Source organism: Thiohalophilus sp., from assembly GCF_046483665.1.
Taxonomy (GTDB): Bacteria; Pseudomonadota; Gammaproteobacteria; order UBA6429; family Thiohalophilaceae; genus Thiohalophilus.
Map to the genome: position 1 here is coordinate 57,672 of NZ_JAWOCR010000004.1, position 56,409 is coordinate 114,080.

General features: G+C 55.5%; 59 protein-coding genes and 1 tRNA gene (2 of these 60 running past the window's edge). 37 read left to right on the forward strand and 23 right to left on the reverse strand.

Annotated features, from left to right (window positions below; all coding sequences use genetic code 11):
• The 12 genes from R6U90_RS00495 to R6U90_RS00550 form a co-directional block, all read left to right on the forward strand.
• A protein-coding gene (locus R6U90_RS00495) for a JmjC domain-containing protein (RefSeq protein WP_410350694.1) crosses the window boundary here: on the forward strand, positions 1 to 1,099 show its 3' portion. 71 nt of this gene lie to the left of the window's left edge; the window shows 1,099 of its 1,170 coding nt (coding positions 72-1,170); the start codon falls outside the window, past its left edge; the stop codon is at positions 1,097 to 1,099.
• A complete protein-coding gene (locus R6U90_RS00500; RefSeq protein ID WP_410350695.1) occupies positions 1,086 to 1,526 on the forward strand; it encodes a GNAT family N-acetyltransferase in 441 nt (146 codons plus the stop codon). Before R6U90_RS00495 ends, R6U90_RS00500 begins: the two co-directional genes overlap by 14 nt.
• A 9-nt stretch (positions 1,527 to 1,535) precedes the next feature.
• On the forward strand, positions 1,536 to 2,066 hold the full coding sequence (locus R6U90_RS00505) for a hypothetical protein (protein ID WP_410350696.1): 531 nt from the start codon (positions 1,536 to 1,538) through the stop codon (positions 2,064 to 2,066).
• Between the two features lie 30 nt (positions 2,067 to 2,096).
• A complete protein-coding gene (locus R6U90_RS00510) occupies positions 2,097 to 2,984 on the forward strand; it encodes a hypothetical protein (RefSeq protein WP_410350697.1) in 888 nt (295 codons plus the stop codon).
• Positions 2,985 to 3,000: 16 nt separating this feature from the next.
• Positions 3,001 to 4,869, forward strand: coding sequence for a M61 family metallopeptidase (locus tag R6U90_RS00515; protein ID WP_410350698.1), 1,869 nt, complete (start codon positions 3,001 to 3,003; stop codon positions 4,867 to 4,869).
• Between the two features lie 14 nt (positions 4,870 to 4,883).
• Positions 4,884 to 5,258 (forward strand): DUF4870 family protein, encoded by a 375-nt coding sequence (locus tag R6U90_RS00520; RefSeq protein WP_410350699.1) that lies wholly within the window; start codon positions 4,884 to 4,886, stop codon positions 5,256 to 5,258.
• Between the two features lie 103 nt (positions 5,259 to 5,361).
• Positions 5,362 to 8,175, forward strand: coding sequence for a monovalent cation/H+ antiporter subunit A (locus R6U90_RS00525; RefSeq protein ID WP_410350700.1), 2,814 nt, complete (start codon positions 5,362 to 5,364; stop codon positions 8,173 to 8,175).
• Complete coding sequence (locus tag R6U90_RS00530) at positions 8,175 to 8,501, forward strand: Na+/H+ antiporter subunit C (protein WP_410350701.1); 327 nt, start codon at positions 8,175 to 8,177, stop codon at positions 8,499 to 8,501. Before R6U90_RS00525 ends, R6U90_RS00530 begins: the two co-directional genes overlap by 1 nt.
• On the forward strand, positions 8,498 to 10,003 hold the full coding sequence (locus tag R6U90_RS00535; protein ID WP_410350702.1) for a monovalent cation/H+ antiporter subunit D: 1,506 nt from the start codon (positions 8,498 to 8,500) through the stop codon (positions 10,001 to 10,003). Before R6U90_RS00530 ends, R6U90_RS00535 begins: the two co-directional genes overlap by 4 nt.
• Positions 10,000 to 10,491, forward strand: coding sequence for a Na+/H+ antiporter subunit E (locus R6U90_RS00540; RefSeq protein ID WP_410350703.1), 492 nt, complete (start codon positions 10,000 to 10,002; stop codon positions 10,489 to 10,491). The genes R6U90_RS00535 and R6U90_RS00540 overlap by 4 nt, the downstream gene beginning before the upstream one ends.
• The gene (locus R6U90_RS00545; RefSeq protein WP_410350704.1) at positions 10,488 to 10,757 is read left to right on the forward strand and encodes a K+/H+ antiporter subunit F; all 270 of its coding nucleotides are present in this window, start codon (positions 10,488 to 10,490) and stop codon (positions 10,755 to 10,757) included. The genes R6U90_RS00540 and R6U90_RS00545 overlap by 4 nt, the downstream gene beginning before the upstream one ends.
• 5 nt (positions 10,758 to 10,762) lie before the next feature.
• Positions 10,763 to 11,098 (forward strand): Na+/H+ antiporter subunit G, encoded by a 336-nt coding sequence (locus R6U90_RS00550; protein WP_410350705.1) that lies wholly within the window; start codon positions 10,763 to 10,765, stop codon positions 11,096 to 11,098.
• A 282-nt stretch (positions 11,099 to 11,380) separates the two neighbouring features.
• Here R6U90_RS00550 and egtD read toward each other — a convergent pair whose 3' ends face one another.
• From egtD to R6U90_RS00590, 8 genes are all read right to left on the reverse strand, one after another.
• Positions 11,381 to 12,349 carry an L-histidine N(alpha)-methyltransferase gene (gene egtD / locus R6U90_RS00555; RefSeq protein WP_410350706.1) on the reverse strand — a complete coding sequence of 323 codons (969 nt, stop codon included), beginning with the start codon at positions 12,347 to 12,349 and terminating at the stop codon, positions 11,381 to 11,383.
• On the reverse strand, positions 12,349 to 13,659 hold the full coding sequence (gene egtB / locus R6U90_RS00560) for an ergothioneine biosynthesis protein EgtB (RefSeq protein ID WP_410350707.1): 1,311 nt from the start codon (positions 13,657 to 13,659) through the stop codon (positions 12,349 to 12,351). Before egtB ends, egtD begins: the two co-directional genes overlap by 1 nt.
• Positions 13,660 to 13,745: 86 nt before the next feature.
• Positions 13,746 to 14,012: a glutaredoxin 3 gene (grxC, locus tag R6U90_RS00565; protein WP_410350708.1), complete on the reverse strand. Its 267-nt coding sequence runs from the start codon at positions 14,010 to 14,012 to the stop codon at positions 13,746 to 13,748.
• Complete coding sequence (locus R6U90_RS00570; RefSeq protein WP_410350709.1) at positions 14,009 to 14,572, reverse strand: hypothetical protein; 564 nt, start codon at positions 14,570 to 14,572, stop codon at positions 14,009 to 14,011. The genes grxC and R6U90_RS00570 overlap by 4 nt, the downstream gene beginning before the upstream one ends.
• A 5-nt stretch (positions 14,573 to 14,577) precedes the next feature.
• Positions 14,578 to 15,708, reverse strand: coding sequence for a hypothetical protein (locus R6U90_RS00575; protein WP_410350710.1), 1,131 nt, complete (start codon positions 15,706 to 15,708; stop codon positions 14,578 to 14,580).
• A gap of 12 nt (positions 15,709 to 15,720) precedes the next feature.
• A complete protein-coding gene (locus R6U90_RS00580; protein WP_410350711.1) occupies positions 15,721 to 17,106 on the reverse strand; it encodes a DUF2201 family putative metallopeptidase in 1,386 nt (461 codons plus the stop codon).
• 19 nt (positions 17,107 to 17,125) lie between these two features.
• Positions 17,126 to 18,169 carry an AAA family ATPase gene (locus tag R6U90_RS00585; RefSeq protein ID WP_410350712.1) on the reverse strand — a complete coding sequence of 348 codons (1,044 nt, stop codon included), beginning with the start codon at positions 18,167 to 18,169 and terminating at the stop codon, positions 17,126 to 17,128.
• A gap of 211 nt (positions 18,170 to 18,380) precedes the next feature.
• Positions 18,381 to 18,815 carry a tetratricopeptide repeat protein gene (locus R6U90_RS00590; protein WP_410350713.1) on the reverse strand — a complete coding sequence of 145 codons (435 nt, stop codon included), beginning with the start codon at positions 18,813 to 18,815 and terminating at the stop codon, positions 18,381 to 18,383.
• 411 nt (positions 18,816 to 19,226) lie between these two features.
• Between R6U90_RS00590 and R6U90_RS00595 the strand changes: the two genes are divergently transcribed.
• Entirely contained in the window at positions 19,227 to 19,424 is a 198-nt protein-coding gene (locus R6U90_RS00595) for a hypothetical protein (protein ID WP_410350714.1), read from the forward strand.
• Positions 19,425 to 19,606: 182 nt separating this feature from the next.
• Here R6U90_RS00595 and R6U90_RS00600 read toward each other — a convergent pair whose 3' ends face one another.
• Positions 19,607 to 20,158 (reverse strand): hypothetical protein, encoded by a 552-nt coding sequence (locus tag R6U90_RS00600; protein WP_410350715.1) that lies wholly within the window; start codon positions 20,156 to 20,158, stop codon positions 19,607 to 19,609.
• A gap of 207 nt (positions 20,159 to 20,365) precedes the next feature.
• Here R6U90_RS00600 and R6U90_RS00605 point away from each other — a divergent pair, with 207 nt between their 5' ends.
• From R6U90_RS00605 to R6U90_RS00615, 3 genes are all read left to right on the forward strand, one after another.
• Positions 20,366 to 21,409: an Sfum_1244 family protein gene (locus tag R6U90_RS00605; protein ID WP_410350716.1), complete on the forward strand. Its 1,044-nt coding sequence runs from the start codon at positions 20,366 to 20,368 to the stop codon at positions 21,407 to 21,409.
• 137 nt (positions 21,410 to 21,546) lie between these two features.
• On the forward strand, positions 21,547 to 22,155 hold the full coding sequence (locus tag R6U90_RS00610) for a 2OG-Fe(II) oxygenase (protein WP_410350717.1): 609 nt from the start codon (positions 21,547 to 21,549) through the stop codon (positions 22,153 to 22,155).
• Positions 22,156 to 22,169: 14 nt separating this feature from the next.
• Positions 22,170 to 22,625 carry a GNAT family N-acetyltransferase gene (locus R6U90_RS00615; protein WP_410350718.1) on the forward strand — a complete coding sequence of 152 codons (456 nt, stop codon included), beginning with the start codon at positions 22,170 to 22,172 and terminating at the stop codon, positions 22,623 to 22,625.
• 204 nt (positions 22,626 to 22,829) lie between these two features.
• On the opposite strand, the gene R6U90_RS00620 is transcribed toward R6U90_RS00615, so the two are convergent.
• The gene (locus R6U90_RS00620) at positions 22,830 to 24,401 is read right to left on the reverse strand and encodes a methyl-accepting chemotaxis protein (RefSeq protein WP_410350719.1); all 1,572 of its coding nucleotides are present in this window, start codon (positions 24,399 to 24,401) and stop codon (positions 22,830 to 22,832) included.
• Between the two features lie 276 nt (positions 24,402 to 24,677).
• Positions 24,678 to 24,995 carry a hypothetical protein gene (locus R6U90_RS00625; RefSeq protein ID WP_410350720.1) on the reverse strand — a complete coding sequence of 106 codons (318 nt, stop codon included), beginning with the start codon at positions 24,993 to 24,995 and terminating at the stop codon, positions 24,678 to 24,680.
• Between the two features lie 82 nt (positions 24,996 to 25,077).
• Here R6U90_RS00625 and R6U90_RS00630 point away from each other — a divergent pair, with 82 nt between their 5' ends.
• Positions 25,078 to 25,752, forward strand: coding sequence for a Fe2+-dependent dioxygenase (locus R6U90_RS00630; protein ID WP_410350721.1), 675 nt, complete (start codon positions 25,078 to 25,080; stop codon positions 25,750 to 25,752).
• Between the two features lie 252 nt (positions 25,753 to 26,004).
• On the opposite strand, the gene R6U90_RS00635 is transcribed toward R6U90_RS00630, so the two are convergent.
• From R6U90_RS00635 to R6U90_RS00655, 5 genes are all read right to left on the reverse strand, one after another.
• On the reverse strand, positions 26,005 to 26,214 hold the full coding sequence (locus tag R6U90_RS00635; RefSeq protein ID WP_410350722.1) for a hypothetical protein: 210 nt from the start codon (positions 26,212 to 26,214) through the stop codon (positions 26,005 to 26,007).
• Between the two features lie 116 nt (positions 26,215 to 26,330).
• The gene (locus R6U90_RS00640; protein WP_410350723.1) at positions 26,331 to 26,672 is read right to left on the reverse strand and encodes a TusE/DsrC/DsvC family sulfur relay protein; all 342 of its coding nucleotides are present in this window, start codon (positions 26,670 to 26,672) and stop codon (positions 26,331 to 26,333) included.
• A 145-nt stretch (positions 26,673 to 26,817) separates the two neighbouring features.
• Positions 26,818 to 27,492, reverse strand: coding sequence for a type I-MYXAN CRISPR-associated protein Cas6/Cmx6 (cas6, locus tag R6U90_RS00645; RefSeq protein WP_410350724.1), 675 nt, complete (start codon positions 27,490 to 27,492; stop codon positions 26,818 to 26,820).
• A gap of 19 nt (positions 27,493 to 27,511) precedes the next feature.
• Positions 27,512 to 27,700, reverse strand: a complete 189-nt coding sequence (locus tag R6U90_RS00650; protein WP_410350725.1) for a sulfur relay protein DsrC — start codon at positions 27,698 to 27,700, stop codon at positions 27,512 to 27,514.
• A 223-nt stretch (positions 27,701 to 27,923) separates the two neighbouring features.
• On the reverse strand, positions 27,924 to 28,835 hold the full coding sequence (locus R6U90_RS00655; RefSeq protein ID WP_410350726.1) for a TauD/TfdA family dioxygenase: 912 nt from the start codon (positions 28,833 to 28,835) through the stop codon (positions 27,924 to 27,926).
• Between the two features lie 474 nt (positions 28,836 to 29,309).
• On the opposite strand from R6U90_RS00655, the gene dsrA reads away from it, so the two are divergent.
• The 17 genes from dsrA to R6U90_RS00740 all read left to right on the forward strand — a co-directional run bounded on the left by dsrA (position 29,310) and on the right by R6U90_RS00740 (position 45,171).
• Positions 29,310 to 30,569, forward strand: coding sequence for a dissimilatory-type sulfite reductase subunit alpha (dsrA, locus tag R6U90_RS00660; RefSeq protein WP_410350727.1), 1,260 nt, complete (start codon positions 29,310 to 29,312; stop codon positions 30,567 to 30,569).
• 46 nt (positions 30,570 to 30,615) lie between these two features.
• A complete protein-coding gene (gene dsrB, locus R6U90_RS00665) occupies positions 30,616 to 31,692 on the forward strand; it encodes a dissimilatory-type sulfite reductase subunit beta (protein ID WP_410350728.1) in 1,077 nt (358 codons plus the stop codon).
• 20 nt (positions 31,693 to 31,712) lie between these two features.
• Positions 31,713 to 32,105 carry a sulfurtransferase complex subunit TusD gene (gene tusD, locus R6U90_RS00670; protein ID WP_410350729.1) on the forward strand — a complete coding sequence of 131 codons (393 nt, stop codon included), beginning with the start codon at positions 31,713 to 31,715 and terminating at the stop codon, positions 32,103 to 32,105.
• 13 nt (positions 32,106 to 32,118) lie between these two features.
• Positions 32,119 to 32,526 carry a sulfurtransferase complex subunit TusC gene (gene tusC / locus R6U90_RS00675; protein WP_410350730.1) on the forward strand — a complete coding sequence of 136 codons (408 nt, stop codon included), beginning with the start codon at positions 32,119 to 32,121 and terminating at the stop codon, positions 32,524 to 32,526.
• An 18-nt stretch (positions 32,527 to 32,544) separates the two neighbouring features.
• Positions 32,545 to 32,853 (forward strand): sulfurtransferase complex subunit TusB, encoded by a 309-nt coding sequence (tusB, locus tag R6U90_RS00680; RefSeq protein ID WP_410350731.1) that lies wholly within the window; start codon positions 32,545 to 32,547, stop codon positions 32,851 to 32,853.
• 41 nt (positions 32,854 to 32,894) lie between these two features.
• Positions 32,895 to 33,230 (forward strand): TusE/DsrC/DsvC family sulfur relay protein, encoded by a 336-nt coding sequence (locus tag R6U90_RS00685; protein WP_410350732.1) that lies wholly within the window; start codon positions 32,895 to 32,897, stop codon positions 33,228 to 33,230.
• A gap of 105 nt (positions 33,231 to 33,335) precedes the next feature.
• Positions 33,336 to 34,064, forward strand: coding sequence for a respiratory nitrate reductase subunit gamma (locus R6U90_RS00690; protein WP_410350733.1), 729 nt, complete (start codon positions 33,336 to 33,338; stop codon positions 34,062 to 34,064).
• Positions 34,065 to 34,097: 33 nt separating this feature from the next.
• Positions 34,098 to 35,630: a sulfate reduction electron transfer complex DsrMKJOP subunit DsrK gene (dsrK, locus tag R6U90_RS00695; protein ID WP_410350734.1), complete on the forward strand. Its 1,533-nt coding sequence runs from the start codon at positions 34,098 to 34,100 to the stop codon at positions 35,628 to 35,630.
• Positions 35,631 to 35,679: 49 nt separating this feature from the next.
• Positions 35,680 to 37,629, forward strand: coding sequence for an NAD(P)-binding protein (locus R6U90_RS00700; protein ID WP_410350735.1), 1,950 nt, complete (start codon positions 35,680 to 35,682; stop codon positions 37,627 to 37,629).
• Positions 37,630 to 37,650: 21 nt separating this feature from the next.
• A complete protein-coding gene (locus R6U90_RS00705) occupies positions 37,651 to 38,154 on the forward strand; it encodes a hypothetical protein (protein WP_410350736.1) in 504 nt (167 codons plus the stop codon).
• Positions 38,154 to 38,915, forward strand: coding sequence for a sulfate reduction electron transfer complex DsrMKJOP subunit DsrO (gene dsrO / locus R6U90_RS00710; protein ID WP_410350737.1), 762 nt, complete (start codon positions 38,154 to 38,156; stop codon positions 38,913 to 38,915). Before R6U90_RS00705 ends, dsrO begins: the two co-directional genes overlap by 1 nt.
• Before the next feature lie 29 nt (positions 38,916 to 38,944).
• Entirely contained in the window at positions 38,945 to 40,156 is a 1,212-nt protein-coding gene (gene nrfD, locus R6U90_RS00715; RefSeq protein ID WP_410350738.1) for an NrfD/PsrC family molybdoenzyme membrane anchor subunit, read from the forward strand.
• A 144-nt stretch (positions 40,157 to 40,300) separates the two neighbouring features.
• The gene (locus R6U90_RS00720; RefSeq protein WP_410350739.1) at positions 40,301 to 41,692 is read left to right on the forward strand and encodes a cobyrinate a,c-diamide synthase; all 1,392 of its coding nucleotides are present in this window, start codon (positions 40,301 to 40,303) and stop codon (positions 41,690 to 41,692) included.
• 85 nt (positions 41,693 to 41,777) lie between these two features.
• Positions 41,778 to 42,116 (forward strand): HesB/IscA family protein, encoded by a 339-nt coding sequence (locus R6U90_RS00725; RefSeq protein WP_410350740.1) that lies wholly within the window; start codon positions 41,778 to 41,780, stop codon positions 42,114 to 42,116.
• A 77-nt stretch (positions 42,117 to 42,193) separates the two neighbouring features.
• Positions 42,194 to 43,849, forward strand: a complete 1,656-nt coding sequence (locus tag R6U90_RS00730; protein ID WP_410350741.1) for a histidine kinase — start codon at positions 42,194 to 42,196, stop codon at positions 43,847 to 43,849.
• A 2-nt stretch (positions 43,850 to 43,851) separates the two neighbouring features.
• Complete coding sequence (locus R6U90_RS00735) at positions 43,852 to 44,517, forward strand: response regulator (RefSeq protein ID WP_410350742.1); 666 nt, start codon at positions 43,852 to 43,854, stop codon at positions 44,515 to 44,517.
• A gap of 189 nt (positions 44,518 to 44,706) precedes the next feature.
• Positions 44,707 to 45,171, forward strand: a complete 465-nt coding sequence (locus R6U90_RS00740; protein WP_410350743.1) for a rhodanese-like domain-containing protein — start codon at positions 44,707 to 44,709, stop codon at positions 45,169 to 45,171.
• A 64-nt stretch (positions 45,172 to 45,235) separates the two neighbouring features.
• Here R6U90_RS00740 and R6U90_RS00745 read toward each other — a convergent pair whose 3' ends face one another.
• On the reverse strand, positions 45,236 to 45,592 hold the full coding sequence (locus R6U90_RS00745) for a S24 family peptidase (protein WP_410350744.1): 357 nt from the start codon (positions 45,590 to 45,592) through the stop codon (positions 45,236 to 45,238).
• 106 nt (positions 45,593 to 45,698) lie between these two features.
• The gene (locus R6U90_RS00750; protein ID WP_410350745.1) at positions 45,699 to 47,498 is read right to left on the reverse strand and encodes an ABCB family ABC transporter ATP-binding protein/permease; all 1,800 of its coding nucleotides are present in this window, start codon (positions 47,496 to 47,498) and stop codon (positions 45,699 to 45,701) included.
• Positions 47,499 to 47,895: 397 nt separating this feature from the next.
• On the opposite strand from R6U90_RS00750, the gene R6U90_RS00755 reads away from it, so the two are divergent.
• Positions 47,896 to 48,882: a hypothetical protein gene (locus tag R6U90_RS00755; RefSeq protein WP_410350746.1), complete on the forward strand. Its 987-nt coding sequence runs from the start codon at positions 47,896 to 47,898 to the stop codon at positions 48,880 to 48,882.
• Positions 48,879 to 51,287: an EAL domain-containing protein gene (locus tag R6U90_RS00760; RefSeq protein ID WP_410350747.1), complete on the forward strand. Its 2,409-nt coding sequence runs from the start codon at positions 48,879 to 48,881 to the stop codon at positions 51,285 to 51,287. The genes R6U90_RS00755 and R6U90_RS00760 overlap by 4 nt, the downstream gene beginning before the upstream one ends.
• Positions 51,288 to 51,496: 209 nt before the next feature.
• On the opposite strand, the gene cysG is transcribed toward R6U90_RS00760, so the two are convergent.
• The gene (cysG, locus tag R6U90_RS00765; protein WP_410350748.1) at positions 51,497 to 52,912 is read right to left on the reverse strand and encodes a siroheme synthase CysG; all 1,416 of its coding nucleotides are present in this window, start codon (positions 52,910 to 52,912) and stop codon (positions 51,497 to 51,499) included.
• 172 nt (positions 52,913 to 53,084) lie between these two features.
• On the opposite strand from cysG, the gene cysC reads away from it, so the two are divergent.
• Positions 53,085 to 53,696, forward strand: a complete 612-nt coding sequence (cysC, locus tag R6U90_RS00770; protein ID WP_410350749.1) for an adenylyl-sulfate kinase — start codon at positions 53,085 to 53,087, stop codon at positions 53,694 to 53,696.
• A 599-nt stretch (positions 53,697 to 54,295) separates the two neighbouring features.
• On the opposite strand, the gene R6U90_RS00775 is transcribed toward cysC, so the two are convergent.
• The 4 genes from R6U90_RS00775 to pheT all read right to left on the reverse strand — a co-directional run.
• Positions 54,296 to 54,372: transfer RNA gene (locus R6U90_RS00775), tRNA-Pro, on the reverse strand.
• 367 nt (positions 54,373 to 54,739) lie between these two features.
• On the reverse strand, positions 54,740 to 55,102 hold the full coding sequence (locus tag R6U90_RS00780; protein ID WP_410350750.1) for a MerR family transcriptional regulator: 363 nt from the start codon (positions 55,100 to 55,102) through the stop codon (positions 54,740 to 54,742).
• The gene (gene ihfA / locus R6U90_RS00785; protein ID WP_410350751.1) at positions 55,083 to 55,382 is read right to left on the reverse strand and encodes an integration host factor subunit alpha; all 300 of its coding nucleotides are present in this window, start codon (positions 55,380 to 55,382) and stop codon (positions 55,083 to 55,085) included. The genes R6U90_RS00780 and ihfA overlap by 20 nt, the downstream gene beginning before the upstream one ends.
• 5 nt (positions 55,383 to 55,387) lie before the next feature.
• Positions 55,388 to 56,409: the 3' end of a phenylalanine--tRNA ligase subunit beta gene (pheT, locus tag R6U90_RS00790; protein ID WP_410350752.1), read on the reverse strand. 1,420 nt of this gene lie beyond the right edge of the window; 1,022 of the gene's 2,442 nt are visible here — the last part of the coding sequence; the start codon falls outside the window, past its right edge; the stop codon is at positions 55,388 to 55,390.

Below are 56,409 nucleotides of genomic sequence, written 5' to 3' on the forward strand. Positions count from 1 at the left end.
GTTGCTCATCCGACAGGCGCTGGATCCGGCCACGTTCCGTCTGTCCCCCGATGAACTGGCCGGACTGGCCTGCGAGACCGATGTCGAATCTCGTCTGATACTGGAAAAAGACGGCCCGCACCCCTGGTATCTGGAAGACGGTCCGTTTGATGCCAAACGCTTTGCCCGCCTGCCCGACTCGCACTGGACCCTGCTGGTTCAGGATGTCGATAAATACATACCCCGGATCGCCGAACTGCTGCACCGTTTCCGGTTTATTCCCGACTGGCGCATCGACGATGTGATGATCAGTTACGCGACCGATCAGGGCTCGGTCGGTCCGCATGTGGATAATTACGATGTCTTTTTGCTGCAAACGCATGGCCGGCGTCGCTGGCGAATCAATACGCAGCCGGTCAGCGTGGACAATTTCATTCCGGAGATTGCCCTGCAGATTCTCAAACAGTTCGACAGCGAACAGGAGTGGCTGCTCGAACCCGGCGATATGCTGTATCTGCCCCCGGGCGTTGCCCACCACGGCATTGCCGAGGGCGAATGCATGACCATGTCCGTGGGTTTTCGGGCCCCCTCTTATGCCCAATTGATTGGCAGTTACGCTGATGACTATGTGGAAGCCCGGCACAGCCAGCGGTTCTATACCGACCCTGGCCGAAAGCGGCCCGATCATCCCGCCCATCTCGACAATCAATCGCTGGCCGAGTTGCGGGCGATCCTGCGCCTGGAGTCGATATCGGATGCACAGCTCAACGAGTGGCTGGGCTGTTTTTTGACCGAGGCCAAACAACATGATGCCGTATTGTCCTTAAAGGACAGGCTATCGCCGGACACAGTCCGGCAAACCCTCTCACAACAACCGGTACTGGTACGCAATCCCTGGGCGCGTCTGATTTACACCCAACAAGAGGATCAAGGGATCCTGTTTGCTGCCGGACATCTCTGGCGATTTGACCCGACGCTGCTCGAGCCCGTGCGCTGGCTCTGCGATCACGATGTCTACGCCCTGGACAGCGTGCCTCACTGGCAGCAAAACCCGGCATTTATCCAGCTGCTCACGGATCTGATCAATGCCGGGGTGATACTGATTGATGAAGCCGACTGACTGGACGATCGAAACGGTCAGTTTTGACCAGGCCCGCTCGGCCATCGAGTCGATTCGCCGGCGCGTCTTTATCGAGGAGCAACAGGTCCCGGAAGAGCTTGAATGGGACGGTCAGGATGAACAGGCTACCCATCTGCTGGCATGGGTCGACGGTCTGCCCGTGGCCACGGCCCGGATGCTGCCCGACGGCCATATCGGTCGCATGGCGGTACTTCGAGCCTGGCGCCAGCGCGGGATTGGCATGGCGCTGCTGACAGTTCTGCTGACCCTCGCCCGAAAACAGGCGCTGGAGCGGGTCTTTTTACATGCCCAGCTAGCGGCCATGGATTTTTATGCCAGAGCCGGTTTTATCGAAACCGGCAATCCCTTCATGGACGCCGGCATCCCCCACAAGACAATGGTTCTGGAATTGGATCAGATCGACTAGAATTCAGGCATGACGGACATTGATGACAAGCCGACACTGACACGGGCCGATATCGGCCAGGAAACCGGTGAACTGACAATTCGTGATCGCCAGGACAATTACCAGACCCTGTTGAACATGATCGACAAGGGCCGGCGTTCATTACATATTTACAGCCGTTATCTGGACGGCAAGCTGTACGACCGCCAGGAATTCAACAGTGCTGTACGCCGCCTGGCCAGCCAGCACCCCCAGTCACAAGTCCGTATTCTGTTGCGCGATATCGAACCGCTGGTCAAACACGGCCATCGATTGATTGAACTGTCCCGTCATCTCAGCAGCTCGATGGAAATCCGGATCATTCACAAGGATTACGCCGAATACAACGAGAGTTTTTTTATTGTGGATCAGCGCGCGGTCCTGCATCGCAAGCTCGCCGACCGTTATGAAGGTATCGTCAATTACAACGATCCCGGGCTGGCCCGGTCTCTGCTGCACTATTTTAACGAGGTCTGGGAGCAGAGCCAGGTGCCGACCGATGCCCGACGGCTTTACTTATAATTTTTATTGTAGCGACACCGGGAACACCAAGTGAAAACACTTTTCTTATTAATAAAATCTGTCACTGTGATACCGGTAGTGTTGCTGGGCATGCTGATTAGCCCGCCAGTTTTTCCAGAATCGATGGAGCTGGAGGTGATCGATTTGCGTCACCGGCCGGCCGATGAAGTAGTGCCGCTGGTCAAACCGTTCGTGATCGACGCTGGCAGTATCACCGGCAAGGATTACCGCTTGATCGTTCGTTCCACCGGAAAAAATATTGATGAGATCAAATCGCTGCTGACAGAACTGGATACCGCCCTGCGGGAATTGACTGTCTACGTCTCGACCGATCGTGAAGCGGTGAGGGCCGAACAGTCAATCGCCGTACAGGGCCGTATCGGCAACGATTCGGTTGAAGTGCGCGGCGGCGGTTCCGATGACCCGCAGAGCATCGTGATCGACAGCGGCCAGCAGGTTGAAGGCGGCGCCAGCGGTGGCAGCCGGATCTACAGCACCCGCTCCCGTAGCCGGGAACCGGCGGCACAGACCCTTCGCGTACAGGAAGGTCAGTGGGCCACGATCCGCACCGGCCAGGCGGTGCCGATTACCGAGCAGACCACCAATCCGGACGGCACCGTCACCCGCTCCACCCGCTATCAGAATGTGACCAGCGGTTTTCAGATCCGTCCGCAACTCAACGGCGAGCAGGTCCAGCTCTATATTCGCCCGCAGCGGGACTCGGTCAGTGAATCCGGTGGCGGGCGAATCAACCTCAGTGGCATGGAAACCACGATCCGCACCCGCCTGGGTGAATGGGTTGAACTGGGGGGCAGTCTGGAAACACTGCGCAGCCAGCAAAACAGTCTTACCCGCTCCACCCGTCGCGAGGAAGAACAGCGGCAACGGGTTTTTGTTAAAATCGAACTTCAGCCATAATCCGTTCGAGGTTGTTGTGAATCCGAATCCGCCTGTCCGTTACACGGTCTTTCCAGTTTCCCCGCAGGCTCATCTGTTTCGTGTGCAATGCACCATCGAACAACCGGATCCGGCCGGCCAGCGCCTGAGCATGCCCGGCTGGATCCCCGGCAGTTACATGATTCGGGATTTTGCCAAAAATGTCGTCTGGCTCCGGGCGAGCGACGAGCAGGGCCATCCACTGGAGGTCGTCAAACTCGACAAGGCCACCTGGCAAGTCGCAGCCTGTGACACGCCCCTGTATATAGAATATGAAGTGTATGCCTGGGATTTGTCGGTACGCGGTGCTCATCTGGATACCAATCATGCCTATTTTAATGGCACCACGGTTTTTGTCGCTGTCGAAGGCCAGACCGATCAACCCTGCCAGGTCACACTCCAGCGCCCTGAAGGAGAAACCTATCAGGACTGGCGTGTTGCCACGACCCTGCCCCGCAGGGAAGCCGCGCTGTACGACTTTGGCAGCTATCAGGCGGTCGACTACGATGAATTGATCGATCACCCGGTGGAGATGGGCCATTTTAATCTGGCCAGCTTCGAAGTGGCCGGCGTGCCACACGATATCGCACTCACCGGTAAACATCGCGCCGATCTGCCCCGCCTCTGCAGGGACCTGGAAAAGATCTGCGCTACCCATGTGGCCCTGTTTGGCGAATTGCCGAAAATGGAGCGTTATCTGTTTATGGTAACGGCTGTCGGCGAAGGCTACGGCGGTCTCGAACATCGCAGTTCCACCAGTCTGCTGTGCAGTCGCAACGATCTACCCTTACCCGGCCAGGAGACGATCACCGATAACTATCGCAACTTCCTGGGCCTGTGCAGCCACGAATATTTTCATCTGTGGAATGTTAAACGGATCAAGCCGGCCATCTTCATGCCCTATGATCTGAGTCGCGAAACGCCGACCCGCCAGTTATGGGCCTTCGAAGGCATTACCTCTTACTACGACGAGCTGGCGCTGGTGCGCAGCGGTGTCATCAATACCGAAAGTTATCTGCAATTGCTCGGACAGACGGCAACCCGGGTCTGGCGCGGGGCCGGGCGTTTCAAACAGAGCGTGGCCGACAGCAGCTTCGATGCCTGGAGCAAATTCTACAAACAGGACGAAAGCGCGCCGAACAATATCGTCAGCTACTATACCAAGGGTGCCCTGATTGCCCTGGCACTGGATCTGACACTGCGTCAGATGACCGACGACGCCCGTAGCCTGGATGATCTGATGCGCCGGCTCTGGCAGACATACGGTAAACCGGGGATCGGCGTGCCCGAAGGCGAAATCGAACGTCTGGCCACACAAATCGCCGGGACCGATCTGAGTGAGTTCTTCGCCCGTTACGTGCACGGCACGGAAGACCCGCCCCTGCAGAAGCTACTGGAACAGACCGGCATCGATTTCTGCCTGCGCCCCGCACGCAACGCCGATGACAGGGGCGGCAGCGCCGCTGAACCACGCTCCGAACAACGTCCGCCCGTCTGGCTCGGGGCGCGTGTGGCCCATGATCCACTGGGCGCTCGTCTGACCCAGGTGTTCGATAACGGGCCTGCACAAAAAGCCGGGCTGTCGGCGGGCGATGTGATCATCGCCTGCGACCATATCAAGGTCGACAAGAACAACCTGGAATTGCAACTGGGAGACTATCCGCCCGGTTCAGACGTGACGCTGCATGCTTTTCGTCGTGATGAACTGTTTGAAACTCTTCTGGAACTGGAACCGGCGCCGGCGGATACGGTCTATTTGACCATCAAGAGTCAATCGAGCACCCAACAATCTCTGGCCCGTGAACGCTGGCTGGGACAGAACCGCAACTCCCCGGTCACCCGACAGGTCACTAACCCGTCACAATAACAATATTTGACTTCATGCAACCGACTTATGATCCATACCGGGATCCGCTCGATAACCTGATCAAGCTGACCCACATTGTCTATCTGCTGCAGGCCCTGACCTATGTCACGGCCATCACCTATGTCATTGCCGTCATTATCAACTATGTCAAACTGGAGGATGTGCGCGGCACCTGGCTGGAATCGCACTTCCGCTGGCAGATACGCACCTTCTGGATCAGCCTGGTCGGCCTCATTATTGGTACCCTCGGAGTGTATATTCTGATTGGCTGGCTGATCCTGGCCGCGACGTTTTTCTGGGTCGTCTATCGTATTATCAAAGGCTGGTTGTATCTGTATGAAAAACGACCACTGACTCCCTCGACGATCCCACCGAACACAGGAACCTGAGAGGCACTTGTGGTATTGTGCGATTCATTGCTCTACAACAAAACCTGACAGTTATGTTCTGCGGCATAAAACCCGTTATCTGTAGAAGGATAAAACGCGAGCCATGAGTCTGCTGGGACTGGTACTCACAATCTTTGTCGGCAGTGTGCTGGCGGCTGGCATCTCCCGCCTGGGGCGTCTGCATTCGGCCTGGCTGTCCGGCGCCGTGGTGATCGCCGCCCTGTTCCAGCTGTGGCCCATGATGGCGTCTGTCGCCGATGGCGTCATCATTATCCAGCGTGTGGCATGGATACCGGCAGTCGGCCTGGATCTGGTCTTCCGCCTCGACGGACTGGGTTTGCTGTTTGCCCTGCTGATTCTGGGAATTGGCCTGCTCATCATTCTCTATGCCCGTTATTACCTGTCCGAACGGGACTGCATGGGCCGCTTCTATGCCTACCTGTTACTGTTTATGGGCGCCATGCTTGGCATCGTGCTGTCGGAAAACATCATCCAGCTGCTGATCTTCTGGGAGCTGACCAGTCTCTCCTCCTTCCTGTTGATCAGTTACTGGCAGGAGCGCAGCGATGCCCGTAACGGCGCGCGCATGGCGCTGGCCGTGACCGGCGCCGGCGGGCTGGCCATGCTCGGGGGCTTTGTTCTGCTGGGTGAAATCGTCGGCAGTTACGAGCTGTCCGTCATTCTCCAGTCCGGTCACATCATTCGGGATCATCCCCAGCATCTGACCGTATTGATCCTGATCCTGCTCGGCGCCTTTACCAAGTCTGCCCAGTTTCCGTTCCATTTCTGGTTGCCCAATGCCATGTCGGCCCCCACACCGGTATCGGCGTATCTGCATTCGGCCACGATGGTCAAGGCCGGGGTATTTTTGCTGGCCCGGTTTTTCCCGGCCCTGTCACAATCGCCCGAATGGTCCTGGCTGGTGGGCGGCGCGGGCCTGATCACCCTGCTGATCGGTGCCATCTTTGCGCTGTTCAAACATGATCTGAAAGGGCTGCTGGCCTATTCCACCATCAGTCACCTGGGACTGATTACCCTGCTGTTCGGGATCGGCACCCCGCTGGCGGCGGTCGCCGGGGTATTTCATATTATCAATCATGCCATCTTCAAAGCCTCGCTGTTCATGGCGGCCGGCATCATTGATCACGAAACCGGCTCACGCGATATGCGCCAGCTCAATGGAATGTGGAAATATATGCCACATACCGCCCTGCTGGCGATGGTCGCCGCCGGCGCGATGGCCGGCGTGCCGCTGCTGAACGGTTTCCTTTCCAAGGAAATGTTTTTCGCCGAAGCGGTCAGCGCTGCAACTCATTTGAAGCTGGGCTGGTGGTTGCCGACGCTGGTCACCGTCGCCGGAATATTCGCGTTCGCCTATTCGTTCCGTTTTATTCATGATGTCTTTTTCAACGGCGAACCGATCGATTTACCCAAAACCCCCCATGAGCCTCCGCGCTGGATGAAAGTCCCGGTGGAAATGCTGGTCGCCCTGTGTCTGCTGGTCGGTATTCTGCCGACGCTGACGGTGGAACCGCTACTGCGTATCGCCGCCAGCGGCGTGCTGCAAACCCCGCCACCCGAGTTCGATCTGGCCATCTGGCATGGCTTTAGCCCGGCATTGTGGATGAGCATCATTGCCCTGCTGGGAGGGGCGCTGATCTATAGCGTGCGCGAACCCCTGTTTCGCTTTCATGATCGGACTTTGCTGCCCTACCTGAAGGCCAGCAGGGTCTTCGATGTCGTGCAGGACACATTGTTCGCCCTGGCCCGAACGATCACCCGGCTGACCGATATCGGTTCACTGCAACGCATGCTGGCCTGGTTTGTCGCCTCTGCCCTGGTGCTGGGCATTACGGGATTTGTGGCCGGCGGAGCTCCCCTGAGGGGGACTGCTGACGCTCTGCCGCTGGACGGGGTCAGCCTGGTGGCGGCGCTGGTATTGATCGCCGCGGCGATCGGCACGGTAGTGCTGCATCGGCGACGTCTGATCAGCCTGACAGTGATGGGCGCGGTCGGCCTGATCGTGGCGCTGATCTTCATCAAGTTTTCCGCCCCGGATCTGGCCATGACCCAGTTGTCGGTGGAAATTGTCACCATCGTCTTGTTGCTGCTGGCCCTCTACTACCTGCCCCAGCAACAGGCGCCGGAATCGAGCTGGCTGCGCCGGGGACGTGATCTGGGTCTGGCGGCGACCGCCGGGGGCGGCGCCGCCCTGTTGAGCTGGGCCGTGCTGACCCGTCCGTTTGACAGTATTTCCGACTATTTTCTGGCCAACAGCGTCAGCGGTGGCGGCGGCACCAATGTGGTCAATGTTATTCTGGTCGATTTTCGGGGCTTTGATACGCTTGGCGAAATTACCGTCCTGGCGCTGGCGGCACTGGGGATTTATGCAATGCTCGAACGCCTGGAGCTGGTCGGACCCGACACGGATCGTCGCGGCCGCCCCTGGAGCCTGGACATTCACCCGACCATCATGGCTTCACTGACGCGGCTGCTGCTGCCTCTGGCTCTGCTGGTCTCCCTGTTTATCCTGCTGCGTGGCCATAATCTCCCCGGTGGCGGCTTTATCGCCGGCCTGGTCACGGCCGTGGCGTTAATTACCCTGTATCTGGCCAACGGGGTACGCTGGACCCGGGCCCGTCTGCCCGCCAATATGCATCCGGTGATCGCCGCCGGCCTGCTGCTGGCAACCCTCACCGGGCTGGGCAGCTGGCTGTTCGGTTATCCGTTTTTGACCTCGACCTTTACGCATGTTCACTGGCCTGTAGTCGGCGATTTCGAGCTGGCCTCGGCCATACTGTTTGATCTGGGGGTCTATCTGGCGGTGGTGGGCGCCACGCTGCTGATCCTGATTTTCATCGGCATGTTGCACAGCAGCGATGCCAGTACCCGGTCCCCTCGCGAGGAAGCACCCTGATGGAAGCCCTGCTGTCCCTGCTGATTGGCATACTCACCGCCTGCGGTGTGTATATGATGCTGCGCGGACGCACCTTCCCGGTAGTCCTCGGGCTGACTTTGCTCTCCTATGCGGTGAACGTCTTTTTGTTTGCCATGGGACGCCTGACGATCGGCCGCCCGCCGGTCATCGACGAGGCTATCAGCCAGTATGCCGATCCCCTGCCCCAGGCCCTGGTCCTGACGGCCATTGTGATTAGTTTCGGCATGACCGCCTTTGTTATCGTGCTGGCGCTCAAGGCGCGGGCGGAACTGGGTAACGACCACGTGGATGGAGAGCGCGAATGAATCATCTGGTTATCGCGCCGGTTCTCCTGCCACTGGTGGCCGGTATTGTGTTGTTACTGCTGCGGGGTGCGCCGCTACCCTTGCAACGCACTCTGAGTATGATCGCAATCCTGGCACAGGCGGGCGCCGCCGTGCTGCTATTGCAGAGTGTGCTCGAGGGGCCGTTACGGGTCTACGCCCTGGGAAACTGGCAGGCCCCCTTTGGCATCGTTCTGGTGGCTGATCCGCTGGCCGCCTGGATGGTCTTGATTACCGCCCTGCTGGCGCTGTTCGCCCTGCTTTATGCCCTGCGCGGCGGCGATCAGGCCGGGCGTCATTTTCATGTCCTGTTTCAACTGCAGCTGTTCGGATTGCAGGGCGCTTTTTTAACCGGCGATCTCTTCAACCTGTTTGTCTTTTTCGAAATTCTGCTGCTTGCCTCCTACGGTTTACTGTTGCACGGTAGCGGTCCGCACCGCAGTCGCGCCGGACTGCATTTTGTCGTCCTCAATCTGGCCGGTTCCACCCTGTTTCTGTTCGCCATCGGCACGCTCTACGGCACATTCGGCACACTCAACATGGCCGACCTGGCGGTTCATGTCGCCCGGGCCGATGCCGACCAGCAAAGTCTGGCGCGACTTGCCGGGCTGCTATTGTTCGGCGTCTTCGCACTCAAGGCGGCGCTGGTGCCCCTGCACCTGTGGCTACCCGCCGCCTATTCGGCCGCCACCGCCCCGGTTGCCGCCCTGTTTGTGATCATGACCAAGGTGGGCGCTTATGGCATCCTGCGCCTGGATGTCCTGCTGTACGGGGAAGGCCCGCTGTCGAACCTGCTCGATGCCTGGTTGTTGCCGCTGGCACTGTTGACTCTGGCACTGGGCACGCTGGGTGTCATGGCCAGCACCCATTTGCGCCGCCAGGTTGCCTGGCTGGTGGTGATCTCGGTAGGAACACTACTGACCGCGTTTGCCATCGGTGGCGTCAACGGGATCGCAGCGGGACTCTATTACCTGCCTCATACCACTTTTGCCGGCGCCGCCTTTTTCCTGCTGGCGGACAGCCTGGCCCGACGCCGGGGCGAGCATGACGACCATTTCGTGCCCCATGCCCGACTGGCCGATCGGCGCCTGCTGGGCGGGATTTTCTTCATCGTGGCCATTCTGCTCGCCGGTCTGCCGCCCTTGTCGGGCTTTATTGGCAAGTTTCTGATTCTGCGCGCCGCGCTCGATACCCCGGCCGCTACAGCCTGGGTACTGGCGATCATTCTGGGCGGTAGCCTGTTGACCATCATTGCCCTGGCCCGTTCCGGCAGCCTGATATTTTATCGTTCGCATCCGGCCGAACACGGAACGGCCACCGGTCAGCTGTGGCAGGAACTGCTCCCGACGGCAGGGCTGATAATGTTGTGTCTCGGGCTGGTGGTGGCCGCCGGGCCGATCGATGCCATCACCCGCCTGATTGCCGAACAGCTGCTGCAACCGGAGATTTATATTCAGGCGGTACTGGGAGGGACACGCTCATGACAGGACGTTGGCTACCGCATCCGGTTTTGACCCTGGTGCTGGCACTGATCTGGATGCTGCTGGTTAACAGCTTCGCGCCCGGTCACCTGTTGCTCGGGCTGCTGTTTGGCTGGGCCATTCCGCTGTTTACCCGGCACTTCTGGCCGGAGCAGGTGCGTATTGCCCGACCGCTGGTATTACTGCGGTTTATCATTATCGTATTGTTCGATATCGTCGTTGCCAATCTGACCGTGGCGCGACTGATACTGGGCCGGCCCAAACACCTGCGCCCCCGGTTTGTCGAACTGCCGCTGGATTTGCGCACCGACCTGGCCATCAGCCTGCTGGCCAATACTATCAGCCTGACGCCCGGTACCGTCTCGGCGAAGCTCAACGAAGATCGTCATTGTCTTATCGTGCATGCGCTTCACGAAACCGATAGCGACGCGATGATCGCCAAAATCAAGCAACGTTATGAAGCGCCCCTCAAGGAGGTGTTTGAATCATGATTGAAACCGTTATCCCGATTGCTTTTGGTCTGGTTTCCATTGCCGTTTTGCTGAATCTGTGGCGATTGCTGTTCGGACCGGATATGCCGGATCGTATTCTGGCCCTGGATACGCTTTACGTGAACACCATCGCCCTGCTGGTATTGTTTGGCATCTATTCAGCCAGCAATATTTATTTCGAGGCGGCGTTGTTAATTGCCCTGATGGGATTTGTCGGGACCGTGGCGCTATGCAAATACCTGCTGCGCGGTGACATCATCGAGTAATCATTATGGCCGAATATATTATTTCCGCATTGATCCTCATCGGCGCCGCCTTCACTTTCATCGGTTCGCTCGGTCTGGCGCGTCTGAAGGATTTCTACACCCGCCTGCACGGCCCCACCAAGGCTACCACCCTGGGCGTCGGCAGCCTCCTGTTCGCCTCGGCCCTCTACTTCAGCCGTGGCGACGAACTCAGCCTGCACGAAATTCTGGTCACCCTGTTCCTGTTCATCACCGCGCCGGTCAGCGCTCATCTTTTATCCAAAGCCGCCCTGCACCTGCAACTGCACTCCCTGGCCAAACCGCCATCTGCCACTACTGATGACCAAAACGAACAGAACTAAAACATACATAAAAACCCAAAGCCGACAACCATTCAAAGTTATTCACTATACTCTCGCCAAGACGCCGAGACGCAAAGAAAAACAATAATTTCCTGGCGGCCTCTGCGGCTCTGCGAGAGTTATTAAATCATCCAGCAAGAAAGAACGGACACGATTCAAACTTATCTCTCATTTTCTCGCAAAGACGCCGAGACGCAAAGAAGAACAATGATTTCCTGGCGGGCTCTGCGGCTCTGCGAGAGGAATTAAGTTTTTTGACGAGAAAGAGTGAAAACGACGGGGTTAATCTTCAGCGACATCGAAATAGTGCAGGCTGAAGAGGTTATCGGGATCGGTCCAGACCTGACGGCTGGTGAAGCCCGCGCGACCGGCCAGGTCGATGAATTCCTCGACGGTGTATTTGTAGGAGCTCTCGGTGTGGATGGATTCGTTCTTGTCGAAATCGAACCGTTGACCGTCGATCGTCAGTTGCTGGGCCTGTTGACTGACAAGGTGCATCTCAATTCGGCCCAGTGCAGCGTTATAATAAGCATGATGCGTGAACAGTTGCGGATTGAGTTCGGCATCCAGTTCCCGCCCAATGCGGTGCAATAAATTCAGGTTGAATGCCGCAGTCACCCCCTCGCGATCATTGTACGCGGCGTTGAGAATCGCCGGGTCTTTTTTCAGATCCACGCCGATTAACAGACTGCCCTGCGGCCCGGCGACGGGGATCAGGTTACGTAGAAACATCTCGGCCTGCTCGGGTTCGAAGTTGCCGATACTGGAGCCGGGAAAAAAGATCAATTTACGCCCGCCCGGCGGACAAAATGGCAGGCTCAACGGCGCGGTAAAATCGACGCAGGCCGCGTGAATTTCGAGCCAGGGATATTCACGCGCGACCTGATCGGCCGCCTGATAGAGAAAATCACGCGAAATATCCATTGGCACATAAACGCTTGGGCGCAGAACATCCAGCAGCAGTCGCACCTTTTCGCTATTGCCGCTACCCGGCTCGATCAACCGGCAACGCTCGCCAATCAGATCGAAAATTTCACCGGCATTTTGTTGCAACAGGGCCTGTTCGGTGCGGGTGGGATAATAGTCCTCGGTACGACAGATGGCGTCGAACAGTTCCGAGCCGCGTTCATCATAAAAAAATTTCGGCGGAATACGACGCGGACGACGAGTGAGACCGGCGATCACCTCCGCGTAAAAATCCGCCTCCGATGGATGTTCGTCATAATAATAGACTGCGGGTATAGCCGACATCAGATATCCTCCGCCAGGCGGATCCCGGAAAACTGCCATTGATCACCGGGATAGAAAAAATTGCGGTAAGTGCGCCGAATATGCTCGGCCGGTGTGACACAGGAACCGCCTTTGAGTACATACTGGCCGCACATAAACTTGCCATTGTATTCACCCAGTGCTCCGTCGGACGATTTGTATTTGGGATAAGGTGCGTAAGCACTCCGGGTCCATTCCCAGACATCGCCATACAGCTTGATCACACCTGACCCGTCGCCCTCGCCGGCCACCGGCTGCAGGTAACCGTGACTGCGCAGGTTGCCTTCTACCGGCAGATTCTCCGCCGCAGTTTCCCATTCGGCCTCGGTCGGCAGACGCTTACCGGCCCAGCTGGCATAGGCCTCGGCTTCGTAGTAATTAACATGCGCCACCGGGGCATGCAGATCCACCGGCCGCATGCCACCCAGGGTATAGTGCCACCACTGACCGTCACGGTTTTCCCAGTACAGCGGGGCATGAAACGTTCCCTGCTTGATCGCCGCCCAGCCGTCCGACAGCCATAATTCGGGACGCAGATAACCGCCATCTTCAATAAAGGCCATGTATTCGGCGTTGGTGATCGGACGCGCGGCAATACGAAATGGCGGTTGCCAGATATCATGCCGGGGCTTTTCATTATCAAAAGCAAACCCGGCCTCTTCGGCACCGAGTTTTTTCAGTCCGCCGGTGAAGCGAACGAATTCGAGCGGTTGTTCCACCCCGGCCGGTAACTCAATTTCCCGATAGGCGGGACGCAGGGGATTCATGCCGAGAATGTGTTTGATATCGGTAAGCAGCAGTTCCTGATGTTGTTGTTCGTGATGCAGTCCCGTGACCAGCCGCTCCTGAATAAGCGCATCACTCATTTGCGACGATTCAATCAGACGCAACATCGCCTCATCCACATGCGCGCGATAGCTATAGACCTCCTCGACAGTGGGACGTGATAGCAGGCCGCGTTGCGGGCGGGGATGATAGCTACCGATCTGTTCGTAATAGGAATTGAACAGTCGTGCATAATCGGGATGAAACTCCTGATAATCGGCGAGACAGGGCTTGAGCAGGAAGGTTTCGAAAAACCAGCTCACATGGGCCAGATGCCATTTGGGTGGACTGACATCCGCCATAGTCTGAACACCGAAATCCTCGATCATCAACGGTTCACAGATCAGTTCACTGGCCTTGCGCACTCGCTGATAGGCCGAACGCAATTCATCATTATTCCGGGCCAGTGTCTGCGATTTTGTGGAGAGTCCGCTCTGGAGCTTCGTGGAATCCGGCGATGCAGCCATACTAATCCCCTGCAATATTTATCTGTTTATCGGGTCAGGATGTCGTCAAACACTATCATTGAATCATGACAAACGACAGACCATGGTCAAGACCGGCCCTTTTTCTCATCACGCCTGATTAATTGTCCGCGTTTATCCAGTCTGACCAGTTCATCATAGCCGCCGATATGACGATCGTTAATGAAGATCTGCGGGACGCTATCCCGCCGACTGCGTTTGAGCATTTCGCGCAATTTCGCCCTGGATAAATCGACACGGATTTTTTCAAACCGCATCCCGCGTTTGCGTAACAGCTGCTCGGCGCGCTGGCAGTACGGGCAGGCTTTGGTGCAATACATCTGAACCCGACTCATGTGATCGCCTCATCCTCATTCGGAGGCAAATAACGGGTATGGGTAATTTCGATCTTTTCGAAATGTTCATGCAACCAGCGCCAGATCATCCGTTCGGCCATTTTGACTGCGGTCTCCGGGGTATCGCGATGACGGATAGAAGTGGCAATGATGGCCACCTTGACCCGATCAGGGGTGAAGTGTTCTGCCAGGCGCAACAGGGTGTTGTTCTGCCCGGGCCGCACGGTGGGCATGGTATAGGCAAGCGTCTGAATCGATTCGAAGCGGATATTGGAAAACACCGGTCGCAAGCGGGTCTTGATCTCCTCACGCACCAGCGCGGTAACCAGCCAGGTCATACTTTCGACGGCATTGATCAGTTCGGGATCGACACCCCCGTGTTCAAGGAAATAGTCCAGCGCCGGGTAATAGCCCAGGCTGTTTTGCTGCGCATACAGCGCGACCTGTCGGGCCAGTTCTTCTCCCACCACCCCGGGGCTGGCCACCATATGCTGCTCCAGTACCGGCCGGGGAACCTGAACAATGAACGAGGCCGCCACTCTGGAAAACTGAAGTCCCATGGCTATCAGGACTGGCCGAGCAGTCGATTGGCGTGTTCGAAAAACGGTTGGCTGACCGGTTCGATTTTGCGTCGCATCACCGAGCCAATGGCATCGGAGACAGCAAAAATCGGGTTAATCACCGGCACCCCCAGTTGTGAGAGCACCAGCGCCGACTCGAGCAACGGCTGATACCCGTCAGGCAGTGACTCGTGCACCTCGCGCGCCGGGGCCGGCAACTGATGGGGATCCTCGCAACACTGACGGGCGTTGGCCAGCACGCCATCGATCTCGCGGCATGGCTCACAACCGGGGTGCAGGTCGGCAAAATAGTCTTCAATCGCCTCCAGCAGGGCTATCACCACATCCTGGTTGGTTGGTTTTTTCATCACCTGGCTGGCGGTCCGCAGGAATGCCTGACCGGGGGCATCCAGCGTGCGCTGCAGCTGGCGTGCCGCCGGGTTACCTTCTTCAATCAGGGGCCTCAGAGCAGCGCGTAACTCCTCCAGGGCCGGATGCGGCGCGGCCGGCTCGGGCAAGGCATCCGGCAGGGTCTTCAGAAAACCCACCAGATAGGCATTCTTGCGGTGTCCTCTGGCCCACAGATCCTGTTGAATCGTCTCGTCCACCAGGCCCGGTTGCAGCACCAGCCGTACCGACTCGACGATATCCCGCGGCTCTTCTTCGAACGGCAGGAACTCGAGCAGAAAATCGGCCAGCTCCGGGCCCATTTCGCCCTGCACCACCGCCTCGCGGCGCAGCATGCAACGGGCATTTTCCGAATTGGGCATCGCCCACCAGGCGCGCCGGGCCAGATCGTCGGTCAGCCCTTCGGCGTGCACCACGGCCACCACGGCCTCGGACTCGCCCAGCTGCAGCAGTTTGTCCAGGCTCTTGTCCCTGGTCTGGCCCATGCGGGTCCAGCGGCGCAGAAACACCGGATAGCCACCCGGCGAGCCCAGCACGTGGGTGGAGATCAGCTCCTTGACCTGCTTGATGTACTGCTCGTCACGGCAATTGGGATTGAGCGGGATCGTTGCCTCCCCCTTGTCGGAGAGGCCATAGACGATCATCTTCGACTCATCGATGCGGATCGCCTGCAGATCCTGATTGAGCAGCACGTTGAGGCGCAATGCGTCTTCGTTGGACAGTTCCATGCGTCTATTGTATCAGTTCAGCTGGATACGCTGGCCAAAAGGCACCGGCGCCTTGCCCTTGACCAGCCAGATCACCGGGAACCCCGGCTCGTATTTGGGGAACTGTCCCTCAGCATCGGTAAAATAGATGAGCAGTTCCGGATAACGGTCCTGGCGTTCGGCCCATTCGAACACCGGGACGAACGAGGTACCGCCGCCGCCTTTGATCGACACCGGTTTGTTGAACTCATCCCACGGCTCATACACCCAGGGGCCGTCCCCGGACAGTTCGGCATCGCAGGCGATCAGGGTGATGCGGGCGCGTATCTGGCCCTTGATGGCGTCGATTTCCGAGATGAACGCCTGGATCTCGGCGTCGGAGACCGACCCGCTGGTATCGATCGCCACCACGATATCCACCTGCTGACTGCGCAGGCTGGGATACACTGCCGGGTCGCCGCGCCGGGGGTTGGGCCGGGTGTAACTGTAATCATCACGGGCCACCGAACTCATGTAGCGTGCCAGCAACGAGCGCCAGGGCAGCTCGGGCTGGAGCAGAAAGTCCACCAGCCGTGCCATGTCCTCGCCCAGCTTGCCGGCCTGCATGGCGGTCTGGGCAGCGCCGGCCAGACGCTGCTTCCACTGGACACTGAGCGCTTCGCGTTCGCTGTGTGACAGTGGCGCAGGCTGTGGGGCCCCCTCGGGCGAGTCGGAGTCATCTGGCCGGGGGCTCGAACCACCGCCCTTGATTTCGTCCTCGTCGAGCTGCGGGCGCGTGCCGTTGCCGTCGGCTTCGCTGTCGTTATCCTCATCCGCGTCATTGTTGCCGCCCTGGCCCTCGTTGGGCCGGGAATCGGGTTCCTGGTCGTCATTATCGCCGCCCTGTTCGTCGGGCTGGTCCTGCGGTGATGAGGGGGTTTCGGTTGGCGGTTCCATGTCACCCTGCGGATTCTCGCCGTCCGGGTCGGAGTCGTCGTAGACGTGCTGATCCTGCGGCGTCTCATTCTCGAAGTCATCCAGCATCGGATAGATCTCTTCGGCGGTCATGCCGTCGAACATCGGCTGATAGAGCGCATTGGGCGGCGGCGTCAGGCCGTCCTTGATGAGAATCGGGTTGATGGCAAAGTCACAGGCCAGGTCCCAGCGATGGCGCACCCGATGCTGGCGCCGGGCAAAGTGGGACAACGCGCAGTGCAGGGCCTCATGGGCCAGAACAAACTGGGTCTGGGCGAGACTCAGATCATTGATGTATTCGGCATTGTAATAGAATTTGCGCGCATCGGTGGCGGTAGTCTTGCACCAGTTCGGATCCCCTTTGATCATCGGCAGACGCAATACCAGCGCGCCGAGAAACGGCTTGTCGATAATCAGCCGGGTCCGCGCGGCGGCCAGTTTGGTTTCCAGATCCTGCTCGCTCATGACGACTCGTCGATCAGGCTCAGTTATACAGCATCACATCGGCGACTTCGTTGGACCACCTGGCGAACTGCGGCACGCTGAAGAGTTCCTGGCCGATAGCCCGGTGCATGTCGGAGACCAGCATCACGCCCATCTCCTTCTGCGGGAAGACACTGGCGTAGTCGAGAATATTGCCGTGCACCTGTTGCGCCCCGGCACTCTCCTTCGCCTTGATCGCCCGGCCGACCAGCGAGGCGGCCACGGCGTACTGCAGATCGATCTCTTTGGGCGCCGGGACCGATTCGCCACGCAGGATCGCGTCGATATCCGGCAGCTGATCCAGATTGTTGATAAACGCATTCAGCTCGATGCCGGCAGCCGGGCCGACACAGGCCTGCAGGGTCCCCAGACGAATATCATTGTGGTGTTCGAACTTGTGCAGGGCCCGGCTGGCAAACTCCCAGGAGCGCGGCGACGGGAAGGCCATCGGGTTGTGGGCCGGGTCGAATTCAAACAGGAGTTCCGGGCGAAAACGGACGAACGCGATGACCCGGTCATCGACACCATGTTGATAGGCCCAGGCCACCCAGTCGTCCAGATTGACCTCGAACTCGAAATGCGAGAAGCGGTTGGCCAGCGGTGCCGGCATGGTATAGGTGACGCCGCGATCGCCCTGGCGGTTACCGGCGGCGAAGATCGCCCAGCCGTCGGGAATCTCGTATTCCCCCAGACGGCGGTCGAGAATCAACTGATAGGCCGCCGCCGAAACACTCGGCGTGGCCGAGGTGATCTCATCCAGGAACAGAATGCCCTGGGGACCATGGCGCTCGGCATCGGGCAAAATCGCCGGTACCGCCCACTCCACCGTCTCGCCGTTGCGAAACGGAATCCCGCGCAGATCACTGGGCTCCATCTGCGACAGGCGAATATCGATCAGCGGAACCTGATGCTGCCCGGCAATCTGGGCAATGATCTGCGACTTGCCCACCCCGGGCGGCCCCCAGATCATTACCGGCGTATGCTGTCCCTCGCGGGCGCTTAAAAATTCCTTGTCGAGTACGGACACTAAATGGGCTGGACGCATAACTTCACTATCACCTTCATATTCGAAAAAAAGAGACTAACGCAGAGGCGCAAAGGGTCGCTCCCGGCCTCCTGCCTCCCGCGACATTAGTACACCCTGTACGTCACGCAGAGGACGCAAAACAATGTAATTTTGAATTCTGAATTTTGAGTGTTGAATTGGTGGTAAATAACTCATTCAAAATTCAACATTCAACATTCAACATTGCCCTTCAAAAGCCCGCTTTGGCGTACCATTCTTTGGCTTTTTCGGCGTCCTGCGGGACGCCCTTGCCCTCTTCGTACATCAGCGCCAGGGTGGTCATGGACCCGGCCAGGCCCTGTTCGGCCGCTTTTTTAAACCACTCGACCGCCAGGGCTTCATCCTTCTCGACGCATTCGCCTTCCAGGTACATGAAACCGAGGCCGTGCTGGGCCAGGGCGTGGCCCTGATCCGCAGCGGCACGCATCCACTTGAGGGCCTCTTCATCACTGCGCACCACGCCCAGTCCGTTCTGGTACATGATGGCGACCCGGTGCTGGGCCTCGGCCTCGCCCTTTTCGGCAAAGGGCATCAGCATCGGCATCGCGCGTGAGAAGTGTTTGGCCTCGAAGGCCGACATAGCGCTGGAAAATTCCACTTCTTCGGTGCTGTTAAAGTCGGACATGTGCAATGCTCTCCATCCGGTTCTGTGTCAGTGAATCTGCGATTATATCCTGATTTACTTAACCTAGTCACGTACTCGGTTATTATTCCCTTTGTTGCAAGCACCTCCCTCTATCGGGATATACGTGATAAATCAGGGTTTTTGTACACTACTGCCACACCGGCGTCTGTCGGATGGCTTTGACAGTGCGGGCCGCAGAAAACGGCCGCCTGTCGGCAGAAAAACGGGATTTACGCGCCAGACTCTGGTATATTCCGCGGCCATTGTGCACGGCAAGCCGGGCAGGCGCAGCGCGACAGGGCGTCGCTGATTGAATTTTGCTCTGACCCTCGACGGCGGAAAGCCCCGTGGGCTGGAAGCTACTGATGTTACTGAACTTGCGATAATCTGCTGAACATAGAGGAGACTCTCATGAAACAAGAATATTATGACACCGTCACCAAAATGGAAGAAATGGGCGTTGACCCCGAGTACATCCAGGGGTGGCAAGGCGGCTACCTGCACAACCCCGAGCGGGAAGAACAGCGGGTCACCGAGGCCTACAGCGCCGGTTTTGAAGACGGCAAGGCCCAGAATACCGAAAACTTTTCCAAGTGGGCCAAGAAATAACCACAACCGAAAAGTGACAAAAAAGCGGGCTTCGGCCCGCTTTTTTTATGTGCTGTGCTCGTTCAGAAGATTATTTTTAACGCAGAGGGGAAGAGACCATAATTTTGAATGTTGAATTGCTGATTTCCTGAGTAATGCAAAATTCAACTCAAAACTCAGCACAAAGAACCAAGTACTGAGAACTAAGTAAAGAGATTCGGCATTGCCCGGCGCAGGTGTTTGACGATTTCAGGGGCTTCGGCATCGATGATCTGCTGGCCGATCCACTGCTTGTCTTTCTCATTGAGGAGCTCTTTGATGAAGTCACTGAAGATGCGCTTCATCCCGAAGCTCGGGCCGTTCTCGGCGGAATAATCGCACTCGGCGTATTCGGCCATACGGTGATTCACCAGTTCGATAAATGCCTGGCGATAATCGCCGCCCCCCATGATATCCCGCATGTTGTCTTCATAATGCTTGGCGCATTTGCTGACCAGTTCGGTCATAAAAGCCAGGCGCTCGTTCTCGTCGAACTGCTCGTAGGTCATGCGATCCGCCAGGTGGACACAGAAGGCGAGATATTCGGCGATGATTTCCATCCGATGCTTGAGCGTGTTGGTTTCAAAATCGGCCTTCTCGAGGTTCAGAACGCCGTTCATGGCAATTTTCCAGAGGTTATAGGCCAGAGCTCCGGCGATCTGATCGAAACTGTGGGTCGCTTCCTTGTTGTGCCAGCGGGTCTTTAAACGCACCATGATTGCCTTACCTTTTCTTGTCGGGGGCGCCAGGGCGCCGGAGTTTACTCTGTAACTGGATGAAAAACCCAATATAAGTACTTGTTTATTAATGGGTAGCACCATTAATTACAACGTGCTAACCTGTATACCAGAGTATTTTACTAAGTTACTTGCCACAAAAACAAGATTATACTCCGCTTTGGCCGAAAATGAGGAACGCATTCGATGACCCCTGAGATGCAACAGCTGCAAGAGACCGTGCAGAACAACTGCCACATTGCCGATGCCAGTCATGCCGGGGATTACACCCTGTGCATCTACCTGATGAAAATGCGTGAATTCTTCCGCTGGGAAGCCGGGGAGACCTATTCCGCCTCGCTCGATAACCGACAGGTCGGCAGTTGGCTGCGGGAGCGAGAGGCTTTGTGGGACAGCCTGCAAAGCGAAGACTTCAATCCCATGCAGATTGGCGACATGCAATATGACCCGTTCGATTCCGGCGCCATCAACGATGCCTTACGGGATGCCGGGCTGGTCTACAGCGGTGGTCTGGGCATTAACAATAAACCGCATTTCTTCCTTGCCCGGCTCGAACGTCACGATCAATACAACGGTTACAGCCTTTTTGTAGCGGACAAGGAGCTGGCACGGGATCTCACCTCGCCGCCGGCCATGGCTCAGGGAAACAATATCTACATCCGCCGCGAATCCCTGAAGCGAATGTTATGGGAGAAGCTCGAAAGCTGGAACTGGAATCAGCCCGACAACGCCATGGGCAAGGCTCTGGCCTACTATGACTTCAAGGCCGATATCGAACGCGCCCTCGAAGCGATGACCGATAACGAACTGGAGACCATTTTGCTGCATGAGATCGGTGAAATCCGCGCCGGCGAACGTCTGGGTCACAAATGGGAGGAGCTGCTGATCACCCTCCCCTACACCAAAGCCGAACTGATGCTGCGCGCGGTACGCGATCATCTGGCCGATGCCATCACCACCCTGCCCGCATTACTGGAAAGGGACAACGAACCCTCCCTGCATTTTTATTTCGGCAACCTGACCCATATGCGCAAGCACCTGTCGCCGTCCCTGATGGACGCCTACCATCACTGGCAGGAAACCGGCAACCGCCGCCGGCTCGAGGAGATGGCCGATCGCAATGAAGAACACTGGTCGCAGTTGACCGGGGAAATCCTCAAAATCGACCCCGATCCCGAGCGCCAGTACGTGGCAGCCATCCAGGATCTGATCGAAAACAACCGACTGTGAAGATATAATTTTGAATGTTGAATTTTAAATTTTGAATGGCGGGCCCGCATTTAATTCAAAATTCAACATTAAGCATTCAACATTACCTTGCGCCTTTGCGTTATGATCTTGATCTCTAACTTGCTACAGGATTGACGATGTCCGCCAAGATGGAATCCACCCCGACGCCGCTGACAACGATCCGCGAGTTGCAACCCAACAGTTTTATTTTCGAGCAGCAAAATGCGCTGCCGGCTGAACTGTGCCGGGAAATGATTACGCGCTTCGAACAGCACACTGATGAGCAGTATCCGGGCCGCATCGGACAGACGATAGATGAGAACAGCGGCGTAAAAAAAACCACCGATCTCGTAGTCAGTGGTAAGGAACACTGGAAGGATATCGATCAGGCCCTGTTTCAGTCGCTCAAAACCGCCCTGCTCGAGTTTCGCGAAACGTTTCCCTATTTCAAGGGACCGTTCAAGGACATGGGCTACGGCCTGCAACGTTACCAGCCCGGGGAGTATTATCACTGGCATATCGACGGTGGCAGTCACGACTTTGCCATGCGCCAGCTGGTCGCCCTGTGGTATCTGAATGATGTCGACGCCGGCGGCGAAACCGAATTTTTATATCAAAACCTCAAGGTCAAACCCGAAACCGGCAAGCTCGTGCTGTTCCCGCCCTTCTGGACCCATGAACATCGCGCCTGTGTTCTCGAGGATGGCATCAAATACATCGCCACCACCTGGGTCGTGTTTGCCTGACAGCGTTGGCAACGATGCAAATTGACACACCCCGGACACCGGTGCAGTTTGACGCTTATTATGAACTGCGCTGGCAGGTTCTGCGGGCCCCGTGGCACCAGTCACGGGGCAGCGAACGCGACGAACACGAGGCCGATGCCACCCATCGCATGATCCTCGACAACGGGCAGCAGCTCCGTGCCGTCGGGCGCCTGCATGCCCTGGATTCTGAAACCGGCCAGATACGCTACATGGCGGTCGATCCCGTTTATCGCGGACAGGGACTGGGCAAACAAATGCTGCTGGCTCTGGAAGACGCCGCGCGCGCACAGGGACTGCTAAATCTGGTATTGCACGCCCGGGAGCCGGTGGTGGGGTTTTATCGCCGGCAGGGTTATGAACTACTGGGCCGGAGCCACACTTTGTTCGGCGAGATTATCCATTACAAAATGCATAAAGCCCTGACCGACAGTCCCGGGCAGGCCCGATAAAGCGATAGCGGTATCGGGCATGTGTCAGATTGCCGGACACCGCTACCGCTTTGTCCGGCCTACCTGTTGACACTTCACCACGAAGACGCGAAGGGTAAACTCTGAAATTTCAATTCAAGGATGCTTCGTGTCTTCGCGCCTTCGTGGTTACCCGGGTTCGATCTTGCTCGTCCCTCGTAACTCGCCCCTCGTCCCTGTTATTTATTATTTGGACCAGAACTGATCCACCAGCGATTCCATGTTTTTGGCTGTTTCCAGTAATGCGTGGCTGGAGTCTTCCATCTGCTGCATGCCGGTGCTGTTGTCATTGGCCAGATCATTGATATTGACCATATTGTGGTTGATTTCCTCAATCACACCCGACTGTTCCTCGACGGCCCTGGCAATCTGGCTGTTCATATCGTTAATCGAGCGCACCGAGTCATCAATCTCACTCAGTGCCTCACCCGCCTCGCCGGTCTGCTCCACACTGCGCCCGGTCTCGATTTGACTTTTATCCATGACCTCAACGGCCTGTCGGGAACGCTCCTGTAACTGTTCAATCATGCCCTGAATTTCGTGGGTTGCCTCCTGACTGCGCTGGGCCAGCATGCGTACCTCGTCCGCGACCACGGCGAAGCCCCGACCCTGTTCTCCGGCCCGGGCGGCCTCGATCGCGGCATTGAGGGCCAGCAGGTTAGTCTGTTCCGCCACACCGTTAATCATCACGATGATTTTGCTGATATTGTCCGTATCGCTGCCAAGCGCCCGCACGATCTCGCTGGCCGTGTTCAGCTCCTGCGACAGACCCCGGATGGTGGCGATGTTCTGCTCCACCACTCCCTTGCCGCGGGTCACCGCAGTCGCTGCCTGGCGAGCGGCCTGTTCGGCCTGGCTGGCGCTGTTGGCCACTTCCTGGGACGAGGCATTGAGTTCATTGATGGCAGTGGCAACCTGCTCGGTCTCCGCCGACTGTTTCCCCAGCGCGCCGGAACTCTGTTGCATGGCGCGAGTGAGATTGCCGGACATATCCAGCAAGTGATTGCTGGAATCGGCGATTCGTCCGACCATCCCGACCACTTCCTGTTGCAGAAATTTGAATGCCAGCTGCAGCGCGCCGGCCTCGTCCCGCCGCCCGGTATAAATTGCCTGCATCATGGGGTTATCGATAATCTCCCGGGCCCGGGAGACCGCCCTGCGCAGCGGTGTGGTCACCAGCTGGTTAAGCGTTGCGGCAATAGCCAGGGCTAACAGTAACGAACCCAGTTGCACGGCCAGCGAATTGCTCCAGAGCATGGCCCCCAGCACCGGTAATAACGACAGCCCGGTTACGGCCAGTAATCGGCTTCGCAGACCGAAGCGCGTCCGGGTGGCCTGGCGCGGCATTTTGCCCCGGCTCAGCGCCGCATAGTAGCGTTCGGCTCGGCGGACCTGATCCCGCTGTGGTTTGACCCGCACAGACTGATACTCGACGGCCTCGCCGTCCTGTATAATCGGTGTCACGTAAGCGTCGACCCAGTAGTGATCGCCGTTTTTGCAACGGTTTTTCACCAGTCCCATCCAGCGCTGGCCCGATTTGATGGTTTGCCACAAATCTTCGAAAGCCGCGGGCGGCATCTCCGGATGGCGCACCATATTGTGGCTTTTTTTCAGCAACTCCTCAAAAGTGAATCCGCTGACATCACAAAAGTCGGGGTTCACATAAGTAATGACCCCTTTCGGATCGGTGGTTGAAAGGATATTCAGGCTGGACGGGTAATCACGCTCCTGGCCGGTAATCGGATAGTTCTTTTTCATGACGCCGGACTCCCCTGTATCGTGCAGACAAGCTAATTCACTCTTGCGCCGGAACGCCTGTCTTACACTCGGCGCCTCTGTTATGACCTTATCGTTTATATAACTATATTCTTTAGGTTAATAGGACAAAAGCACAGGAATTTCAAGAAGTTGTGAACCGATCGACACAGGGTGACCCCTTGTAGGCATAGGGGTTTACCCTGTTATGGGGGCTAAAAACGGGAGAAACAGGCGGGGCAAACCGGATCGACTGGCACGCGATCCGGCAGGGATTAATTACATGAAATGAGTTTCGGTCAGTTCGCCGTTGGTATCGATCACCACGGTTTCAACATGCGGCGCCTTGCTGAGAATGTAGGCGGCCATCATTTGCGCCATATTGGGGTTGTCCGTTTCCAGGGCTGTCAGCAACTTGTCGGCCGCGATCTGGCAGCGCTGCTCCGGATCCGGATTATCCAGCCAGTCACGGCCCATCTGCCAGCCGTTATTCATGTCCGCATCCATCTTGTCAAATATCGGGCGGGCTTCATTGAGCATGTTGTCCGGCACTTCCAGCGGAATACTTTGTCCATCCGCCATTACAGTCAGTATCATCGTGTGCTCCTGTTTGCCGGCGCGTTGACCGGCATGAATTTGGTACTATTGTAACGAATCCCTTTCACAGAGACACCACGTAATGCTTGTGACAATTCCCGACGTGCTCGATCAACAGCGTCTCGACTATATCCGTTCCATCCTCGACAACACTCCTTTCATCGACGGTAAACTCTCCGCCGGCATGGCGGCCCAACGGGTCAAACAGAACGAGGAACTGGCTGCCGATGCCCAGCAACTCGAGCAATTGAACAATCTGGTGATGGGGAATCTGATCAAACATCCCCTGTATCAGGCCGCCGCCCTGCCGGCGAAAATCGCCGCCCCCTACTACGCCCGATACCAACCGGGTATGGCCTATGGCGATCACGTAGATGATGCGATTATGGGACCGGCCCAGGGGCGTTATCGATCGGATGTATCGGTCACGGTGTTTCTCAACACGCCCGAAGAGTATGACGGCGGGGAGCTGGTGATTCGTACGAGTTTCGGCAGCCAGTCGATCAAACTGGCGGCCGGCCAGGCCGTGGTGTATCCCTCCTCCAGCCTGCATCAGGTGACCGAAGTCAGCCGCGGCACCCGGCTGGTAGCTGTCTCCTGGGCGCAGAGCCTGATCCGCGACCCGGCCCGGCGGGAGCTGCTCTACGGCCTTAACCAGGCCCGTGAAAGTCTCCTGCAGCAGCGCCCGGACGACGACGAGACCCGCCAGGTGGATATTGCCTATTCAAACCTGTTTCGCATGTGGGCCGAGATCTAGCCGTTTCACGAATACCGGGATTTGACGCGGAGGACGCAGAGGCGCGGAGCCGCAGAGGAAAATAACAATGTTGAATTCTGAATGCTGAATTTTGAATTATCTCGACTGCCGCAATTCAAAATTCATAATTCAACATTCAAAATTATGTTTGTGGCTCTGCGGTCTCTACGGCGAGATAAAATTCTGTCTAGAATCCAAAATAAAAACGGGGCCTAAGGCCCCGTTTTTGTTAGCTATTTCGCGGTGAGACGATTAGCTGAAGGCTTTGGAACCGACCTGCTTGTGAGCTTCATCCAGGACGTCCATGGCCAGATCACGGTATTCCTGGCGGTAACCGTCCAGGGTGTGGCCAGATTCCGGCGCGTAGTAATCCTTGGGATCAACGCCGTGGGTCTGTTCGTATTCAATGAATTTTTTCTGCATTTCGATCAACTTGGCGATCTTTTCTGCTTTTGAGCTCATAGCGGCTACCTCGCTCTCTATTCTATATATAAATAGTAGGATCTGAATTCGTAATGTTGGCTTAATGTAGCAGGACGAGCCTGCCCCGCCTATATCACTTTTGGTCTATGCCAGTATTAATAACCGCCCTTGCGTCGGCTTTCCGGCAGACCGGCGACCTTGCCGCCCTGCTTGGAGGGCATTTTGGGAAACAGGGCAAAGGTATCCTTCTGGCCGATTTTGGCACCCCACTTTTCGCCCATGGCCTTGAGGATCGTACGCTCGTTGGGCTGGTTACCGGCATTATTGATGTATTCATCACGCAGATAGTTGATGATATCCCAATGCTTGTCGGTCAGCTCGCCGAGACCTTCCTCGTTGGCGATCACCTGGGCCAGCTCCTCGTTCCAGTCGTTATGATCGAGCAGGTAGCCATTTTCGTTCGTCTCAATGGTCTTGCCATTCAGTTCATAAGCCATTTTTAATTGTCCCCTGTAATATCAAGTCAGTATCAATAAACCTATCGAAAATCACAAATGCCGAATATTAAAGGGCGCTTATTAAACCAAAAAACGGCAGCAGGGTGAATACTTTTCGTGAATTTTCGATCATCTTGGTCGGGGTTCAAACCGCTTTGATACCTTTTTGCGGGACAAACAGGCCGCAACCCAACTTGCGGTGGGGACCCAGCCCGGTTTCCTGCAGGCGCACCGAATCTTCCGGTTTGAGATCGGCCAGCATCAGGCCGCGGGTATGCAGTGGGCCCTCAGGGGTGCGGATATCACGCTCGATACTGGCCATCATTTTCTTGACCTGGACATCACGCTCACGCAACTCCGTGGCGATCCGGGCCAGAAAGTCATCCTCGCTCAGTCCCGGTTCGGTGGCGACATTGCGGGCAAACAGGGTCGGCAAGTCACTTAACGGGCGGGTTTTGGCCTCCCCGACCCTCAGACGGTAGCCGTCGATTTCAAGGCTTTGTCCGGACAACTGCAGGACGTCATCAAGCCGCTCGCGCGGGACGCGCAGGGTCATCTTCTGTCGGCGAGAGAGGTAAATCGGCGCATCGGGGTCTTCCGGCCGTTGCCAGCCATTGCCGCTTTCCGCGCCGTAAATCGGGTGGACACCGACCTGCTCCTCCTCGTACAGCCAGGGCAACGCTTCATGCAGGGCTTGCGACAGGGAATAGGCGTGTTCGGCCGGCAGACAGGGACAGTCCTGCACGGCAAAGACCACATCCAGCACATTTTCGGGGATGACAAATTGTTCCTGTTCGTCGTTCTCTTCAGTCCAGAACACGTGATGATACCTCGCTCATTCAGGTCCGGGCGGTAAAGACCGCTTCCAGACGTTCTTCCCAGTTTTCCGGGGTATCCTGAAACGGCGGCTTGACATCCATCCGGAAAAACATTTCCCCTTCCCGGGCTCTCTCCACGATCACTTTTTCCAGCTGTTCGAAACTTTCCAGATCGTGGTGTTGCAGTAATACCTCACTTAACCAGAGCATAATCCTGTCCTGTTGCTTGTGAATTGAGTGCTCTCTCGCCAAGACGCGGAGACGCAAAGTAATATAATTTAATGTCCTGTTCCCATTGCGGGCTCTGGTCTCTGCGAGAGTCTTTCTCTTTGCTGTTAATTTTGCTGTTCTCTCGCCAGGTCACAGAGAAGGCAAAAGAATGTAATTCCCTGTTCCCGCTGCGGGCTCTGCGCCTCTGCGAGAATCACTGTTTTCATGTCTCGCTGATGCGATCGTAATAGCGCGCCCGGTACAGTAAGCGCGGCTGCGCCGGGTCGTCGTCGAAGCCGCTGCGACTGTGCAGTACATTGTTACAGACGATACCTTCCCCCGGGGCCAGGCGATAGCGAAAGATATACGGCGAATCGCTGGCCAGAAATTCCCGTAAACAGGCGACCGCCTCAAGGGTCAGGCTGTCGGCTTTCCACTCGATATTGCGCTGACGATGGGTATAGCGCATATGCAGCGCGCCGGTTGCCTCATCGATGGAGAACACCGGCCCGCTCACCGCCCCGCGAATCTCGACTCCCTGCTCCACATTGGGGGGAATGGTCATCGCATCGACCGCCATCAGAGCCGAGATATAGGCGGGATGGGTATCTCTCAAGTGGATGTAGGCTATTTCGTGATCCAGCAGTGCATTCTCGCCGCCGCTGGCGGCCGGGCGCACGCAATGCAGCAACATGGCCCGAATTATTTGATCGCCCTTATTATAGTATCCGTCCGTGTGCCAGCTCAGCGGCAGGTTACTGTAGGGAATATAGCCCCGCTGGCGCCCCTCAGGGATGACCTGCAGCGCGGTAATGCTGTCTTCGTCGGCGCACAGGTTCCCGTCCAGTCGCTCGAGTCCCAGCTGTTGTCCCAGCGCCCGGATCGCCTGGCGCCCGGTCGCCGGATCGGCCTGATAGATCGCCATGTTGCAGCGCTGCACCTGCTCGCGCAGGCAAGCAATTTCATATTTGCTCAGATTAGCGGGATCGGCCAGCGGCACACGCAGTTGTGCGGCTCTGGCCGGATAGTCAGCCAGGCGCTGATCTCGCCAGCGCCGATAGGCGCGGTCATCAGTCAGATCATAGGCGGCAACCGCCGCGGCCCTGTTTTTTATCGGTACATTAATGATTTGCATTCTGGCCATTCATCAGTAGAATACGCCCACATTTTACGGGGCATCCCCGACTCTTTTAGTCAGGAATTACATCCCGGCAATCCGGCGCCCCCTCTGCTATATATAGTGACACTTCATAAGCAAAATCAGGAGGTCGCGGCGCGGAGCATAAAACAGATTAGAGCATACCAGGGCAGACAGACGAATACCCAGCTGGTAATACGCCCGGACAGGTAAACGGCCGGTCGGCTCAGGGAGTGAATGGCCTTTGTGTACGGGATTGACGAGACCCCCTACATGTAGTGGCCTGGTGGTATACCCCATTGGGGATAACCCGGAGACACCAATTCACCCCATCAGTATGATACTCGTCACAAAAGTTGCGGCATAGACTTCGGGCAACTTGAAAAAGATGTGTTTAATCCCACGGCTTGGTGGGGTTTAGAAGGTAAAACGTTAAACGGCTTATTTGGGTAACCCCTTAAGGAGAACACCATGGCTGCAAAGAAACTGTATGACACTCCGATGCTGGATGAGCTGGAAAAAGGCCCCTGGCCCAGCTTTATTTCCGGCTTTAAGCGTCTGCGCGACGACCATCCCGACGAACGAATCAATGAAATGGCCAGTTCCCTGCTGGGGCAGCTGGAGCACTCTTACGAAACCCGCAAGGGTTACTGGAAAGGCGGCACCGTTTCCGTCTTCGGTTATGGCGGCGGTATCATTCCGCGCTTCTCCGAAGTTGGCGACGCCTTCCCCGCTTCTCGCGAATTCCACACCCTGCGCGTTCAGCCGCCGTCAGGTAACTACTACACCACCGACATGCTGAACCAGCTCGGCGACAGCTGGGAAAAACACGGTTCAGGCCTGGTCACCTTCCACGGTCAGACCGGTAACATCATGTTCATCGGTACCAACACGGCCGGTACCCAGCACTTCTTCGATGAGATTAACGAATACGGCTGGGACCTCGGCGGTGCCGGTCCGTGCGTGCGTACTGCCATGTCCTGCGTGGGTTCCGCCCGTTGCGAACAGTCCTGCGCCAATGAGCACGGCATTCAACGCTGGCTGGTTAACAACTTCACCGACGACGTACATCGCCCGGCCCTGCCCTACAAGTTCAAGTTCAAGGTCTCTGGCTGCCCGAACGACTGCGTTAACGCCATCGAACGTGCTGACTTCGCCGTCATCGGTACCTGGCGCGACGACATGAAAGTCGATCAGGAAGAAGTCAAAAATTTCGTCAAGGCCAAGGGTCGTGAATACGTTATCGACAACGTTGTTACCCGTTGCCCGACCCAGGCACTGAGCCTGAAAGACGACGACACGCTGGAAGTGGACAACCACAACTGCGTACGCTGCATGCACTGCCTGAACGTTATGAACAAGGCACTGTCTCCCGGCGACGACCGTGGTATCACCCTGCTGATCGGTGGTAAGCGTACTCTGAAGATCGGTGACCTCATGGGTACCGTTATCGTTCCGTTCATGAAGCTGGAAACCGAAGAAGACTACGAACGCCTGGTGGAAATCGCCGAGGAAACCATTGACTTCTTCGCTGAAAACGCTCTTGAGCATGAACGTACCGGTGAAATGATCGAACGCATCGGTCTGGTGAACTTCCTGGAAGGCGTCGGCATCGACGTTGATCCACACATGGTTAACAACCCGCGTCAGTCTTCTTATGTGCGGACTGATGGTTGGGACGAGGAAGCCGAAAAATGGTTTGCCCGCAAAGCTGAAGAAGCTTCCGCGTAACCATCAAGGTTGACAGATTAAAGATTAACTCAATCAGGAGATAATGATGTCATTTGAAGATATGCGTCAGCCTATTGAATCTGGTTGTCCTGACGGCTTCCAGTACATGCATCCGGTGATGCGCAAGAACTTCGGCCTGTGGAAATTCCACGAACATCCGAAACCGGGTGTTCTGCGCCATGTCGCTCACAGCGGCGACGAAATCTGGACCGTCAAGGCCGGTACCCAGCGTATTCTTGATATTTACTCGCTGCGCAAGCTGACTGAAATCGGCGAAAAGTATGGCGACGGTTATGTCCGTTTCACCATCCGCAGTAATATCGAATACATGGTTTCCGATGCGGCCAAGGTTGATCCGTTGATCACCGCCCTGACCGACGCCGGCTTCGTTGTTGGCGGTACCGGTAACTCGGTTGCGATGATCTCGCATACCCAGGGCTGGCTGCACTGCGATATCCCGGGCACCGACGCCTCTGGTGTTGTAAAAGCCATGATGGATGAGCTCATCGAAGAGTTCAAAAACTGCAACATGCCCAACCGTGTGCATATCACCACTTCCTGCTGCCAGATCAACTGTGGTGGTCAGGGTGATATCGCCATCAACGTTCAGCACACCAAGCCGCCGCGCATCAACCATGATCTGGTTGCCAACGTGTGTGAGCGTCCCTCGGTTGTAGCCCGTTGCCCGGTTGCCGCGATTCGTCCTGCCATGGTTAACGGCAAGGCTTCTTTGGAAGTCGACGAGAAGAAGTGCATCTGCTGTGGTGCCTGCTTCCCGCCCTGCCCGCCCATGCAGATCAACGATCCGGAACACACCAAGCTGGCTATCTGGGTGGGTGGTAACCACTCCAATGCCCGTAGCAAGCCGAGCTTCCAGAAGCTGGTTGCTTCCGGTATTCCGAACAATCCGCCGCGTTGGCCTGAAGCAACAGCTATCGTCAAGCGCATTCTCAAGGAATACAAGGAAGGTGCAAAAGACTGGGAGCGTATCAACGACTGGATCGACCGTATCGGTTGGCCGCGTTTCTTCGAAGTCACCGGTCTGCCGTTCACCAAGTACCACATCGATAACTGGCGTGGTGCCCGTAACAGTCTGAACGCTTCAACCCACATCCGCTTCTAAACCAAGGGGACGTTAATCAGATGAAGTATGTTATTCAGGTTAACGAAGGCCCTTACAATCATGAAGCTTCCACTTCGGCCCTGAATTTTGTCAGGGCCGCGCTGGATGCGGGTCATGAGGTCTTTCGTGTATTTTTCTACCATGATGGCGTAAATAACGGTACGCGTTACACCACTCCACCCCAGGATGATCTGAACATCGTGAACACCTGGTCTGAACTGGCCAGCAAACATGAGCTGGATCTGGTGGTTTGTGTCGCAGCTGCTCAACGCCGCGGTATTGTTGATGAAGGCGAACAGAGTCGAAACGGCAAGGATGGCAATAACATTGCCCCCGGGTTCCGTATCTCTGGTCTGGGACAGCTGATTGAAGGTTGTGTCCAGGCGGATCGTCTCATAGTATTTGGCGACTGATTAGGGGTGTCTCATGTCTGATATTAAGAATTTTTTATATCTGAACCGCCGGGCGCCCTACGGTACGGTCTATGCCTGGGAATCCCTGGAAGTCGTACTGATTGGTGCCGCATTTGAACAGGACGTCTCGCTGGCATTTGTTGATGATGGTGTCTACCAGATCATGAAAGGCCAGGATACCGCCGAACTCGGCATCAAGAATTTCTCGCCGACCTACTCGGCCCTGGGCGATTATGACGTTCAGAAGATTTATGTCGAAAAAGAGTCGCTCGATGCACGCGGTCTGAGCGTCGAGGATCTCCTCGATCTGAAATACGAAGACGAAGATGACGACTGGGCTGAAAAAGATTCCATCAAGGTGGTTTCTGCCGAAGAACTCGCCAAACTGATGGATGAGTCTGACGTCGTATTGAGCTTCTAAGTATAGGGTGAGAAAACAATGCCGATTTTACACACTGTAAATAAATCGCCTTTTGAGCGTAACTCCCTCGATAGCGCCATTAGTCACGCTCTCAAAGGCAGCTCCGTCATGCTGTATGAAGACGGGGTTTATGGTGCGATGAAGGGCTCAGCGTCTGCTGATAAAGTATCAGGAATCATGAACGATGTTTCTTTCTATGTTCTGGGTCCTGATCTGAAAGCCCGTGGCATCGACGAAAGCAAGCTGATCGACGGCGTCAAGGTCGTTGATTACAGCGGTTTCGTTCAGTTGACTGTCGATAACGACAAAGTCAGCGCATGGACTTAATGAGTAAATCCACACACAGTATCTTACTGAGGAGATAAACGATGGGTACTATCAACGTAGGTGGCAAAGAGCTGGAAGTCGACGAAGAAGGATATCTGTCAGACCTGTCAGAATGGACTCCGGAAGTTGCCGAATATATGGCCAAAGACGAAGGTCAGGAGCTGACCGAAAGTCACTGGGAAGTTATCAACTTCCTGCGCGAGTACTATGAAGAGTATCAGATCGCACCGGCTGTTCGTGTACTGACCAAAGCTATCGGCAAAAAGCTGGGCAAGGAAAAAGGTAACAGCAAGTACCTGTACGAACTGTTCCCGTATGGCCCTGGCAAGCAGGCATGTAAATATGCCGGTCTGCCCAAGCCGACTGGCTGCGTCTAAACACCTGACGCTGCGGAATTTGAGGGGAGTCTGACTCCCCTCCTTTCCACTCAAATATGATCTGATTCGATAATTACAACGAGTTAACGTAGAGGGAACAGTAGCATGTCGGCGCTGTCCGTGACTTACGCAATATTATTTTATGCGGCTACCCTGCTGCTGGTCGTTGGTTTGGTGCGCAAGATTACCTTGTATGCACGTACGCCGGCACCATTAAAGATTCCCACGACACCGGCCCCTGTGAGTCGTTCCGGTGTTGTATTGAGAATGGTACGCGAAGTTGTACTGTTCACCAGCCTGTTCAAGGCAACCAAGTGGACCTGGCTGTTTGGCTGGTTGTTCCATCTGGGCCTGTTACTCGTATTGCTGCGACATCTGCGTTATTTTCAGGCGGATACCTGGTTCTGGGTTGATCTGATTCAACCGTTTGGTAAATACGCTTCTTTTGCCATGGTCATTGGCCTGCTCGGCCTGTTTGCCCGGCGGATTTTCGTGGATCGGGTGCGTTACATTTCCGCGCCCTCCGATTATCTGATGCTGTTACTGCTGATTGCCATTGGCGTCAGCGGCATGATGATGACCTTTGTCGCGCATACCGACATTGTCATGGTTAAAGCCTTTTTCCTTGGCCTGTTGCGTTTCACGATTGAACCACTGCCAGGTGACGCTTTTTTACTGGTTCATCTGACTCTGGTTGTCCTGCTGATGATTATCTTCCCTATCAGCAAGCTGCTACACGCGCCGGGTGTGTTCTTCAGCCCGAGCCGTAACCAGGTCGACAACCCGCGGGAAAAACGCCATCTGGCGCCGTGGGCTGCTGAACTCGAAAAATAAAATACACAGGAAAGTCGCTAGAGGATTACTGACGTGGCAGACTTCGATACACCGGAATTGCACGAATACCCGATCATCCCGAAATTGAAAGAAGGGGTGATGGAGCACAGCAAACCCTATGTGGCCAAACCTCAGTTTCAGGAAGCCCTGGGTTTCCCTGGCGAGCTGGTCGACAACTGGGAAGAAAAGGCGCTGGAAAAACTCGATGATCTGCGCGGTCGATACCGCTCGTTGCAGGTTTATCTGGATTCCTGCGTCAAGTGCGGCGCCTGTACCGACAAGTGCCACTATTATCTGGGCACCACCGATCCCAAGAACATGCCGGTAGCGCGCCAGGACCTGCTGCGCCAGGTCTACCGTCGCTATCGCACTTTTGCCGGGAAATATTTCCCCAGGCTGGTCGGTGCGAAAGACCTGACCAGGGACGTTCTCGACGACTGGTACAGCTACTTTCATCAGTGTTCCCAGTGCCGACGCTGTTCCGTGTTTTGCCCCTACGGTATCGATACTGCCGAAATCTCCATGGCTGCCCGCGAAATCATGGACTCCATTGGCGTTGGACAGAAATACTGTAACGAAATCATCGGCAAGGCCGGCACCATCGGTAACAACCTGGGCCTGCCCGAGCCGGCCCTGGCCGATACCCTGGAAGGTCTTGAGGAAGAAGTCGAGGAAGATACCGGTGTGCCGGTCAAGTTCCCGCTGGATCAAAAAGGCGCGGAAATTCTGCTGGTCACTCCGTCCGCCGACTTCTTCGCCGAACCCCATGTCGATGGCCTGATTGGCTACGCCAAGGTCTTCCACGAAGCCGGGGTCAGCTGGACCCTGAGTTCTTACGCTTCCGAGGCGGCCAACTTCGGCATGTTCATTGGCAGTTACGAAAACATGCGAGATCTGTCCCTGCGGGTTCGCAAAGCCGCCGAGGATCTGGGGGTCAAGCGTATCGTATTCGGTGAATGCGGCCATGCCTGGCGCGTTGCCTACAGCTTCCTGAATACCCTGGCCGGCCCATTCGACTTCCTGGATCCCAATTATCCGGTACCGCAGCATATCTGCGAGTTTACTTATGATCTGATCCAGAAGAACAAGCTCAAATTCGACAAGTCCGAAAACGATCACATGACGCTCACCTTCCACGATTCCTGTAACGTGGCACGTGCCTCGCGTATGGGAGACAAGCCCGGTGGGCAGTTCGATATTCCCCGCGCGATCATTCGGGCAGTCTGTAACAACTATGTCGACATGCCCGCTGACTACATCAAGGAAGCCACGTTCTGCTGTGGCGGCGGTGGCGGTCTGTTAACCGACGATCTCATGGAGTTGCGCGTCAAAGGCGCCCAGCCCCGCATGGAAGCTTACAAACGCGTCGTGGATGAAAACGGCGTAACCAACGTGGCGGCGATCTGCGCGATTTGCAAGAGCCAGTTTACCAAGGTCTTACCCTACTACGGGTTCGGTATGACTGACATTGTCAGCGTCCATCAGCTGGTCAGCGAGGCAATCATTTTAAGTGATGCCCCGGGTGACGAAGAAGATGAAGCAACTGAAACTGAATCAGAAGCTTAAAACTTTTACGATTTGACGGTATTAACCGACATCGCATAGGAGAACAGGCATGGCTACTTCCCAAGACGACATGAACACCAAGCTAACCTTCCGTCTATACAAGGACGGTGAAACTAATGAAGACTGGAGTTCCTGGTCGGACAAGATCTTCAAAGAGGATACTTCACACAAATGCCCGACCTACGTCCATCGGACCCCGCCGTGCCAGGGTAGCTGCCCGTCGGGTGAAGACATCCGTGGCTGGCTGGACATTGTTCGCGGTATCGAAAATCCGCCCGAAGGTATGGACTGGGAAGAATATGCTTTCCGCCGTTCCACCGACGCCAATCCCTTCCCGTCTGTCATGGGTCGCGTATGCCCGGCTCCCTGTGAAGACGGTTGTAACCGTAATGAAGTCGAGGATCGTGTCGGCATCAATGCGGTAGAGCAGTTCATTGGTGACACTGCCCTCTCCAACAAGTACAAGTTTGAACCTGCCAAGGAAGACAACGGCAAGAAAATCGCCGTCGTCGGTGGTGGTCCTGCTGGTCTGGCTGCGGCTTATCAGCTGCGTCGCAAAGGTTATGGTGCCACTGTTTTCGATAACCACGCCACTCTCGGCGGTATGATGAAATACGGTATCCCCGGTTATCGTACGCCGCGTGATGTACTGGACGGTGAAATCAACCGTATCCTCGACATGGGTGTCGAAGTCAAACTCAACACCTGGGTTGGCAAGGACGTCACTGTTGAGCAGCTGGAAAAAGACTATGACGCCATCCTGTGGGCCGTGGGTACCTGGACCGGACGCAAACTGCCGATCCCGGGTGCCGACAAGGCACAGAACGTACTGACCGGCGTCGACTTCCTGGAAGCCTTTAATGACGGTCGTCTGAAGCTGGTTTCCGAGAAAGTGGTAGTTGTCGGCGGTGGTGATACCTCCATCGACGTGGCCTCCGTTGCCCGTCGCCTGGGACATATCTCTGAAGTGAATGAAAAGGATCGTCCGGAGAACATCGTACTGGGTCACACCGCGCACGATGTAGCCTCTTCCGCGACCCGCCAGGGCGCCCGGGTTATGCTGCTGTCCCGTTCACCGGTCAAGGATATGGCCGCGGCCGAGCACGAAGTCAATGACGCCCTGCGTGAAGGTGTTGATATTGTCGATCGCGTGAATCCGGTTGAAGTGATTCTGGATGAAAAAGGCCGGGCCAAGGCTCTGCGCGTCCAGAAACTGGATGACGACGGCAAGACGCCGATCGAAGGTTCCGAATACGATATCGAACTGGACCTGCTGGTTTCCGCCATCGGTCAGGGCGGCAAGCTGGAAGGCTTTGAAGATCTGGGTAATGATCGTGGCTTTATCGACGCGGACCAGCATTACCAGGTACCGGGCAAGCCGGGGCACTTCGTCGCCGGCGATATCGTGCGTCCGCATCTGCTGACCACCGCCATTGGTCAGGCTTCCATCGCCGTGGAAAGTATCGACCACTATCTTAAAGCAGAAAACCTGGGCAAACGCCCCAAGGTCGACAAGCATCACTTCAACCTGCTCAGCAAGCTGCGTGAAACCGGACTGGAACCCAAAGATTATACTCATGAATCTGAATGGGGCACCGCCGCCGCGGAATGGGCCGTACACAACTATGAAGACCGTTCGGCGCATGAAATTATCCCCGCGGATGAACTGTTCCTCGGCCACTTCAGCTACACGCCGCGCCTCAAACGTCCGGAAGACGTACCCTCCGCTGACGATGTACTGGGACACTTCCAGGAGCGCATGAAAGGCTTGTCTACTGAACAGGCCCGTGAGGAAGCTGATCGCTGCATGAGCTGTGGCATGTGCTTCGAGTGTGATAACTGTGTTATCTACTGCCCGCAGGACGCGGTATATCGTGTGCCGAAGAACCAGCACACCATGGGCCGTTATGTCGCCACCGATTACGCACGTTGTATCGGTTGCCACATCTGCGCCGATGTTTGCCCGACCGGCTACATCGATATGGCAATGGGTGAATAATAACGAATAGAGGTAGTAACGGTGTCACTAGGACAGTTGATACAAACAACAATAATGGCAGGGCTTCTCGCCCTGCCCTTTACTGTGCAGGCGGGGGATGCTCCAACCCCTGAAATTCCCAAAGCCAAAGAAAAGGCAACGGAAGAATATGGTTGTGTTGCGCCTACCGACTATATGCGTAAAAACCATATGGATGATCTCATGCATCAGCGCGACGATACCATGCGCGAAGGCATCCGCACGCGGAAGTTCAGCCTGGCGGAATGTATCAACTGTCATGTGACTCCTGATGAAGATGGCCAGTTTGCCAGTTTTGGTGAGGACGAGCATTTTTGCAGCAGTTGCCACAATTATGCCTCGGTCAGTGTTGATTGCTTCAGCTGTCATCGTGACACGCCTGAAGATACTGATTACCAGCATACTTTCAACACCGGCAACAATCCCCATCACGGCAAAATTGCCCTGAAAGGAAAAAAACTCTCCGTCGAGACCTTGCAGGTATTGACTGAAGGAGATCAACAATAATGACCAACAAGACTTATAACGCAGACCTGTCGCGCCGGCATTTCTTTACTAAAGCCGCCGCCGCGGCGGGAATGGCGATTGCACCGGGTGTTTTCCTGCGCCAGGTTCACGCCCGCCCGGCGGAACAGGCTGCCACCAGTGAAAAGCGCTGGGGTATCCTGATCGATACCGAAAAATGCGCCAAAGGTTGTGACAGCTGCGTCACCGCCTGCATGAATGAAAACGGCTGGGGCGAGATCAACAACAGCGAGGAAAAATCCAACCCTCACCAGAAAGCCCAGTGGATTCGCAAGGTCACCATCAAGGACAAACAGACCGGTCATGTCCAGTCTCTGCCCCTGATGTGCCAGCATTGTGAGAATCCACCCTGTGTCGATGTCTGCCCGACCGGCGCCTCTATGAAACGGGCCGACGGCATCGTGCTGGTCGACAAGCATACCTGTATCGGTTGCCGCTATTGCATGATGGCCTGTCCCTACAAGGCGCGTTCTTTTATCCACGAGGACCTGGAGGATCAGAAAGTCGTGGCGCCTCGTGGTAAAGGTACCGTTGAGTCCTGCACTATGTGCGTACACCGGGTCGACGAAGATGGCACGCCTGCCTGTGTCGAGGCCTGTAATGCCGACAATCACAACGCCATGTATTTTGGTGATCTTAAAGATCCGAACAGTGCGATTTCCCGTCAGCTGAAAGAATACGGTGGCGAGCAATTACGCGCTGATCTGGGCCTGAACACCGGCGTTCGCTATCAGGGTCTATAACAAATATACCAACCAGGTTGTCAGTCGAAATGAAAAATGTACAGTTCATGGAAATTGAAGGCCGAAGCTTCGGCTATCTTGCCCTCCTCGGCATCCTCGGCGCCATCATTCTGGTCGCATTGGGTGCCTGGTACGTCATGGAACATCACGGACATTATGTCACCGGTATGAATAACGCCGTCGTCTGGGGGACGCCGCATATCTTCGCGATCTTTTTGATCGTCGCGGCCTCCGGGGCACTCAACGTCGCGTCTATCTCATCCGTATTTAACAAGACGGCTTACAAGCCACTGGCCCGACTCTCCGGACTGCTGGCTATCGCCCTGCTCGCCGGCGGCCTGATGATTCTGGTACTTGATCTGGGTCGTCCCGATCGGCTGATCGTGGCCATGACCTATTACAATTTCAAATCGATCTTTGCCTGGAACATCATTCTCTATAACGGTTTCTTTGCGATTGTCGCCGTTTACCTGTGGATGATGATGCAGCAGAGCATGAACAAATACAGTAAACCGGTGGGTATCGCCGCCTTCCTCTGGCGACTGTTACTCACCACCGGTACCGGCTCCATCTTCGGTTTCCTGGTCGCACGCCAGGGCTATGATGCGGCAATTATGGCGCCCCTGTTTATTGCCATGTCCTTTTCTTTCGGTCTGGCGATTTTCCTGCTGGTCCTGATGACCTCCTACAAATGGACCGGTCGGCCACTGGGCGAGGCTATCTTTCGCCGTCTGAAAAACCTGCTGGGCGTATTTGTCGCCGGCGTGCTCTATTTTGTCCTGGCCTACCATCTGACGAACCTGTATGCGACCGAACACCACGGGATTGAAGCCTTCATTCTGCGCGATGGCGGCATTTACACCCAGCTGTTCTGGATTGGCCAGATTGTGATCGGCTCCCTGCTGCCGTTGTTTCTGTTCTATCATCCGAGCACGGGCAAGAACCGGACTCTGGTGGGACTGGGCGCCCTGCTGGTCATCATCGGTGGTCTGATTCAGTTGTACGTGCTGATTATCGGTGGCCAGGCTTATCCGCTGGAAATCTTCCCCGGCAAGGAAGTCATTGAGAGCAGTTTCTTTGATGGTCAGGTGGCACACTATGCCCCCAGCATCTGGGAAGTTCTGCTGGGACTGGGCGGTGTGGCCGTATCCCTGATCATGGTCGCCCTGGCGGTCAAGATCCTGCGATTTATGCCCACCAGCCTGGCCGATGAGGATGTCGATCCGCACCACTCAGCCTGATTGTTCGCCGCCGTCCTGTGTAACAGGACGGCGGCAGGGACTAGTTCCTGGCGACTAGTTATTAGATACTGTTTTTTCACTCGCATTCATTTCGGGACAACATGCGCGTGATATGCTAATTCCTTTGAAAGGTCCCGCCCTATCATGAACCGCCTGCTCATTTCCGCCGCACACAAATCCTCGGGGAAAACGACTCTGTCGATCGGGTTATGCGCGGCGTTCCGGCAACAGGGTTCGATTGTGCAGCCGTTCAAAAAGGGACCGGATTATATCGATCCCATGTGGCTGGGCCAGGCAGCGGGACGTCCCTGTCACAATCTTGATTTCTATACCATGCCGCACGCCGAGATCCTGCGTACGCTGCGCCAGCAGGCTTCTGGCGTCGATCTGGCGCTGATCGAAGGTAACAAGGGGTTGTACGACGGTCTGGATATCGAAGGCAGCAACAGCAACGCGGCGCTGGCCCGGCTCACGTCGACCCCGGTCATTCTGGTAATCGATGTGCAGGGCATGACCCGGGGCATCGCCCCGCTGATTCTGGGTTATCAGGCCTTCGATCCCGAAGTTTTTATTGGCGGGGTCATCTTCAATCAGATCCGGGGCGATCGTCACGAAGCCAAGCTGCGCGCCGTGGTCGAACATTACACCGACGTCCCGGTCGTGGGTGCGGTGCATCACGAGGCCCGTCTGGCAATCACCGAGCGCCATCTGGGACTGATCCCCAGCAACGAGAACCGGGAAGCCGTCGATAAGATCGATGCCATCGGTCAGCGGATTGCCAATCAGGTGGATCTTGAGCGCCTGCAGGGCATTGCCTGCCAGGCCCCGCCCCTGGAAAGTGATGACATGCCGGGCCCGAGCGCGGCTCCAGCGCGGGATGTGCGTATTGGTATTGCCCGCGACGAAGCCTTCGGCTTTTATTATCCGGGCGACATTGAGGCCCTGCAGGCCGCCGGCGCCGAGCTGGTCCCTTTTGACACCCTGCACGACCGACAGCTACCGCCGATCGATGGCTTGTTTATCGGCGGAGGGTTTCCTGAATCCCGGCTGGATGAACTCACAGCCAATGCTCCCCTGCGACAGGCCATTTACGAGGCCATTGAAGACGGTCTGCCGACCTATGCCGAATGTGGCGGTCTCATGTACCTGTGCCGACAGATCACCTGGCAGGACGAAACCCGGCCCATGGTGGGTGTGATCGAGGCCGATGCTGTGATGTACCCCCGCCCTCAGGGACGGGGCTATGTTCGCCTGCGTGAAACGCCGGACAGCCCCTGGCCGGCGGACGGTCGCCCCGCCGGTGATGCATTTCCGGCGCATGAGTTCCACTATTCGGCACTGGAAAATCTGACCGGACCCCGGCGCTTCGCCTACGACGTATTGCGCGGCACCGGTATCGACGGGCGTCACGACGGGCTGGTCTACAAGAACCTGCTGGCCTGCTATGCCCACTTGCGGGATACGGATTATCACCACTGGGCACGCCGGTTCGTTGCCCTGATCCGGCGCCACAAGACGAACGGAATTGCGCTATAATTGACTAATTGAGTAGGATATTAAATCCTGCTCGTCCCGATTGATATCAGTCACAAACGACCAGTGAGAAACAAAGGAGTCCTTAATGATTACGGTGACGCCCAAAGCTGCGGAGCAAATTAAACAGTCGGCCAAGCAGAACCAGATGGAAGGCATGCCCCTGCGCATAGCCGCCAAACGCGATGAAAACGGCTCGATCCAGTACGCCATGGGATTCGCCGACCAGCAGGATGACAATGACGTGAGCTACAGCTCAGAAGGCATTTCCCTGATGGTTCCGCCTGCCAGCGTGGAGTTGTTAAAAGGGGCTACACTGGACTTTGTCGAGCTGGAACCGGGTCAGCTCAATTTCATTTTTCTCAACCCCAATGATCCGGATTACACCCCGCCCAAAGACGAAGGAGAAGGTGCACATTACTTTTAAATCAGTCGCTTATGTGATCTTTTGGCGATATGTTCGCTGTATTAACGTGGTCCTGACCGTGAGGTCTGCCGTATACTATGACCATGCATAGCCCTTCACAAAACGCCAACCCGGCCGAATCGACACCCCGTGTCGACAGCGAAACGGCTGAGGTGCCCGAATTGCCGCCACGCGAAGGCATCTGGCGCAGCCGGCTGTGTGGCGCCATTTTTGGCATTGGCGCCATTCTGATTGTACTGGGAATTGCCAGTACCTGGCTGCTGTATACCTATCACGCCGGCTCCACCCTGGTCGGTATCATTCTGGCGCTGTTATTCGGCGGTCTGGGACTGATTGGTGTTCTCATTATTCTGGTGCAACGGACCCTCCTGCGCCCGCTCACCCGGCTGCGCCACTGGGCAGGACAATTACGCCAGGGAAACCTGTCTGCCCGTCTCCCTGAAGAAGCGCCCAAGGAGTTCAAGAGCCTGTTTGCCGACTTCAATTCCCTGGCCGATGAACTGGAAGTGCTGTCGCTGGACATGCAGAGCCAGGTCCGCAAACAGACCAAACACATCGAACGCAAGACGCATTCACTGGAAATCATTTATGACGTCGCGGCCAGTATCAATATCTCGCGTGATCTCGACGATCTGCTGACCCGGTTTCTGCATACTTTAAAAGATGTGGTGAAAGCACAGGCCGCCGTGGTTCGTCTGGTGGATAACAACAACCAGATGCGACTGGTCTCCAGTATCGGTCTCGATGATGATCTCATCAAACGCGAGCAGTTAATTCCCTCTGAACAGTGTCTGTGTGGCAGTTCTTTCAAGGAAGGCAAGGTACTCTTTCAGACCGACCTGCGTAAATGCGACAAGATCATCGGACGTAAATTTTTCGACAGTAACGATATCGGCATGATCGTCGTACCATTGCAGTACCGGGGCAAGACACTCGGTGTTTATAACCTGTTCGTCAGTCAGGAAGATTTTGCCGAACCCGAAGACATCGAGGAACTGCTCACCAGCATCGGACGACACCTGGGCATGGCGATTGACAAAGCCCACTCCGAGGACGAGGCCCAGCGCCTTTCCATTATGGAAGAACGTACGCGACTCGCCCATGAGCTACATGACTCGCTGGCCCAGACGCTGGCCAGCCTGCGCTTCCAGGTTCGGGTTCTGGACGAGACGATTCGACAGGGTGAAGAACCCTCAGTCTGGTATGAACTGGAAAAAATCGAGAACAACCTCGACGAGGCCTATGCCGAATTACGCGAACTCATCACTCATTTCCGGGCGCCGATCGACAAACGTGGACTGGTCCCGGCCGTCGGGCATCTGGTCGATCGCTTCCGTAACCAGAGCGAGATTTCCATCTACTTGCAAAAGGAATGGAACGTCCTGTACCTGCCGGCCAGCATCGAAGTGCAGGCCCTGCGTATCATCCAGGAAGCCTTGAATAATATCCGCAAACACAGCCAGGCCCATACCGTCCGTGTTATCATGCGTAGCGATGTCAACGGCGATTGTAATATCCTGATTGAAGATGACGGCGTGGGCATGAACATTCAGCCCGCCTCCGATCGGACTTCTGGCGATCACCTGGGCTTGAGTATCATGGATGAGCGAGCCAAACGGATTGGCGGGACATTCCGTATTGAAAGCGAACCAAGTGAAGGCACACGGGTACTGCTGCACTTCCGTTATCCCGAAGTCCAGACTGTGGAAGTACCGGTACAACAACAGGGTTAAGTATGGGGCTGCGTGTACTGTTAATTGATGATCACACCCTGTTCCGGGTCGGACTGGAAGGCTTGCTGGCGAGCCGTGGCATTGAAATCATCGCTTCGGTAGGGACCGGTCAGGACTGTCTGCGACTGGTCAAGGATCTGGAACCCGACGTTGTCCTGCTGGACATGCGTATGCCGGGAATCGACGGTCTCAGCGTATTGAAACTGTTGCGGCAAAATAATGAAAGCCTGCCCATCGTCATGCTAACCACCAGCAGTGACGAAGGTGATTTGCTCGAGTCCCTGCGTGAAGGTGCGCAGGGCTATCTGCTCAAGGACATGGAGCCGGACGATCTGGTCCTCGCCCTGCGGGATATCGTGAATAACGGGAAAACCGTGGTCGCCCCCGATCTGGCGCCAATCCTCGCCAAGGCCGTTCAGGGTACCCACAACGAGGAAGAGACCACCAACGTCAGCCCGTTTGATGAACTGACACCACGCGAAACTGAAATCCTCGGTCTGCTGGCCGAAGGCCAGAGCAACAAGGCCATCGCCCGCAATCTCGGTATCTCCGATGGCACGGTCAAACTGCACGTCAAGGCGATCCTGCGCAAACTGGATGTTCACTCACGGGTCGAGGCCGCCGTAATGGCGGTCGAATATGGACTCTCCCGCGCAAGCCCGGAATAACCATCACGTTAAAACTCGCAATCCGGATTTTATTTGAAGCCGATAAATTAACCACCGATGACGCCGAATACATCGAAAACAACACAAATCAAAGATATGGCATGGGCCAGAAGTTACTTAGTGTACCCGGTGATCCCGTTGTCCTGTCGATAATCAACTCCCTTTAATTCATTGGGCAAGGCAGTAACGATGAAAAAATTTACCGAGCTGGTCGCCGAAAGCGCCAAACACGTCAACGAACTGTTCCCCTGGGATCTGGAAGAACAGCTTCAGGAAAACCCTGATACGCTGATCGTCGATGTACGGGAACCCTATGAATACGAAGCCATGCACATCCCGGGCTCGATCAACGTACCGCGCGGCATTCTCGAAACAGCCTGCGAATACGATTACGAAGACACCGTTCCCGAACTGGTCGAGGCCCGAGACCGGGATGTCGTGGTTGTCTGCCGCTCCGGCAACCGCAGCATCTTCGCCGCCGAAGTGATGCAACAGCTTGGCTACAAAAGCGTGACCTCGTTAAAAACCGGCCTGCGCGGCTGGAGCGACTACGAACAGCCCTTCTACGACACCAGGGGAAACGAAGTGGACGAAGACACCGTCATCGACTTCTTCACCCCGCAACTCCGCCCGGAACAGCTGAGCAAGAAATAATTGTGAATGTTGAATTTTAAATTTTGAGTCTGTATTTAATTCAACATTAAAAATTGTCTTTCTCCTAGTCCTCGTAGCGCTTGCGATCCTTGCGGCGGCCGTTGGGGCCGGCCTGCTGGACAACGATGCCCTGGATGGCATTGAAGTCGATCTTTCTTTTTTCGTGCATGTAGGCTTCATTCAGTGGCTGGAGGTAGTACTCATCATTTTCGATGGCCAGCTGGCGAAAGACGTAACCATTTTCGATCAGGGCGATAACATAGCTGCCGTGGCGCGCCACACCGGTCGGATCGACCACGATAATACAGCGGCGCTTGAATTCCGGCTCCATACTGTCATCCACCACCTGCAGGGCAAATGGCTCGGCGCCGCCGCAGCTCGATTCTGCAGCAGATTCAATGGCATGTTTCAGATCCTGCATAGCATTACCTCCTGTTATTTCTGCCCTGATTATAGCGCGTTACGCTCCCCCGACACAGTCGCATAAAAACCCTTTCACAAAGCGGTTTTCAGGCGTCCGACAGCGGCTAAGAAAGAATCGCCTGTTGTTCCTCTTTTTGCTGCAGGCGCCACATCTGGCGGTAAAGCCCGTCGCGAGCCAGCAGCGTCGCGTGGGTGCCCCGCTCCAGTATCTGCCCGGCTTCCATGACCAGAATCTCGTCGGCATCAACAATCGTCGACAGCCGGTGAGCCACGACCAGCGTGGTATGTTGTTCGGCGACCGCATGCAGGGCCTTGAGAATCGCCTGCTCCGACTGACTGTCCAGCGACGAGGTCGCCTCGTCAAATACCAGAATAGCCGGATTTTTGAGAATCACCCGGGCAATGGCCACCCGTTGTTTTTCGCCGCCGGAAAGCTTCAGCCCCCGCTCGCCCACCACAGTGTCATAGCCCTGAGGCAGATTGACGATAAACTCGTGGATGTGAGCCATACGCGCCGCCTGTTCAACCTCCGCCTGACTGGCGCCGGGTTGCGCGTACTGGATATTGTAGAAAATGCTTTCGTTAAACAGCACCGTGTCCTGGGGCACAATACCAATCGCATCGCGCAGGCTTTGCTGGGTAACCTCGCGAATATCCTGATCATCAATCACAATCCGTCCGGCGCTGACGTCATAAAACCGGAATAGCAGACGGGCCAGTGTCGATTTACCTGCCCCGGAATGGCCAACCACTGCCACCTTCTGGCCGGGCCGTATGCTAAAGCTCACCTCGCGGAGTATGGGGCGGTCCGAACTGTACGCAAAGGCAACATTCTCAAAACGGACCTCGCCGTGCCTGACCTGCAGGGGCACGGCATCCGGTGCATCGCGTATCTCTTGCTCGCGGTTGAGCAATTTGATTACCAGATCCATATCTGCGAGGGTGTACTTGAGCATGCGGTAAATGATCCCAAGAAAACTCAACGGCATGAACATCTGCAGCATCAGGGTATTGACCAGCACCAGATCACCCAGACTCATCTCACCATTAACAACACCATGACCGGCATAGATCATGATAAAGGTCAGACCAACAGCAATGATCGCTCCCTGGCCAAAGTTGAGCAGTGACATGGAGGTCTGGCTTTTAACGGCCGCTTTTTCCCATTCATCCAGGGTGTCATGATAACGATGTAGCTCGAACTGCTCATTATTGAAATACTTGACGGTTTCATAATTGAGCAGGCTATCCACTGCCTGCCCATTTGCCTGTGAATCCAGCGCGTTCATACGATGGCGATAATGCATACGCCACTCACTGACCAGCATCGTATAGACGATATAGACCGCGACAGTCAAAAACGTCACGATCGTGAAACGCGGTTCATACTGACTGAGCAAAATCACCGCGACCAGCAGAAATTCGGCGATCGTCGGCAGAATATTGAAGACCATGTAGTTCATGATCGAGCTGACACTCTGGGCGCCGCGCTCCAGATCCCGGGTAATATTGCCGGTACGCCGATCCAGATGAAAGCGCAGCGACAGCCGGTGCAGATGCTGCAAGACCTGGTGGGAGAGCTTGCGCATGGCGCCATAGCGTACGCGGGCGAAAATCGCATCGCGCATCTCATTGAAAAACGAGCTCCCCAGGCGCAGGGCACCATAGCCCAGAAACAGTACAATCGGCAGAACCAGTGCCTGGCCTTGCTCCACATCCAGAGTATCCACGATTTCCTTGAGCAGGAGCGGAATTCCGACCGTCGCCAGTTTGGCCAGCACCAGACTGACGAGCGCGATCAGCACCCGTCCGCGATAATCCCACAGATAGGGCAGCATATGGCGCAGGTTGCGCAGATCCTGGCGGTTTTTGTGCGGGGCGTCGGTGTAGCGGGGAATACTCATAAAAGCGTTGCTGCCAACCTGAAAAATGAAATATTATCATACCTTTAGGCCATCTTTGTGAGAGAAGGACGGGATTTCCGCCAGTCTGTATGACAATACCCTGTAAGTTGTCCGGCCTCTGGCCTTGTAGTTTCCTGATCCCGGCACCAGCGCCAAGCGACAGCCAGGATATCTCTGCGCGTGCCGGGGTTCGGGCGCTATTTACCAGAGGACACGCCTGCCGGGTTCTCGTCAGGGTGTTTTATTTATATCTTCGCCGAGACGGGACACAACACACTGCGGTCAAGGGACTCGTGGATGACAGAGCCGCGTTCAACGGGGTACCCGGGTCGAATACCCTCCTGCTACAGCGAACTTCCGTCTCAAAACTGCGTCTCGCCGGACTCTGTCACTTCCAATGAAATTTTTCATCATGCAAGGGCAGCGTTTGTTGGCTGGAAAGTTCAGGATCACAAACAAGGCCAGAAGAGCGACACTGCTTCTCGTCACATTGCTGATACCCCAGAGCATTCTTGCACAAGAGAAATACGACACATTGTATGTCATGAGCAGCCGTGCGAAGCCCTACCTGACTTTCAAAGAAACTGTTGAAGAACATCAAAACACATCGGCTTCATCGCGCAATACTCAACGTTTTGTCGCAATGGACGACTTGCATACAGAAAAACTCAGGGAGTTGATTAACAACAGCCAGACCGTTGTGACACTGGGTCAAAAGAGCTTGCGCAATGTGGCCGACTTGAGGATTGACAGGCCCCACCTCGCGACGCTAATCACTCTAGAAGATTATCGGGACGTTCTTTCGGAGAAAAATATATCACAGGGTATGCATTGCGTCCTTGTAATCGATCAGCCCTTGCACCGAATCACCCGGGTCATTCGTGAAAGAATTCCCGATGCGCGGATTGCCGGGATCATTGCAGAGCCGAAAGACGCGAACAACTCCAAATCGTCTATTGCCATGCAGTATGAATACGATCCGATAATAGCTCGCGTACCGCCTCGGGAGAATATTCACTCCACAATACGCACCATGTCAGAAAACGGGATTGATGTAATCATCGCACTGCACAACAAAGAGATATACAACCGGAGCACTGCACGTAACATCCTTATATCCAGCTACCATTTCAACCTCCCACTCATCGGTTATTCCAGGGCATTTGTCAGGGCTGGCGCACTTATGGGGATTTATTCAACGCCGGAATCAATGGCGGATGAAACACTGGGTATTATAAATCAAACAGAACGCTGTGTTGATGGGAGTATTCTCTATCCTTCAAGGTATACCGTCGAGGTGAATCCGCAAGTTGCAAAATCTCTCAGGATCAACATTGAATATCAAAACCTGAAACAGACATATCAGGACAGGCCCCGCAAATGAGAAGCATCAAACATAAAATACTTGCCATAGCGATCATCCCCATGCTGGCGATCGCTTTCATGCTGACAGCGTCGCATATAGGCAATCGCACAGAAGATGCCGAAGAAAGACTGGTCAACAAAGCCAGGACAACAACCCGGATACTCGCAAGCTCAATTGAATACGGTATTGTTTCGGGCAACCAGGAGCACACCCGGTCATTATTAAATAACTTTGTCAAAGATCATGAAATACTCAGGGCAAGGGTATATGACGCAAACAACAACCTTCTTCACGAGATAAGCAGCAACACAAGCAGCACAAAAAACAACCCCCCGACAATACAAATCGAGAATAAAATTCTTCAGTCAACAGAGAATATAAATGACTACACTGGAATAGAGGCTGGTCCGAGACGAAAAATAGGCACCTTGACTGTCGATATTTCAACTCTGGATCTGGAAAAGGAAAAAAAGAACATTATTCTGGAGGGGGTAATTATTACTCTCCTGCTTCTCACAATAACCTTTTTTGTTACGCTCGTTTATTTGAAACGTATCACCAACCCTTTTATAAAAATGCTAACCGATATAGACACCATACGTGATGGCAATATCGGTCATCAGCTGGAGACATCATCGATCACAGAGCTCGATGCGCTGGCTCGCCACATAAATAATATGTCCACATCGCTGAAACAGGCAAGAGATGAGCTGATTGAAAAGAGTGATAACGAGCTTTACGTCGAACGCAACAAGGCACATGTCACGCTTGAATCAATTGGCGAGGGGGTTATTACAACTGACGTTCAGGGCAATATCAGTTATATGAACCCGGCCGCTGAAATACTTACCGCAAATCGATTTCGTAATGTCTACGGCAAAAGCCTGCACAAAATCCTTAAAGTACGCAAGCCAGAATCAGATTCCATCGACACCTACCCTTTCGAAAAGGTAGTCTCCGACAAAGAGAATCTTCACCACTACCCTCACCTGACATTGGTAAAGCCAGATAAAAGCGAAATAGTCATCAAGGACACCGCCAGCCCGATACTCGATCGTTCTGGAGACGTAATAGGTATGGCCTTGATATTCCACGACTTCTCCAGCATCAAACACATGTCCGACAAGTTAACCTATCAGGCGACGCATGATGATTTGACCGATCTCTACAACCGCCGTGAATTTGAAACCCAGCTGCACGATGCCCTTGATGACGCCAGGGAACGGGATACCGAGCACTCTCTCTGCTACCTTGATCTGGATCAGTTTAAAATTATCAATGATACCTGCGGACATCTGGCCGGCGATATTCTACTGAAACAGATAAGCCAGCAAATCAAAAACCGGATCCGCAGGCACGATCTTCTGGCCAGACTGGGGGGAGATGAATTCGGCATCATATTCTATGACACGGATATCAAAGAGGCTGAAGAACTCGCCAACGAAGTCAAAAACAGCGTCGCTGACTTCCGCTACATCTGGCATGACACCGCATTTGATATCGGGGTAAGCATTGGCCTTGTTCCCATCAACGCCGCAGTCAACAGTCACCCCGAACTTCTCATGCGCGCTGATTCTGCCTGCTATATCGCCAAGGATAATGGCAGAAATTGCATTCATACCTACGCCCCCAGCGATCGGGACTTCATTCGCCGTTGCGATGAACTGCAATGGTACAACCGGATCACGGAGGCCCTGGATACAGATCGGTTCGAGTTATTCTGCCAGACAATCCAGCCTGTCTCGGAAAATTGTACACAACAGAAGCATTATGAAATTCTTCTGCGCATGATTGAAAGGGATGAACGGGTTATGCCCGAGCAGTTTATCCCGGCGGCAGAACGTTATCTGTTAATGCCAAGAATCGATCGCTGGGTCATTGAGGCATTTCTTTCACTATTCGAAAAACAGGCCATTCGTAACTTCGGCGACAACATATACAACATAAACCTGTCCGGACAGTCGCTATGTAACAGCGAATTTATTGATTATCTTATACAGCGGCTGCAAAGCAACTATATCAACCCTTCTTCCCTGACATTCGAAATCACGGAAACCGCCGCCATATCAAACCTTGAAAAGGCATTGCACTTTATCAACATCATGAAAGAGATGGGCTGTAAATTTGCCCTCGACGATTTTGGCACCGGCGTCAGCTCGTTTCAGTACCTGCACGACCTGCCCGTTGACTATCTGAAAATCGACGGAAAGTTCGTACGCAATATCCACAACAACCAGATCAATTACTCGATTATTGACGCCATCATCAAGATCGGCCATGAACAGGGACTGGAGATCATTGCCGAATACGTGGAAGACGAGCAAATCAGGCAAAAACTGGCCCACTGCGATATTGACTATATCCAGGGCTACGCCGTCGACAAACCGTTTCCATTACAGGAAATCATAAACCCCGGGTCGTAACTCTAATCGGAATGGTGCTCAATTCTCGTTGTGTCATGCCGGTGTAAGCCGGTATCCGGTCCCGAAAGGGTGTGCGAGCTGGATTCCGGCTCAAGGCCGGAATGACGAAAATAAGTTCCAAGAACTCAGTACTCAGCACTCAGCACTCGGCACTCGGCACTCGGCACTCAGCACTCAGCACTCAGCACTCAGCACTCGGCACTCAGCACTCAGCACTCAGCACTATTTTTATCTTCATGCCCGGTCGGATCGAACCATTTGAGTTTGTCGTGTAACGCCACTACCTCGCCGACGATGATCAGTGTGGGGGGGTTGATATCGTGGTTCTGGACCAGATCCGGCAGGGTCGCCAGTGTTCCCATGTGAACCTTCTGTTCCTGGCTGGTGCCTTTTTCCACCAGGGCCGCCGGTGTCCTGTCCTCCAGTCCGTGCTTGACCAGGTTCTCGCAAATGGAACGTACGCCATGCAGCCCCATGTAAAACACCAGTGTTTGTCCCGGGTGCGCCAGCGAGGACCAGTTGAGGTTGATCGTGCCGTCCTTGAGATGGCCGGTAACAAAGGTACAGGATTGCACATAATCACGATGAGTCAGGGGAATCCCGGCATAGGCCGCGCACCCGGCCGCCGCGGTAATCCCCGGCACGACCTGGAAGGTGACACCCTCTTTCATCAGGGTTTCGATCTCCTCGCCACCGCGGCCAAAGATGAAGGGATCGCCGCCCTTGAGCCGCAGCACTTTTTTCCCTTCTTTGGCCAGACGCGCCAGCAGGGTGTTGATATCTTCCTGCTGAATCGTGTGCTTGTTACGCTCCTTGCCGGCATAGATGAACTCGGCATCGCGGCGCACCATATCCATAATGCCCTGCGAGACCAGTCGGTCATACACCACCACATCGGCCTGCTGCATCAGACGCAGGGCCTTGAAGGTCAACAGATCCGGATCCCCCGGACCGGCGCCCACCAGGTACACTTCACCTTGCAGTGACGGCGGCTGGCCACTGGCCACGGCCGCTTCCAGCAGGGCCCGGGCTTCATTCTCTTTGCCGGCCAGCAGTCGATCCGCAACCGGCCCTTCCAGAATCGTCTCCCAGAAACGACGAATCTCGGTAATCGAACTGAAGCGTTGCTTGACCTTCTCCCGGTAACTCTCCAGCAAGGCCGCCAGCTGGCCGTAGGCAGCCGGTATCACCGTTTCCAGGCGCGAACGTAGCAAACGCGCCAGAACCGGAGAGGCCCCGCCGGTGGAAATCGCTATCTGGACCGGCGAGCGGTCGATGATTGAGGGCATGGTAAAGCTACATAATTCCGGGGCATCAACCACATTCACCGGGATATTTTTGGCTTTGGCGAGTTCCGACACATGCCGGTTGACAGCCTCATTGTCGGTCGCGGCTATCACCACCATCGGCTGCTCAATGTCTGTCGGCGCAAAGGCGCGCGCCAGATACTCGATTTCCCCGCTGTGCTGTTTTTCTTTCAGTTCGTGACACAATTCGGGCGACACCACCGTCACGCGGGCGCCGGCTCGCAGCAGCAAAAACACTTTGCGTGCGGCAATACCGCCGCCGCCCACCACCAGGCAGGGCTGGTCCCTGACATCCAGAAAAATCGGCAAGAATTTCATATTGGCAAGTCACTCACATTGCGATTGGCGCGCGCAGATCCGAATCAACCCCGGACAGAACAGGACGCCCGGCGCGAAAAACCGCGTAATAAACCGTTGAATTATCTGGGTATTTTACTATATATTAAAACAGAATGTATAACGCTTTCTGCCCACCAACCTGAGGTATCCCGTGGATAACCCCGACAACAACATCGTCTGGCACCCGGCCACAGTTGATCGCGAACAGCGCGAGAGCCTCCACCATCACAAAAGCGTGGTACTGTGGTTTACCGGCCTCTCCGCCTCGGGTAAATCGACCCTGGCCCATGCCGTGGAACAGGAACTTTACCGCCGGGGTTGCCACAGCTTCGTTCTGGACGGAGATAATGTGCGCCATGGCCTGTGCAGCGATCTGAGCTTCTCACTGGAAGATCGCCACGAGAATATCCGCCGCGTCGCCAACGTCGCCAAACTGTTTATCGAAGCCGGCGTCATCGTCCTGACCGCCTTCATCTCTCCCCTGCGAGAAGATCGCGAAATCGCCCGCAGCCTGATGCCCCATGGCGATTTTCTGGAAATCTTCTGCGATGCGCCGGTGGAAGTGTGCGAAAAACGGGATCCCAAGGGACTCTATCAAAAGGCCCGCGAAGGCAAAATCCCTGAATTCACCGGCATCAGCTCCCCCTACGAAGCCCCCCTCAAACCCGAACTGCACCTCGATACCGCCGAACAATCCCTGCAAGAATCCGTCCAGACCGTCGTCCAGCTGCTGGCCGAACGAGGGGTTATAAAAAAGTGCTGAGTGCTGAGTGCTTAGTTCTGAGTTCTCAGCAAGTAGCGTAGGTCACGTTGGCGATAGCCTACGTGACACTCTTCAACCGCAGCAGATATCGCTCTGGCTGATTCACCAATCGAATGGCGCATAGACCGTAGGAGGCGACTTTGTCGGCGACCTGCCTGGATTCGAGAAGTCGCGGCTACAAGCCCCTCCTACTTTGGGGCGAGGGCTAGTACGGCTAGAACCTGTTAACCAGGACCTGGTAGCTGAGAAGATGGTCGGGACGGCAGGGTGAGCTGAAACCGAACCACCGGTTCTCAGTGGTAGGAGGCGACTTCGTCGGCGACTGTGCCTGGATTCGAGAAGTCGCGGCTGCAAGCCCCTCCTACAAAGAAAACGGACGGAGGAATTTTTTTGGCGGAGAGGGATGAATGCGATGATCGCACTCTGTCGTGATAAGGGACCAGGTCCTGGTTAGCAGGACCTGGTCCCTGAGAAGTTGGTCGGGACGGCAGGGTGAGCTGAAACCGAACCACCGGTTCGCAGTTCAGCGAACGCCCGGAGGGCCGGAAATCCGGCCGTCCTCATACTTCCACGGCCAACGGCCGTGCAAAAATTAAGATTGGTCGGGACGGCAGGATTTGAACCTGCGACCCTCTGCACCCCATGCAGATGCGCTACCAGGCTGCGCTACGCCCCGACGGATTTGGAACGGCGGGAATCATACACCACATCAATCTCAGGGCCAAGGGACGAGTTACGAGGGACGAGGAAAAACATCTTCCCGAAAGTAAGTAGGGTGCGTTCTACGCACCATTTCCCTGCGAAAATAGCTTCGGCACAATGGGTTCGTACCATATGGGTAGAAAGGTCGGTCGCGCGGCGTCCTCCGGACGCAGCGACGAGTAACGAGGGAAAACACCCTGTCTCGTGAACTTCTGGAATCGCCTTCGGTACGATGGATTCGTGTGGGTGGAAAGGTCGGTCGCGGCGCAGCCGCGCCTACGAACCAAAGAGCAGGATGCTCCAGGTTTTCCTCGTCACTCGTCCCTCGTAACTCGGCCCTCTTATCTAGAAAGAATCGAGGCGATTTCCTCGAGTTCCATGCGCATCTGGCGCAGGGTTTCCTTATCGGTCTTGCTGCCTTTTTTGGGCTGGTTGTTGCTGTCGGTCAGTTGCAGGCGCGCGCCGCCGATGGTGTAGCCCTGTTCATAGAGCAGGCTACGAATCTCGCGGATCATGATCACGTCCTGGCGCTGGTAGTAACGGCGGTTACCGCGGCGCTTGACCGGTTTGAGTTGCGGGAATTCCTGCTCCCAGTAGCGCAACACGTGCGGCTTGACGGCGCACAGCTCGCTCACCTCACCGATGGTGAAGTACCGCTTGCCGGGAATCGGGGGTAATTCGTTATTATTGGTGGGTTCCAGCATATGCTTCGACTTTGGCCTTCAGTTTTTGTCCGGGACGAAATGTCACAACTCGCCGTGCGGTTATGGGGATCTCTTCGCCGGTTTTGGGATTGCGGCCGGGACGCTGCTTTTTATCGCGCAAGTCGAAATTGCCGAAACCGGAGAGCTTGACCTGCTGGCCGTTCTCGAGCGCATTACGAATCTCCTCGAAAAACATCTCCACAATTTCCTTCGCTTCGCGCTTGTTCAGCCCCAGCTCCTCGAACAATCGCTCGGCCATCACCGCTTTTGTCAGCGCCATAGTTGTTATTCTCTAAGTGTAGCCCCAAGTTCGCGATCCAGCACCTTCAGGATAGTACTGATCTCGCTCTCGACATCTTCATCCTTAAGAGTGCGTGAAAGATCCTGCAAGGTCAAGCCCAGGGCCAGACTTTTTCTTCCAGAATCAATACCTTCGCCCACATAGACATCAAACAACTCGATGTTTTTGAGCCAGCCGGAGCCGCCTTTTTCAATGCAATCCTTGACTTTCTGTGCGCTAATGTTCTCATCCAGAACGATGGCAATATCCCGACGAATTGACGGGTATTTCGACAGCGGCGCAAATGCCGGCAGCCGCCGCTCGGCCAGACTGGCCTGCTCGATCTCGAACAGATAAACCGACCGGGAAAGTCCCAGTTGCTGCTGCAGCGCGGGATGCAGGGCTCCGAGGCGCCCCACGACCCGGTCGTTGTGGCGGATCATAGCCGCCTGGCCGGGATGCAAAGCCGGATGGCTGTCATCGGGTTCAAACCGGAACTGCTCGCTCTGGCCGGTTCGGGCCAGCAACTGTTCTACATGTCCCTTGCAGTCGAAAAAATCGGCCTGACGGGCGGGGCTGCTCCACCGGGGCGGCAGCAAACTGCCTGATAGCAAACCCGCAAGGACCGGTTCCTGTTTTAATTCAGCGTCTTGCAAAACAAACTTCAGACCCTGCTCGAATAATAATACGCGATCCTGCTGACGATTCAAGTTATATAACGCCGTTTGCAGCAATCCCGGCCACAGGGAGGTCCGCATCGCCGCCATGTCCGCCGAAATCGGGTTGGCCAGCATTAGCGCCGGGCCGTGCGGATCCAGCTGCTGCTGGAGCTTCGGATCCACAAAACTGTAGGTCACCGCCTCCTGGTAGCCCAGAGCCACCAGCAGGCGTTTGTAATCGGCCGGCTTGAGCCGGGTTTCCGGCCGGGCGCCCATCGCCAGGGTAATCCGTGGCCGGCTGGCTGGCAGATTGTCATAGCCGTAAATCCGCCCCAGCTCCTCGATCAGATCCACCTCCAGGTTGATAT

What these genes read in the sequence shown, in the direction of transcription:
- R6U90_RS00545 (WP_410350704.1), top strand. Translation starts at nt 10,488, where the DNA reads ATGATTGAAACCGTTATCCCGATTGCTTTTGGTCTGGTTTCCATTGCC.
- R6U90_RS00720 (WP_410350739.1), top strand. Translation starts at nt 40,301, where the DNA reads ATGAACCGCCTGCTCATTTCCGCCGCACACAAATCCTCGGGGAAAACG.
- R6U90_RS00725 (WP_410350740.1), top strand. Translation starts at nt 41,778, where the DNA reads ATGATTACGGTGACGCCCAAAGCTGCGGAGCAAATTAAACAGTCGGCC.
- R6U90_RS00520 (WP_410350699.1), top strand. Translation starts at nt 4,884, where the DNA reads ATGCAACCGACTTATGATCCATACCGGGATCCGCTCGATAACCTGATC.
- dsrA (WP_410350727.1), top strand. Translation starts at nt 29,310, where the DNA reads ATGGCTGCAAAGAAACTGTATGACACTCCGATGCTGGATGAGCTGGAA.
- R6U90_RS00635 (WP_410350722.1), bottom strand. Translation starts at nt 26,214, where the DNA reads ATGAGCTCAAAAGCAGAAAAGATCGCCAAGTTGATCGAAATGCAGAAA.
- R6U90_RS00655 (WP_410350726.1), bottom strand. Translation starts at nt 28,835, where the DNA reads ATGCAAATCATTAATGTACCGATAAAAAACAGGGCCGCGGCGGTTGCC.
- egtD (WP_410350706.1), bottom strand. Translation starts at nt 12,349, where the DNA reads ATGTCGGCTATACCCGCAGTCTATTATTATGACGAACATCCATCGGAG.
- R6U90_RS00740 (WP_410350743.1), top strand. Translation starts at nt 44,707, where the DNA reads ATGAAAAAATTTACCGAGCTGGTCGCCGAAAGCGCCAAACACGTCAAC.
- R6U90_RS00610 (WP_410350717.1), top strand. Translation starts at nt 21,547, where the DNA reads ATGTCCGCCAAGATGGAATCCACCCCGACGCCGCTGACAACGATCCGC.
- cysG (WP_410350748.1), bottom strand. Translation starts at nt 52,912, where the DNA reads ATGAAATTCTTGCCGATTTTTCTGGATGTCAGGGACCAGCCCTGCCTG.
- R6U90_RS00750 (WP_410350745.1), bottom strand. Translation starts at nt 47,498, where the DNA reads ATGAGTATTCCCCGCTACACCGACGCCCCGCACAAAAACCGCCAGGAT.
- R6U90_RS00755 (WP_410350746.1), top strand. Translation starts at nt 47,896, where the DNA reads ATGAAATTTTTCATCATGCAAGGGCAGCGTTTGTTGGCTGGAAAGTTC.
- R6U90_RS00685 (WP_410350732.1), top strand. Translation starts at nt 32,895, where the DNA reads ATGGGTACTATCAACGTAGGTGGCAAAGAGCTGGAAGTCGACGAAGAA.
- egtB (WP_410350707.1), bottom strand. Translation starts at nt 13,659, where the DNA reads ATGGCTGCATCGCCGGATTCCACGAAGCTCCAGAGCGGACTCTCCACA.
- R6U90_RS00730 (WP_410350741.1), top strand. Translation starts at nt 42,194, where the DNA reads ATGACCATGCATAGCCCTTCACAAAACGCCAACCCGGCCGAATCGACA.
- nrfD (WP_410350738.1), top strand. Translation starts at nt 38,945, where the DNA reads ATGAAAAATGTACAGTTCATGGAAATTGAAGGCCGAAGCTTCGGCTAT.
- R6U90_RS00700 (WP_410350735.1), top strand. Translation starts at nt 35,680, where the DNA reads ATGGCTACTTCCCAAGACGACATGAACACCAAGCTAACCTTCCGTCTA.
- R6U90_RS00630 (WP_410350721.1), top strand. Translation starts at nt 25,078, where the DNA reads ATGCTTGTGACAATTCCCGACGTGCTCGATCAACAGCGTCTCGACTAT.
- R6U90_RS00615 (WP_410350718.1), top strand. Translation starts at nt 22,170, where the DNA reads ATGCAAATTGACACACCCCGGACACCGGTGCAGTTTGACGCTTATTAT.
- R6U90_RS00500 (WP_410350695.1), top strand. Translation starts at nt 1,086, where the DNA reads ATGAAGCCGACTGACTGGACGATCGAAACGGTCAGTTTTGACCAGGCC.
- R6U90_RS00650 (WP_410350725.1), bottom strand. Translation starts at nt 27,700, where the DNA reads ATGCTCTGGTTAAGTGAGGTATTACTGCAACACCACGATCTGGAAAGT.
- R6U90_RS00540 (WP_410350703.1), top strand. Translation starts at nt 10,000, where the DNA reads ATGACAGGACGTTGGCTACCGCATCCGGTTTTGACCCTGGTGCTGGCA.
- R6U90_RS00530 (WP_410350701.1), top strand. Translation starts at nt 8,175, where the DNA reads ATGGAAGCCCTGCTGTCCCTGCTGATTGGCATACTCACCGCCTGCGGT.
- R6U90_RS00575 (WP_410350710.1), bottom strand. Translation starts at nt 15,708, where the DNA reads ATGGAACTGTCCAACGAAGACGCATTGCGCCTCAACGTGCTGCTCAAT.
- R6U90_RS00535 (WP_410350702.1), top strand. Translation starts at nt 8,498, where the DNA reads ATGAATCATCTGGTTATCGCGCCGGTTCTCCTGCCACTGGTGGCCGGT.
- dsrO (WP_410350737.1), top strand. Translation starts at nt 38,154, where the DNA reads ATGACCAACAAGACTTATAACGCAGACCTGTCGCGCCGGCATTTCTTT.
- R6U90_RS00595 (WP_410350714.1), top strand. Translation starts at nt 19,227, where the DNA reads ATGAAACAAGAATATTATGACACCGTCACCAAAATGGAAGAAATGGGC.
- R6U90_RS00550 (WP_410350705.1), top strand. Translation starts at nt 10,763, where the DNA reads ATGGCCGAATATATTATTTCCGCATTGATCCTCATCGGCGCCGCCTTC.
- R6U90_RS00525 (WP_410350700.1), top strand. Translation starts at nt 5,362, where the DNA reads ATGAGTCTGCTGGGACTGGTACTCACAATCTTTGTCGGCAGTGTGCTG.
- R6U90_RS00780 (WP_410350750.1), bottom strand. Translation starts at nt 55,102, where the DNA reads ATGCTGGAACCCACCAATAATAACGAATTACCCCCGATTCCCGGCAAG.
- R6U90_RS00760 (WP_410350747.1), top strand. Translation starts at nt 48,879, where the DNA reads ATGAGAAGCATCAAACATAAAATACTTGCCATAGCGATCATCCCCATG.
- tusB (WP_410350731.1), top strand. Translation starts at nt 32,545, where the DNA reads ATGCCGATTTTACACACTGTAAATAAATCGCCTTTTGAGCGTAACTCC.
- R6U90_RS00585 (WP_410350712.1), bottom strand. Translation starts at nt 18,169, where the DNA reads ATGCGTCCAGCCCATTTAGTGTCCGTACTCGACAAGGAATTTTTAAGC.
- R6U90_RS00605 (WP_410350716.1), top strand. Translation starts at nt 20,366, where the DNA reads ATGACCCCTGAGATGCAACAGCTGCAAGAGACCGTGCAGAACAACTGC.
- R6U90_RS00590 (WP_410350713.1), bottom strand. Translation starts at nt 18,815, where the DNA reads ATGTCCGACTTTAACAGCACCGAAGAAGTGGAATTTTCCAGCGCTATG.
- R6U90_RS00640 (WP_410350723.1), bottom strand. Translation starts at nt 26,672, where the DNA reads ATGGCTTATGAACTGAATGGCAAGACCATTGAGACGAACGAAAATGGC.
- dsrB (WP_410350728.1), top strand. Translation starts at nt 30,616, where the DNA reads ATGTCATTTGAAGATATGCGTCAGCCTATTGAATCTGGTTGTCCTGAC.
- ihfA (WP_410350751.1), bottom strand. Translation starts at nt 55,382, where the DNA reads ATGGCGCTGACAAAAGCGGTGATGGCCGAGCGATTGTTCGAGGAGCTG.
- tusC (WP_410350730.1), top strand. Translation starts at nt 32,119, where the DNA reads ATGTCTGATATTAAGAATTTTTTATATCTGAACCGCCGGGCGCCCTAC.
- R6U90_RS00580 (WP_410350711.1), bottom strand. Translation starts at nt 17,106, where the DNA reads ATGAGCGAGCAGGATCTGGAAACCAAACTGGCCGCCGCGCGGACCCGG.
- R6U90_RS00625 (WP_410350720.1), bottom strand. Translation starts at nt 24,995, where the DNA reads ATGATACTGACTGTAATGGCGGATGGACAAAGTATTCCGCTGGAAGTG.
- R6U90_RS00735 (WP_410350742.1), top strand. Translation starts at nt 43,852, where the DNA reads ATGGGGCTGCGTGTACTGTTAATTGATGATCACACCCTGTTCCGGGTC.
- R6U90_RS00570 (WP_410350709.1), bottom strand. Translation starts at nt 14,572, where the DNA reads ATGGGACTTCAGTTTTCCAGAGTGGCGGCCTCGTTCATTGTTCAGGTT.
- tusD (WP_410350729.1), top strand. Translation starts at nt 31,713, where the DNA reads ATGAAGTATGTTATTCAGGTTAACGAAGGCCCTTACAATCATGAAGCT.
- R6U90_RS00600 (WP_410350715.1), bottom strand. Translation starts at nt 20,158, where the DNA reads ATGGTGCGTTTAAAGACCCGCTGGCACAACAAGGAAGCGACCCACAGT.
- R6U90_RS00505 (WP_410350696.1), top strand. Translation starts at nt 1,536, where the DNA reads ATGACGGACATTGATGACAAGCCGACACTGACACGGGCCGATATCGGC.
- R6U90_RS00690 (WP_410350733.1), top strand. Translation starts at nt 33,336, where the DNA reads ATGTCGGCGCTGTCCGTGACTTACGCAATATTATTTTATGCGGCTACC.
- R6U90_RS00620 (WP_410350719.1), bottom strand. Translation starts at nt 24,401, where the DNA reads ATGAAAAAGAACTATCCGATTACCGGCCAGGAGCGTGATTACCCGTCC.
- grxC (WP_410350708.1), bottom strand. Translation starts at nt 14,012, where the DNA reads ATGAGTCGGGTTCAGATGTATTGCACCAAAGCCTGCCCGTACTGCCAG.
- R6U90_RS00745 (WP_410350744.1), bottom strand. Translation starts at nt 45,592, where the DNA reads ATGCAGGATCTGAAACATGCCATTGAATCTGCTGCAGAATCGAGCTGC.